Annotated in this window: 55 protein-coding genes, 1 tRNA gene, 1 other RNA gene, 1 pseudogene and 2 riboswitches (1 of these 60 only partly in view); of the genes and pseudogenes, 23 read left to right on the top strand and 35 right to left on the bottom strand. The window is 68.6% G+C overall.

Features of this window, described 5'->3' with window-relative positions; translation table 11 throughout:
* Positions 1–13: 13 nt before the first annotated feature.
* Positions 14–1,867 (bottom strand): ABC transporter transmembrane domain-containing protein, encoded by a 1,854-nt coding sequence (locus MFF21_RS19085; RefSeq protein ID WP_238312989.1) that lies wholly within the window; start codon positions 1,865–1,867, stop codon positions 14–16.
* Between the two features lie 143 nt (positions 1,868–2,010).
* Between MFF21_RS19085 and rpmE the strand changes: the two genes are divergently transcribed.
* Complete coding sequence (gene rpmE / locus MFF21_RS19080; RefSeq protein ID WP_147047842.1) at positions 2,011–2,265, top strand: 50S ribosomal protein L31; 255 nt, start codon at positions 2,011–2,013, stop codon at positions 2,263–2,265.
* A gap of 139 nt (positions 2,266–2,404) precedes the next feature.
* Here the strand turns inward: rpmE and rcdA are convergent, their stop codons facing one another.
* A complete protein-coding gene (gene rcdA, locus MFF21_RS19075) occupies positions 2,405–2,932 on the bottom strand; it encodes a protease adaptor protein RcdA (RefSeq protein ID WP_238312987.1) in 528 nt (175 codons plus the stop codon).
* A gap of 549 nt (positions 2,933–3,481) precedes the next feature.
* Here rcdA and rpmH point away from each other — a divergent pair.
* From rpmH to MFF21_RS19050, 5 genes are all read left to right on the top strand, one after another.
* Positions 3,482–3,616: a 50S ribosomal protein L34 gene (gene rpmH / locus MFF21_RS19070; protein WP_012253788.1), complete on the top strand. Its 135-nt coding sequence runs from the start codon at positions 3,482–3,484 to the stop codon at positions 3,614–3,616.
* Positions 3,617–3,679: 63 nt separating this feature from the next.
* On the top strand, positions 3,680–4,207 hold the full coding sequence (rnpA, locus tag MFF21_RS19065) for a ribonuclease P protein component (RefSeq protein WP_238312986.1): 528 nt from the start codon (positions 3,680–3,682) through the stop codon (positions 4,205–4,207).
* Positions 4,200–6,044 (top strand): membrane protein insertase YidC, encoded by a 1,845-nt coding sequence (gene yidC / locus MFF21_RS19060; protein ID WP_238312984.1) that lies wholly within the window; start codon positions 4,200–4,202, stop codon positions 6,042–6,044. The genes rnpA and yidC overlap by 8 nt, the downstream gene beginning before the upstream one ends.
* A gap of 120 nt (positions 6,045–6,164) precedes the next feature.
* Positions 6,165–6,824: a ribosome biogenesis GTP-binding protein YihA/YsxC gene (yihA, locus tag MFF21_RS19055; RefSeq protein WP_238312982.1), complete on the top strand. Its 660-nt coding sequence runs from the start codon at positions 6,165–6,167 to the stop codon at positions 6,822–6,824.
* Positions 6,821–7,195, top strand: coding sequence for a DUF423 domain-containing protein (locus MFF21_RS19050; RefSeq protein WP_238312981.1), 375 nt, complete (start codon positions 6,821–6,823; stop codon positions 7,193–7,195). Before yihA ends, MFF21_RS19050 begins: the two co-directional genes overlap by 4 nt.
* A gap of 63 nt (positions 7,196–7,258) precedes the next feature.
* On the opposite strand, the gene MFF21_RS19045 is transcribed toward MFF21_RS19050, so the two are convergent.
* The 16 genes from MFF21_RS19045 to MFF21_RS18970 form a co-directional block, all read right to left on the bottom strand.
* On the bottom strand, positions 7,259–7,441 hold the full coding sequence (locus MFF21_RS19045; RefSeq protein ID WP_238312979.1) for a hypothetical protein: 183 nt from the start codon (positions 7,439–7,441) through the stop codon (positions 7,259–7,261).
* A gap of 374 nt (positions 7,442–7,815) precedes the next feature.
* The gene (locus MFF21_RS19040) at positions 7,816–8,829 is read right to left on the bottom strand and encodes a peptidoglycan -binding protein (RefSeq protein ID WP_238312977.1); all 1,014 of its coding nucleotides are present in this window, start codon (positions 8,827–8,829) and stop codon (positions 7,816–7,818) included.
* 5 nt (positions 8,830–8,834) lie between these two features.
* Positions 8,835–9,812, bottom strand: coding sequence for a MotA/TolQ/ExbB proton channel family protein (locus MFF21_RS19035; RefSeq protein WP_238312975.1), 978 nt, complete (start codon positions 9,810–9,812; stop codon positions 8,835–8,837).
* 128 nt (positions 9,813–9,940) lie between these two features.
* Complete coding sequence (locus MFF21_RS19030) at positions 9,941–10,762, bottom strand: TIGR00282 family metallophosphoesterase (RefSeq protein ID WP_238312973.1); 822 nt, start codon at positions 10,760–10,762, stop codon at positions 9,941–9,943.
* A 4-nt stretch (positions 10,763–10,766) separates the two neighbouring features.
* Positions 10,767–11,360 (bottom strand): 5-formyltetrahydrofolate cyclo-ligase, encoded by a 594-nt coding sequence (locus MFF21_RS19025; protein ID WP_238312971.1) that lies wholly within the window; start codon positions 11,358–11,360, stop codon positions 10,767–10,769.
* Positions 11,350–11,506, bottom strand: a non-coding RNA gene (gene ssrS, locus MFF21_RS19020) — 6S RNA. The genes MFF21_RS19025 and ssrS overlap by 11 nt, the downstream gene beginning before the upstream one ends.
* Before the next feature lie 48 nt (positions 11,507–11,554).
* On the bottom strand, positions 11,555–11,935 hold the full coding sequence (locus tag MFF21_RS19015; protein WP_238312969.1) for a cell division protein ZapA: 381 nt from the start codon (positions 11,933–11,935) through the stop codon (positions 11,555–11,557).
* Positions 11,936–11,982: 47 nt separating this feature from the next.
* Complete coding sequence (locus tag MFF21_RS19010; protein ID WP_238312967.1) at positions 11,983–12,825, bottom strand: DUF1194 domain-containing protein; 843 nt, start codon at positions 12,823–12,825, stop codon at positions 11,983–11,985.
* Between the two features lie 91 nt (positions 12,826–12,916).
* Positions 12,917–13,318, bottom strand: coding sequence for a response regulator (locus MFF21_RS19005; RefSeq protein ID WP_238312965.1), 402 nt, complete (start codon positions 13,316–13,318; stop codon positions 12,917–12,919).
* A gap of 217 nt (positions 13,319–13,535) precedes the next feature.
* A complete protein-coding gene (locus MFF21_RS19000) occupies positions 13,536–13,709 on the bottom strand; it encodes a hypothetical protein (RefSeq protein WP_238312963.1) in 174 nt (57 codons plus the stop codon).
* A 582-nt stretch (positions 13,710–14,291) separates the two neighbouring features.
* Positions 14,292–15,023 carry a 6-phosphogluconolactonase gene (gene pgl, locus MFF21_RS18995; protein ID WP_238312961.1) on the bottom strand — a complete coding sequence of 244 codons (732 nt, stop codon included), beginning with the start codon at positions 15,021–15,023 and terminating at the stop codon, positions 14,292–14,294.
* A gap of 7 nt (positions 15,024–15,030) precedes the next feature.
* Positions 15,031–16,005 carry a phosphogluconate dehydrogenase (NAD(+)-dependent, decarboxylating) gene (gene gnd / locus MFF21_RS18990; RefSeq protein WP_238312959.1) on the bottom strand — a complete coding sequence of 325 codons (975 nt, stop codon included), beginning with the start codon at positions 16,003–16,005 and terminating at the stop codon, positions 15,031–15,033.
* 74 nt (positions 16,006–16,079) lie between these two features.
* Positions 16,080–18,899 (bottom strand): bifunctional transaldolase/phosoglucose isomerase, encoded by a 2,820-nt coding sequence (locus MFF21_RS18985; RefSeq protein WP_238312957.1) that lies wholly within the window; start codon positions 18,897–18,899, stop codon positions 16,080–16,082.
* A gap of 102 nt (positions 18,900–19,001) precedes the next feature.
* Positions 19,002–21,077, bottom strand: coding sequence for a transketolase (gene tkt, locus MFF21_RS18980; protein WP_238312955.1), 2,076 nt, complete (start codon positions 21,075–21,077; stop codon positions 19,002–19,004).
* Positions 21,078–21,140: 63 nt separating this feature from the next.
* The gene (locus MFF21_RS18975; RefSeq protein WP_238312953.1) at positions 21,141–22,970 is read right to left on the bottom strand and encodes a glycoside hydrolase family 15 protein; all 1,830 of its coding nucleotides are present in this window, start codon (positions 22,968–22,970) and stop codon (positions 21,141–21,143) included.
* Positions 22,971–23,121: 151 nt separating this feature from the next.
* On the bottom strand, positions 23,122–23,694 hold the full coding sequence (locus MFF21_RS18970) for a hypothetical protein (protein ID WP_238312951.1): 573 nt from the start codon (positions 23,692–23,694) through the stop codon (positions 23,122–23,124).
* A gap of 195 nt (positions 23,695–23,889) precedes the next feature.
* Here MFF21_RS18970 and MFF21_RS18965 point away from each other — a divergent pair, with 195 nt between their 5' ends.
* Both MFF21_RS18965 and MFF21_RS18960 read left to right on the top strand, forming a co-directional pair.
* Positions 23,890–24,477, top strand: coding sequence for an ANTAR domain-containing response regulator (locus MFF21_RS18965; RefSeq protein WP_238312949.1), 588 nt, complete (start codon positions 23,890–23,892; stop codon positions 24,475–24,477).
* Positions 24,474–25,490: a CmpA/NrtA family ABC transporter substrate-binding protein gene (locus MFF21_RS18960; RefSeq protein ID WP_238312948.1), complete on the top strand. Its 1,017-nt coding sequence runs from the start codon at positions 24,474–24,476 to the stop codon at positions 25,488–25,490. Before MFF21_RS18965 ends, MFF21_RS18960 begins: the two co-directional genes overlap by 4 nt.
* Positions 25,491–25,506: 16 nt before the next feature.
* Here MFF21_RS18960 and MFF21_RS18955 read toward each other — a convergent pair whose 3' ends face one another.
* Entirely contained in the window at positions 25,507–25,806 is a 300-nt protein-coding gene (locus tag MFF21_RS18955) for a FliM/FliN family flagellar motor switch protein (protein ID WP_238312946.1), read from the bottom strand.
* A gap of 100 nt (positions 25,807–25,906) precedes the next feature.
* Between MFF21_RS18955 and lipB the strand changes: the two genes are divergently transcribed.
* On the top strand, positions 25,907–26,599 hold the full coding sequence (lipB, locus tag MFF21_RS18950; RefSeq protein ID WP_238313033.1) for a lipoyl(octanoyl) transferase LipB: 693 nt from the start codon (positions 25,907–25,909) through the stop codon (positions 26,597–26,599).
* A gap of 4 nt (positions 26,600–26,603) precedes the next feature.
* Here the strand turns inward: lipB and MFF21_RS18945 are convergent, their stop codons facing one another.
* The 3 genes from MFF21_RS18945 to MFF21_RS18935 all read right to left on the bottom strand — a co-directional run bounded on the left by MFF21_RS18945 (position 26,604) and on the right by MFF21_RS18935 (position 28,210).
* Positions 26,604–27,491, bottom strand: coding sequence for a cation diffusion facilitator family transporter (locus MFF21_RS18945; RefSeq protein ID WP_238312944.1), 888 nt, complete (start codon positions 27,489–27,491; stop codon positions 26,604–26,606).
* Positions 27,492–27,587: 96 nt separating this feature from the next.
* Positions 27,588–27,821: a hypothetical protein gene (locus MFF21_RS18940; RefSeq protein ID WP_238312942.1), complete on the bottom strand. Its 234-nt coding sequence runs from the start codon at positions 27,819–27,821 to the stop codon at positions 27,588–27,590.
* Positions 27,822–27,859: 38 nt separating this feature from the next.
* Positions 27,860–28,210 carry a hypothetical protein gene (locus MFF21_RS18935; protein ID WP_238312940.1) on the bottom strand — a complete coding sequence of 117 codons (351 nt, stop codon included), beginning with the start codon at positions 28,208–28,210 and terminating at the stop codon, positions 27,860–27,862.
* Between the two features lie 132 nt (positions 28,211–28,342).
* Between MFF21_RS18935 and MFF21_RS18930 the strand changes: the two genes are divergently transcribed.
* From MFF21_RS18930 to tgt, 6 genes are all read left to right on the top strand, one after another.
* On the top strand, positions 28,343–28,933 hold the full coding sequence (locus tag MFF21_RS18930; RefSeq protein WP_238312938.1) for a TetR/AcrR family transcriptional regulator: 591 nt from the start codon (positions 28,343–28,345) through the stop codon (positions 28,931–28,933).
* A gap of 15 nt (positions 28,934–28,948) precedes the next feature.
* Complete coding sequence (locus MFF21_RS18925; protein WP_238312936.1) at positions 28,949–29,236, top strand: YciI family protein; 288 nt, start codon at positions 28,949–28,951, stop codon at positions 29,234–29,236.
* Between the two features lie 3 nt (positions 29,237–29,239).
* Positions 29,240–29,857, top strand: coding sequence for a DNA-3-methyladenine glycosylase I (locus tag MFF21_RS18920; protein WP_238312935.1), 618 nt, complete (start codon positions 29,240–29,242; stop codon positions 29,855–29,857).
* 110 nt (positions 29,858–29,967) lie between these two features.
* Complete coding sequence (gene queA / locus MFF21_RS18915) at positions 29,968–31,053, top strand: tRNA preQ1(34) S-adenosylmethionine ribosyltransferase-isomerase QueA (protein WP_238312933.1); 1,086 nt, start codon at positions 29,968–29,970, stop codon at positions 31,051–31,053.
* Positions 31,050–31,859: a nucleotidyltransferase domain-containing protein gene (locus MFF21_RS18910; protein WP_238312931.1), complete on the top strand. Its 810-nt coding sequence runs from the start codon at positions 31,050–31,052 to the stop codon at positions 31,857–31,859. The genes queA and MFF21_RS18910 overlap by 4 nt, the downstream gene beginning before the upstream one ends.
* 34 nt (positions 31,860–31,893) lie before the next feature.
* On the top strand, positions 31,894–33,042 hold the full coding sequence (tgt, locus tag MFF21_RS18905; protein ID WP_238312929.1) for a tRNA guanosine(34) transglycosylase Tgt: 1,149 nt from the start codon (positions 31,894–31,896) through the stop codon (positions 33,040–33,042).
* A 7-nt stretch (positions 33,043–33,049) separates the two neighbouring features.
* Here tgt and MFF21_RS18900 read toward each other — a convergent pair whose 3' ends face one another.
* Entirely contained in the window at positions 33,050–34,081 is a 1,032-nt protein-coding gene (locus MFF21_RS18900) for a hypothetical protein (protein WP_238312927.1), read from the bottom strand.
* 185 nt (positions 34,082–34,266) lie between these two features.
* On the opposite strand from MFF21_RS18900, the gene MFF21_RS18895 reads away from it, so the two are divergent.
* Positions 34,267–34,342 (top strand) — tRNA-Lys (locus MFF21_RS18895).
* A gap of 92 nt (positions 34,343–34,434) precedes the next feature.
* Here MFF21_RS18895 and MFF21_RS18890 read toward each other — a convergent pair.
* From MFF21_RS18890 to MFF21_RS18880, 3 genes are all read right to left on the bottom strand, one after another.
* Entirely contained in the window at positions 34,435–34,593 is a 159-nt protein-coding gene (locus MFF21_RS18890) for a hypothetical protein (protein WP_238312925.1), read from the bottom strand.
* A 178-nt stretch (positions 34,594–34,771) separates the two neighbouring features.
* The gene (locus MFF21_RS18885) at positions 34,772–35,266 is read right to left on the bottom strand and encodes a hypothetical protein (protein ID WP_238312923.1); all 495 of its coding nucleotides are present in this window, start codon (positions 35,264–35,266) and stop codon (positions 34,772–34,774) included.
* Between the two features lie 94 nt (positions 35,267–35,360).
* Entirely contained in the window at positions 35,361–35,735 is a 375-nt protein-coding gene (locus MFF21_RS18880) for a VOC family protein (RefSeq protein WP_238312921.1), read from the bottom strand.
* A 405-nt stretch (positions 35,736–36,140) separates the two neighbouring features.
* A riboswitch (cobalamin riboswitch) is annotated at positions 36,141–36,337 on the bottom strand.
* A 204-nt stretch (positions 36,338–36,541) separates the two neighbouring features.
* Positions 36,542–36,750: riboswitch (cobalamin riboswitch) on the top strand.
* Positions 36,751–36,857: 107 nt separating this feature from the next.
* Here MFF21_RS18880 and MFF21_RS18875 point away from each other — a divergent pair.
* The 5 genes from MFF21_RS18875 to MFF21_RS18855 are packed head-to-tail and all read left to right on the top strand — an operon-like array spanning position 36,858 to position 43,843.
* Positions 36,858–39,083 carry a TonB-dependent siderophore receptor gene (locus tag MFF21_RS18875; RefSeq protein ID WP_238312919.1) on the top strand — a complete coding sequence of 742 codons (2,226 nt, stop codon included), beginning with the start codon at positions 36,858–36,860 and terminating at the stop codon, positions 39,081–39,083.
* 32 nt (positions 39,084–39,115) lie between these two features.
* Positions 39,116–40,690 carry an ABC transporter substrate-binding protein gene (locus tag MFF21_RS18870; RefSeq protein WP_238312918.1) on the top strand — a complete coding sequence of 525 codons (1,575 nt, stop codon included), beginning with the start codon at positions 39,116–39,118 and terminating at the stop codon, positions 40,688–40,690.
* Positions 40,687–41,625: an ABC transporter permease gene (locus MFF21_RS18865; RefSeq protein ID WP_238312917.1), complete on the top strand. Its 939-nt coding sequence runs from the start codon at positions 40,687–40,689 to the stop codon at positions 41,623–41,625. Before MFF21_RS18870 ends, MFF21_RS18865 begins: the two co-directional genes overlap by 4 nt.
* A complete protein-coding gene (locus tag MFF21_RS18860; RefSeq protein WP_238312916.1) occupies positions 41,622–42,458 on the top strand; it encodes an ABC transporter permease in 837 nt (278 codons plus the stop codon). Before MFF21_RS18865 ends, MFF21_RS18860 begins: the two co-directional genes overlap by 4 nt.
* Complete coding sequence (locus MFF21_RS18855) at positions 42,455–43,843, top strand: ABC transporter ATP-binding protein (protein WP_238312915.1); 1,389 nt, start codon at positions 42,455–42,457, stop codon at positions 43,841–43,843. The genes MFF21_RS18860 and MFF21_RS18855 overlap by 4 nt, the downstream gene beginning before the upstream one ends.
* A gap of 1,079 nt (positions 43,844–44,922) precedes the next feature.
* Here MFF21_RS18855 and MFF21_RS18850 read toward each other — a convergent pair.
* Both MFF21_RS18850 and MFF21_RS18845 read right to left on the bottom strand, forming a co-directional pair.
* Positions 44,923–45,306 (bottom strand): hypothetical protein, encoded by a 384-nt coding sequence (locus MFF21_RS18850; RefSeq protein WP_238312914.1) that lies wholly within the window; start codon positions 45,304–45,306, stop codon positions 44,923–44,925.
* Between the two features lie 179 nt (positions 45,307–45,485).
* Positions 45,486–45,797: pseudogene (locus MFF21_RS18845) on the bottom strand (transposase family protein); the annotation flags it as partial.
* Positions 45,798–46,204: 407 nt separating this feature from the next.
* Here MFF21_RS18845 and MFF21_RS18840 point away from each other — a divergent pair.
* Positions 46,205–47,407 (top strand): DUF2252 family protein, encoded by a 1,203-nt coding sequence (locus MFF21_RS18840; protein ID WP_283206544.1) that lies wholly within the window; start codon positions 46,205–46,207, stop codon positions 47,405–47,407.
* Between the two features lie 45 nt (positions 47,408–47,452).
* Here MFF21_RS18840 and MFF21_RS18835 read toward each other — a convergent pair whose 3' ends face one another.
* The 7 genes from MFF21_RS18835 to murJ form a co-directional block, all read right to left on the bottom strand.
* Entirely contained in the window at positions 47,453–48,331 is an 879-nt protein-coding gene (locus tag MFF21_RS18835; protein ID WP_238312913.1) for an ABC transporter permease, read from the bottom strand.
* A gap of 10 nt (positions 48,332–48,341) precedes the next feature.
* Positions 48,342–49,277, bottom strand: coding sequence for an ABC transporter permease (locus MFF21_RS18830; protein WP_373325057.1), 936 nt, complete (start codon positions 49,275–49,277; stop codon positions 48,342–48,344).
* 14 nt (positions 49,278–49,291) lie between these two features.
* Entirely contained in the window at positions 49,292–50,569 is a 1,278-nt protein-coding gene (locus tag MFF21_RS18825; RefSeq protein ID WP_373325056.1) for an ABC transporter substrate-binding protein, read from the bottom strand.
* Between the two features lie 27 nt (positions 50,570–50,596).
* The gene (locus tag MFF21_RS18820; protein ID WP_238312911.1) at positions 50,597–51,592 is read right to left on the bottom strand and encodes an ABC transporter ATP-binding protein; all 996 of its coding nucleotides are present in this window, start codon (positions 51,590–51,592) and stop codon (positions 50,597–50,599) included.
* A gap of 92 nt (positions 51,593–51,684) precedes the next feature.
* Complete coding sequence (gene atzD, locus MFF21_RS18815) at positions 51,685–52,791, bottom strand: cyanuric acid amidohydrolase (RefSeq protein WP_238312909.1); 1,107 nt, start codon at positions 52,789–52,791, stop codon at positions 51,685–51,687.
* Positions 52,792–52,969: 178 nt separating this feature from the next.
* A complete protein-coding gene (locus tag MFF21_RS18810; protein ID WP_238312907.1) occupies positions 52,970–53,311 on the bottom strand; it encodes a hypothetical protein in 342 nt (113 codons plus the stop codon).
* A gap of 102 nt (positions 53,312–53,413) precedes the next feature.
* The gene (murJ, locus tag MFF21_RS18805) at positions 53,414–54,943 is read right to left on the bottom strand and encodes a murein biosynthesis integral membrane protein MurJ (protein WP_238312905.1); all 1,530 of its coding nucleotides are present in this window, start codon (positions 54,941–54,943) and stop codon (positions 53,414–53,416) included.
* Between the two features lie 318 nt (positions 54,944–55,261).
* On the opposite strand from murJ, the gene MFF21_RS18800 reads away from it, so the two are divergent.
* Positions 55,262–55,637, top strand: partial view of a YciE/YciF ferroxidase family protein gene (locus MFF21_RS18800; protein WP_238312903.1) — the 5' portion only. Its footprint extends 128 nt past the window's final position; the window shows 376 of its 504 coding nt (coding positions 1–376); its start codon is at positions 55,262–55,264; its stop codon lies beyond the right edge, outside the window.

Below are 55,637 nucleotides of genomic sequence, written 5' to 3'. Positions count from 1 at the left end.
ATGCGGGGCGCCCTCACTCCGCCGGAAGGGCCGCGAGCTTCGGGCGCGGGCGCAGGGCCTCGTCCGTCGCGTCGGTGAACTGAAGGCGGGCGAGCTGGGCATAGAGGGTGCCGCGGGCGATCAGGCTCTCGTGGGTGCCTTCCTCGACGATCCGGCCCCCGTCGAACACGAGGATGCGGTCCGCCTGCCGGATCGTGGCGAGGCGATGGGCGATCACCAGGGTGGTGCGCCCCTCCATCAGGTGGTCGAGGGCGTCCTGCACCGCCCGCTCGCTCTCCGCGTCGAGGGCGGAGGTCGCCTCGTCGAGGAGCAGGATCGGCGCATCCTTCAGGATCGCGCGGGCGATGGCGATGCGCTGGCGCTGGCCGCCGGAGAGGGTCATGCCGCGCTCGCCCACCGCCGTGGCGTAGCCCTGGGGCAGCGCCCGGATGAAGCCGTCGGCATGGGCGAGCTCCGCCGCCCGCACCACCTCCGCCTCGCTCGCCTCGGGGCGGCCGTAGCGGATGTTGTCGATCACGCTTCCCGAGAACACCGTCGGATCCTGCGGCACCAGGGAGAGACGCCGGCGCAGCGAATCGGGATCGGCGGCGGTGACGTCGACCCCGTCGACCCGCACGCGCCCGCCCTGCGCGTCGTAGAAGCGCAGGAGGAGCTGCAGCACCGTGGTCTTGCCGGCGCCGGAGGGGCCGACGAGGGCGATTCGCTCGCCCCGCGCCGCCTTGAACGAGATGCCGGCGAGCGCCGGATGCTCGGGCCGGGTCGGGTAGGCGAAGCGCACCTCCTCGAAGGCGACCTCGCCGCGGGCTGGCTCCGGCAAGGCGACGGGCTGGGCCGGGGCGCGGATCGCCGGCTCGGTGGCCAGGATCTCGCCGAGGCGCTCGGCGGCGCCGGCCGCCTGGGCGAGCTCGCCATAGACCTCGGAGAGCTGTCCCAGCGCGCTCGCGCCGAACACCGCGTAGAGCACGAATTGCGAGAGCTGGCCCGCGCTCATGGTGCCCGCGAGCACCCCCTGCGCGCCGTACCACATCACGCCCACCACGCTGGCGGAGATGAGGAAGATCGCCACGCCCGTGAGCAGGGCGCGGGCGGTGATCGAGGCCCGGGCGGCGAGATAGGCGTTCTCGGACGCCCCGGCGAAGCGCTCCGCCGTGCTCGCCCCCATGCCGAAGGCCTGCATCGTGCGCACCGCGCCGATGGCCTCGGTGGCGTAGGCGGTGGCCTCGGCGAGCTTGTCCTGCGCCGCGCGGGAGCGGCGGCGCACGCCGCGGCCGGAGAGGATCAGCGGGAAGACGATGAGGGGAATCGCGCCGAGCACGAGGATCGAGAGCTTCGGGCTCGTCCAGACCATCATCGCCACGGCGCCGACGAACAGGAAGGCGTTGCGCAGGAGGATCGAGATCGAGACGCCGAAGACCGACTTCACCTGCATCGCGTCGGCGGTCAGGCGCGAGACGATCTCGCCGGACTGGGCCCGGTCGAAGAAGGCGGGGTCGAGGAGGGTCAGGCGCTTGAACACGGCGCTGCGCAGGTCCGCGACCACGCGCTCGCCCAGGGTCACCACCGTGTAGTAGCGGCCCGCGCTCGACAGGGCGAGCACGGCCACGACGCCGAGCAGGGCGACGAAGTAGCTGTTGATGAGCGCCTGTCCCTCCGGCGAGAAGCCGTGGTCGATCACGCGGCGGATCGCCACCGGCACCACCAGCGTCGCTCCGGAGGCCGCCACCAGCGCCACCAGCGCGGCGGCGATGCGCCCGCGGTAGCGGCTGGCGAAGGGAATCAGCGGCTTCAGGGCCCCGAGGGGCGCCCGTCCCCGGGCTTTCTCGACACCATCGCGGCCGGCGCCGCGAGCCTTGTCACGCGCGGCCATCGTCCCTCGTCATCCGTTTCGTCCCTACACTTGTTCGTGTCGCAGGCCTGGGGTATAGGCCCGCCCTTATCCGATTTCGCGCGATCTATGGCCGCGGCCCGCCGGGCCCGTCTCGTTCGGCGTGCTAGAGCAAGGATTTCGTTATGGCAAAAGACGCAGCCGCCAAGGCCAAGGGCACCGAGCACCCCGACTACCACTTCATCAAGGTCGTCATGACCGACGGCACCGAGTACATGACCCGCTCGACCTACGGCAAGGAGGGCGACGTCCTCAACCTGGACATCGACCCGACCACCCACCCGGCCTGGACCGGCGGCGAGCAGAAGATGCTGGATCGCGGCGGCCGCGTGTCCCGCTTCAACTCCCGCTTCGGCGGCCTCGCCTTCGGCAAGAAGTGAGATCGGCGGCGCGTCTCGCGCCGCGTCCTGCCGGAAGACAGAGAAAAGGCGGCGCCTTCGGGCGCCGCCTTTTTCTTTAGCACGTCCAGGGGAAGGACAGGGACAGCCCCCGCGGCGAGGGGCGCCGTCCCGCTCCGGCTCAGCGCCCGAAGGCGCTCATCAGCAGCCCGTGCTGGGCGGCGACGGGGCTCGGCGCGGCCATCGGCGCCGGGCGGTCGTCGGCGATCAGGGTGTCGAGATGCAGGATGCGGGCATGCAGGCGGCGGGAGCGCTGGACCAGTTCCTGCAGCCGCAGGGGCAGCAGGGAGAAGCTGTCGGCCATGGGGGAGGGGGCCTCCGCGGCGTTGAGCTTCACCCGGGTCTTCTCCTCCAGCGCCTGGCCGGGGGTGAGCTCGCCCTCCGAGACGGCGCGCTGCACGAGCAGCCAGGAGGCGATCTGCATCAGCCGCGTGGTGAGCCGCATGCTCTCGCTGGCATAGGCCAGGGACGCGTCCCGGGAGACCAGCCGCGATTCGGTGCGGCCGTCGCCGTCGAGATAGGCCGCGGTCTCCTCCACCAACATCATGCCTTCCTTGAACAGCGCCCGGAAAGCCTCGGAGCCGACATAGGTCGCCCCGAAATTCACCCAGTCCGGCTCGTCCCGGAACATAACGTCGAGCTCGCTCATCCTGCCTCCTGCGCCGCGCCTGGAGCGAAACCGTCCCGAATCAGGACCGCGCCGGCGTCTTCCGCATTGATGGCGCAAGCCTAGCGCCGATCCCACGGCCGCGCGCCGTTGACGTTCTGTTAACCTTACCCGGCCTTTAGAATGCGCCAGAACGGTCAAGGTTGCGTCGTGCGGCAGTAAGGATGCGGCCGCGCAGGGGGAGGATGAGGGCCGGACAGCGGCCAGAAAAAAGCCGCCCCGGAGGGCGGCTTGACCGAGTCAACAGGGAGGCATCAAAACAGAGTGGACAGCAATCCCACTCGACATCCAGGAAACCTGGACATGTCTTCTTGGTAACCGGGAAAGGTTAATGACCGGTTAACCCGAGGCGCATTCCGCCCCGCCTTCCGAATTGACTTGACGGGGCCCATCCGCCATAAGCCGCGCCGACGTGATGCGCCGCCGGAGATCCCGCGCGCGCTTCGTGATTGCAATCATTTCGAGAGGCGGGGTGCAGGTCTGGGCGCGTCGAGCGCCGCCCGGCCGATCACCCTCCGTTGGAGACTGACGATGAAGAGAACCTATCAGCCGAGCAAGCTCGTCCGGAAGCGCCGTCACGGCTTCCGCGCCCGCATGGCCACCGCCGGCGGCCGCAAGGTGATCGCGGCCCGCCGCGCCCACGGCCGCAAGCGTCTCTCGGCCTGAGGCCGTCGGGCGTCGCCTCGCGCGGCGCCTTTTGATCCCGTCTCGAGGCCGATCGGAGCGGTCGTGAAGGTTCGGCGGCTCAAGCGCAGGCCCGACTTCCTGGCGGCTGCCGCCGGGCGCCGCTTCCATACCGAGCGGATGACGGCGCAGGGCCGTGTCCGTGCGCCCGAGGAGACGCGCGGCGGCGAAACCGCCGAGGGTCTCCATGTGGGTTTCACGGTGACGAAGCGCGTCGGCCACGCGACCGAGCGCAACCGCATCCGCCGCCGGCTCCGCGGCGCCGTGGATCGCGCGGCCCTCGATGCGGCCACGCTCCCCGCCGACGTGGTGATCGTCGGACGCCGGCCGCTTCTCGACGCGCCCTTCGCGGCCATCGTCGAGGATCTGCGCCGCGCCTTCGGCGCCGTCACCAAGCCGAAGGCCGCCGGCCGGCAGGACCGCCCGGCCGCGCCGCATTCCGCCCCGGATCAGCCCGGCTCCGATGCCGGCCGCAGCCGTGCACGCGCCCCCCGCGTGCGCGGCGCTTCCACGCGTCCCTCCGGACGCCCCGCCCGTTCCCAAGACCTGCCGCACGGATCGACCGATGGGTAATGACAAGACGAACATGTTCGTCGCGATCGCGCTGTCGCTGGCGGTCCTGCTCGGCTGGAACTACTTCGTCGCCGCGCCGATGACGGAGAAGCAGCGCCAGGCCGCGATCCAGAACAAGGCCGCCGCCGGGCAGACCGCCGGTCCCGACGGCATGCCCGCGCCGAGCCCGCAGGAGGGCGGCCCCGCCGCCCCCGCGCCCGGCACCTTGCCCGGCCTCGGCGCCCAGGGCCCGGTCTCCCGCGACGAGGCGCTCGCCCGCTCGGCGCGCCTGCGCATCGACACGCCGGCCCTCTACGGCTCGCTCGCGCTCAAGGGCGCGCGCATCGACGACGTGAGCCTCAAGAACTACCACGAGACGGTCAGCGACGAGAGCCCGCGCATCGTGCTGCTCTCCCCCACCGGAACCGCGAACCCGTATTACGCGGAGTTCGGCTGGGTCGGCTCCAATGCCGGCCCGCTGCCCAACGGCGACACCGTGTGGAAGGCCGATACCGACGTGCTCGCCCCCGGCAAGCCCGCGACTCTGACCTGGGACAACGGCGCCGGCCTCGTCTTCAAGCGCATCGTCGCCGTCGACGACAAGTTCATGTTCACGGTGCGCGACGAGGTCGAGAACAAGGGCGCGAACCCCGTCACGCTCTATCCCTACGGGCTCGTCTCGCGCTGGGGCAAGCCGGTCACCCAGGGCTACTACGTGCTGCACGAGGGCCTGATCGGCGTGCTCGGCGGCGACGGCCTGCAGGAATACACCTACGACAAGATCGCCAAGGAGCCCGCCTATGGCGGCGCGAACACCCAAGGCAAGGCCTGGGCGAACGTGACCGGCGGCTGGGTCGGCATCACCGACAAGTACTGGGCCGCGGCCGCGATCCCCGACCAGGACAAGCCCTATACCGGCTCCTTCACCGAGCGCAGCGAAGGCGCGACCAAGGTCTACCAGACCAGCATCCGCGGCGAGGCGGCGACCGTCGCGCCCGGCGCCTCCGCGGCCACGACCCAGCGTCTGTTCGCCGGCGCCAAGGAGGTCAACCAGATCAACGCCTATGAGCGCGACCTCGGCATCAAGCAGTTCGATCTGATGATCGACTGGGGCTGGTTCTACTTCATCACCAAGCCGATGTTCCGCGCGCTGGACTTCTTCTTCCACCTGTTCGGCAATTTCGGCGTCTCGATCCTCGTCGTCACCCTGATCCTGAAGATCTTCTTCCTGCCCATCGCCAACCGCTCCTACGTCTCCATGGCCAAGATGAAGGCCGTGCAGCCGGAACAGGCCGCGATCCGCGAGCGGTACAAGGACGACAAGCTGAAGATGCAGCAGGCGACGATGGAGCTGTACAAGAAGGAGAAGATCAATCCGGTCGCCGGCTGCTGGCCGGTGCTGATCCAGATCCCGGTCTTCTTCGCGCTCTACAAGGTCCTGTTCATCACCATCGAGATGCGGCACGCGCCGTTCTTCGGCTGGATCCAGGACCTCGCCGCGCCGGATCCGACCAGCCTGCTCAACCTGTTCGGCCTGCTGCCCTTCGCGGCGCCCGATTTCATCCACCTGGGCATCTGGCCGATCATCATGGGCATCACGATGTTCGTCCAGATGAAGATGAACCCCGCGCCGCCGGACCCGGTCCAGGCGCAGGTCTTCACCTTCATGCCGATCCTGTTCACCTTCATGCTCGGCTCGTTCCCGGCCGGCCTGGTGATCTACTGGGCCTGGAACAACACCCTCTCGGTGCTGCAGCAATACGTGATCATGCGCCGCAACGGGGTGAAGGTGGAGCTGTGGGACAACCTCAGGAACACTTTCAAGCGCAGCGAGAAGAGCGCCGCGGCCAAAGGCTGACGCCGAGAGCCCGCACCGGAACCGCGTGAAACAGTGAGGGGGCCCCGGCCCCCTTTCCCTCGTTTGAGCCCCCGATCCTGCCTCGCCCTCCGGGACGAGGCGTCGACGAACCGTTCGGTGATGAACTTGTCGGACACCGACGCGCCTTCCCCCGATCTCCTCGAAGCCGGCCGCCTCCTCTTCGCGGGCAGCGCCGACTTCACCGCGGCCGCTCCGGCGCTCGGCGCCCTGCCGGCGATGGAAGGGGTCGAGATCGCCTTCGCCGGGCGCTCCAATGTCGGCAAGTCGAGCCTCGTCAACGCGCTCACCGGGCGCAACACCCTGGCGCGCACCTCGCACACCCCGGGGCGGACGCAGCAGCTCAACTTCTTCCGCATCGGCAGCCGGCTGACCCTGGTGGACATGCCGGGCTACGGCTACGCCGCCGTCGAGAAGGCCAAGGTCGAGGCCTGGACCAAGCTGGTCCACGCCTATCTGAAGGGCCGCGCCAATCTCGCCCGCGTCTTCGTGCTGGTCGATTCGCGCCACGGCCTGAAGGGCATCGACACCGATCTGCTCGACGGCCTCGACAAGGCGGCCGTGTCCTACCAGCTCGTGCTGACCAAGGGCGACGCCCTCAAGAAGTCCGAGGTGGAGGCCCGCATCGCCGGCATCAAGGCGGCGCTCGCCAAGCGGCCCGCCGCCTATCCCGAGGTGCTGCTCACCTCCAGCCGGACGGATCTGGGCGTCCCGGAGCTGCGGGCCAGCGTGGCGCGGCTGCTGGCGGAACGCGGCGTATGAGCGGGCTCAACCGCGCCCTCCTGGCCCTGGCCGGCCTCGCCGGGCTGCTCGGCGTCGCGGCCAGCGCGGCGGCGGCCCACACGGCCGGTGGCGAGACCCTGCGCACTGCCGCGCAATTCCTGCTGTTCCATGCGCCGGCCGTGATCGGCCTCGTGGCGCTCGGCGCCGGCGGTGCCGTCAGAGCCGGCCTGGCCCGGGCTTCGGCGGCCGGCCTGCTCCTCGGCCTCGCCCTGTTCTCGGGCGACCTGTCCCTGCGCGCGCTCTCCGGTTCGCCGCTCTTTCCGATGGCGGCACCCAGCGGCGGGGTGATCCTGATGCTCGCCTGGGCGCTCGCGATCCTGGCCGCCCTGGTGCCGGCCCGTCGGCCCTGAGGGCCCATATCCGGCACGCCCGGCGCAGACGCATCATCCGCCTCGGACGCGGCCTGATCCGGATCATCGCAGGGCCGCCGTCTCGGTGCCGATCCTGACAGGGCTCTTGCCATAGGGCACGGCCGGCGGCGCCAGGGGCGGGCTGCGATCGATCGTCAGCACGGCGACGACCCAGATCAGGATCGCGACGATCCCGGCGATTTCCCGCGGCGAGGTCGGGCGCGGCGAGGGGCTCTTCTCGGGCACAGCAGCGATTCCAGTCTTCCGATCCCCCATTCTGCCGCCCGATTGTTTCCCGATTGTGTGGGAAAAATGCCCACGCATACGGGCAGGTGTCGATCCCATGGCCCTGCCGTGCGCGCTCGTAGCCTTTCCGGTCGATCGGTAAGGTCCGCGGCGTCTTTCCTCTCCCCCTGGGAGAGGTGGCCGCAAAGCGGACGGAGAGGGCAGCGAGGCTCCCACATCGCCCTCGGCCCACCCACTCCACCACGCTTCGCGCGGTCCCCCTCGCCAGGGGGCGAGGAAAGGTGCCCCGTCCGGCATGCGCGGAGATCCGCGTCTCCGAAAGCCGCGTGGGTAAGGGAGCCCGGCTCGACTGTTCCGGGGGCCCGGAACCCCTCTCAGCGCTCGGTGAGCTTCATCTCGATCCGGCGGTTGCGGGCATAGGCCTCGTCCGTCGTGCCGGTGTCGAGGGGCTGGAACTCGCCGAAGGCGCCGGCCAGGAGGCGCTGGGGCGGGATGCCCCGGCCGCGCAGATACTGCACCACGGCGATGGCGCGGGCGGCGGAGAGCGCCCAGTTCGAGGGGAACTGCGCCGACTGGATCGGCCGGGCATCGGTATGGCCGTCGACCCGCAGCACCCAGGGGATGTCCGCGGGGATCTCCTTGGCGATGTCGAGGATGGCGCCGGCGATCCGGTCGAGCTCCGGCCCGGCCTCCGGCTTCAGCGCCGCGGAGCCCACCGCGAACAGCACCTCCGATTGCAGCACGAAGCGGTCGCCGACGACGCGGATGTCCGAGCGGCTGCCGATGATCTGGCGCAGGCGCCCGAAGAAGTCGGAGCGGTAGCGGGCCAGTTCCTGCACCCGCTGGGCGAGCGCCACGTTCAGGCGGCTGCCGAGTTCGGCGATGCGGGCCTGGCTCTCCCGGTCCCGGGTCTCGGAGGCGGCCAGCGCGTCCTCCAGGGCGGCGAGCTGCCGGCGCAGGGCCCGGATCTGCTCGTTGAGCACGTCGATCTGGTTCTGCGCCCGCGTCGTGGCGCCCCGCTCGGCGGCGAGCTGCTTGTCCGCGTCCTCGGATCTGCCCTGGGCGGCGCTCGCCGCATCGGCCATGGCCTGCAGGCGGTCGCGCTCGTTCTCCGTGCCGGTCAGCGTCGAGCGCAGCTGGTCGAGTTCGTCCTCCTTGGCACGCCGGTTCGAGCGCTCCAGGGCGAGCAGGTCGGTGAGGTCGGCGATCTGCCGGTTGAGCCGGGTCAGCACCGCGTCCCGCCCGGTCAGCTCCTGCGACAGGAAGAACTGGCCGACCACGAAGATAGTCAGCAGGAACACGACCGAGAGCAGCAGCGTGGCGAGCGCGTCGACATAGCCCGGCCAGACGTTCAGGCCGCGATGGGAGCGCGCGCGGGCGGAGGCCATGGGCGCTACTCGACCTTCTCGCGGGCGAGGCGGTCGAGCACCTGCTTCAGCTCGCGCTCGCGGGTCGCCTGGGCCTCGACCCAGTCGCGGATCATCTGCTGCTCCGCCCGCATGTGCTGCACGAGCCCCTGGATGCCCTCGGCGAGGTTGGTCATGGCCTGGGTCGCGGCCCGGCCGCCGGTGCCCTCGGCCACCACGGCTGAGAGGCGGTCCACCGCCTCCTTGAGGGCGCGGGCCGCCTCCGGATCCTGGGCGGAGACGCCGCCGCCGGCCGAGAGCGCGACCTGCGGCTCGCCGGAGACGAGCCAGTCCTCGAGCTCGTTGTGGAAGCGGGCATGGGCCTGGCCCGCCTGCAGGTCGAGGAAGCCGACCACCAGGGAGCTCGACAGGCCGAACAGCGAGGCGGAGAAGGCGAGGCCGATGCCGGAGAGGGGCACGGCGAGGCCGTTCTTGAGTTCGTCGAACATCACCGCGGCGTCCCCGCCGCCGCGCATCGAGGTGATGACCCCGCCCACCGCCGAGAGCGTGTCGATCAGGCCCCAGAAGGTGCCGAGCAGGCCGAGCAGGATGAGGATGCCGGCGATGTAGCGCAGGATCTCGCGGCCCTCGTCGAGGCGCGCATGGGCGGTGTCGAGGAGCGCCCGCGTACCGGTGAGCGTGGTGCCCTCGCGCCGCGCCAGGATCGCGGGCTTGAGCGGGTCGAGCAGCGCCGGCCGCGCCCGGTCCGTGGGCGCGCCGGAAGCGACGGCGTTGACGTAGCCGACCTCGCGATAGAGCCGGACCACCTGCCCGAAGGCGAGCAGGACGGCGATGAGCAGCACGCCCAGGATCAGGCCGTTGAGGCCGGGATTGGCCAGGAAGGCCGGGGTGATCTGCTTGAACAGGACGAAGGCCAGGAACCCGACCAGGATCAGGAACACCAGCATCCGCACGAGATAGATCGTGGGTTTGGCGAGGGGCGAGGACGCGGGACGGGCCGCCATCGGGTTGCTACTCTCGTCCGGGCCGCTTCGCGGGGAGCCGCCGCTCCTGGTTTCGGTCGGGGCGCACTCTGTCGTGTGCCTCCCGCCCGATCAAGCGACCCGGCCTTCCGCATCGCCGCGGGGGAGGGTCAATCCCAGGCTTCCGGCCAGGTTTCCGCGAGGTGCGGCCCCAGGCGCACAGGCCAGACCGCCTTGGCGAGACCCGTGGAATCATCGGTCTCGACCGCGATGCCGCAGAGGGTGCCTTCGCCCTGCGCGGTCTCGAGCCGGCTGCCCGGCGTCTTCTGCAGGAAGCGGCGAATCGGCTCGTCCTTCTGCATGCCGAGCACGGAATCGTAGTCCCCGCACATGCCGGCATCCGAGAGATAGGCGGTGCCGCCCGGCAGGATGCGGTGGTCGGCGGTCGGGGTATGGGTATGCGTGCCCACCACCAGGCTCGCCCGCCCGTCGAGGAAATAGCCGAAGGCCTGCTTCTCGCTCGTCGCCTCCGCGTGGAAATCGACGATCACCGCATCCGCCGCCTCGCGCAGGGGGCAGGCGGAAAGCGCCTTGTCGGCGGCGGTGAAGGGGTCGTCCAGGGGATCGATGAAGATGCGGCCCATGGCGTTGACCACGAGCACCCGGGCGCCCTTGGCCGTCTCGATCACCGCCGCGCCGCGGCCGGGCGTGCCCGGCGGGTAATTGGCCGGGCGGATCAGGTGCGGCTGGCGCTCGATGAAGACGAGGGCCTCGCGCTGGTCGAAGGAATGGTTGCCCAATGTCACCACGTCGGCGCCGGCCTGGAGGATCTCGTCGCAGATCGCCTCCGTGATGCCGAAACCGCCGGCGGCGTTCTCGCCGTTCACCACCACGCAGTCGAGGCGCCAGCGCTCGCGCAGCGCGGGCAGGCGGTCGGCCACCACCCGCCGTCCGGGGCGGCCGACGACGTCACCGAGGAAGAGGAGGCGCATGGGATCAGTCCCGCTGGAGCGGGACGGGCCCGGTCTCGGTGATCATGTGGTCGAGGGGCCGGTCATGCGCCTCGGCGGGCACGTGTTCGATCTCTTGGACGGAGAAGGCGACGCCGATGGTGAGCACCGGCCCGTTGCCGGAGAGGCGGGCGATCGCCTTGTCGTAATAGCCCGCGCCGTAGCCGATGCGCTGTCCGCGCCGGTCGAAGGCGGCGAGGGGCACAATCAGGGCGGTGGGATCGAGGGGCGGCAGGTCGTCCCGCGGCTCGCTCAGGCCGAAGCCGCCGGGCACCAGCGCCTCGCCGGCCTTCCACTCGCGGAAGACGAGGCCGTCCGGCGTCACCTTGGGCAGCGCCACCCGCTGGCCGCGGGCGAAGAGCCGCTCGATCAGCGGGCGGGGATCGATCTCGGAGCGGATCGGCCAGAAGGCGCCGACGATCGCGGCCTCCGCCAGGGCGGGGATCGTCATCACCGTCTCGGCGACGGCGACCGAGCCCGCCGCGCGGGCCTCCGGATCGAGGGCATCGCGCCGGGCCAGCGCCGCCTTGCGCAGCTCGGCCTTGCGGGAACGGTGGGGGGAGGTGGTGTGCGGAGCCACGTGAGCCGTTGGAGTGTCGATCCCGGGAAACCTACAGAGTAGGTGGGCGCCGTGTTGGCCAAGTCCACGGACGAGGCCAGGTACAGCTCCCTAGGGAGTCGATAAGGCCCCGGGGAAAGTTCTCCTGACGAACTCTGCAGCCCCGCCCGGCAGATGTAGACGCGCGGACCGTCCTGCGCCAGGGGCGGCAGGCCTCATGCGGCGGAATTTCCCGGCTGTGTCCGCCCGAGGGCCCGGGCGAGGCGCTCGATCCGCTCGGCCGTGCCGCTGATCCCCTCGGCGAGGCTCGCCCGTTCGGCCTCCTGCGCCGCCTCGACCGCCTTGGCGGCGCCGCGCAGATGCTTCGCCTCCGCCTCGAGGGCGGCCATCCGGCGCTTCAGCTCGGCCAGCTCGTCCGAGACGGTGAGCGCCGCCATCACGTGCAGGCGCATGTCGCCGATCTCGCCGAAGGCCTTGCGCATCTCGGCGACCCGGGCATCGAAGCCGGCGGCGAGCGCCGCGAGGTGCTCCTCCTCTCCCTCGCCGCAGGCCATGCGGTAGGTCTTTCCGGCGATGACGACGTTCACATGGGGCATCGGCCTCTCCCGAGCTCTGTTTCCTTCCCCCGGCGACCCGCGGCCGCTCAGCGGCTCACCACGTTGGTCGGGGGGAGGCCGCGATCGGGGGCGATCTTAAGCCCGCTGATCTCCAGGACGAATTTCTGGCGCAGCGCCCGGGCGAAATCGCCGTAGCCTTGGGCGGCCAGCAGGAAGGCGCCGGGACCCGCTACCACGTGCTCGCGGTACCAGGCGTCGAGGGTGGTGCCGTCCCGGTCGGCCTGCTTCGGGAGTTCGCGCAGGCCGTAGCCCGGCGCCCGGAAGGCGCCGACGCCGACCACGTCGTTCTCCCCCGGCACCAGGATCGGCAGGCCGTTCACGGTGGCGCCGGCCTGGACCAGGCTCTGGCGCTGCTCGCGGATGTCGTCCGTGTCGGTGCAGTTGTCGATGCCGTCGCCGGACACGTCGACGACGGTGCGGTCGGCGGGCACCGGCAGGGCGGGCAGGACCGTCGCGGCGACGGTGCGCATCATCCGGCCGATGCAGGTGAATTCCCCCGGCTGGCGCGGCACCGCCCGCACCAGCCGGGCGGCGGCTTGCGCCTCCGCCTTCGAGGCGATCCGGCGCCAGCCCACAGCCAGCCTCGCGGTGTCGGCCCAGGCGACCATGGCGAAGGCGATGCCGCCGCTCGCCTCGATCGAAGCCAGGACCTGCGCGTCCTCCAAAGCCCCAGCAATCCCCTCCATCTGCAGGCGGTAGCGGGTCTCGTCCACCGAACCCGAGACGTCGACTGAAACGACGAGGGCGGTACCTACGCTGTCCGTGGCCTCCGCCGCGCGAGGAGCTTCGTCGCCAAGCAGGATCGCGGCGCATGCATACGCCGGCAAAATGCAGCGCAGACCGCCCCGTTTTCCGATCCCGATCGTCATCCGCCTCTGGTCCGTTTCCTCGCGGGCGGATGCTAGAGCACGTGGCATGGCGGAGCCAGGGCGAGCGTAGCCGCCATCACCGTGATCCCCGTCAGCTCAGGCCTTCCCAGCCATTGCCGACGCCGAGGCTCCGCGCGCCGTCGAGGAGCTTCATCGAGCGGCAGGGCTTCAGGAAGAGCAGGCTATTCTCGACCGGGCGGGGCGCCTTGTTGTCATAGCCGGTGACATAGATCACCGGCAGGGAGGGCCGGGCCTCCCGCGCCCGCTCGGCAATGTCCCAGCCGTCGATCGAACCGGGGAGGCGGATATCGGTGAGCAGGAGGTCGATGGTTGTCGGCCCATTCAAGAGAGCGAGGGCCTGCTCCCCATCGCTCGCCGAGACCGTCTCGTAACCGGCATCGCCGAAAGCGGCGATCGTGACCTCCAGGAGCAGGTCGGCATCCTCGACGATCAGCACTCTTGGCTTGCGCGTGACGCTGAGCGACCGCTCCATTCGAAATTGAACTCCCCCGTCCGAAACACGCGTCAGTTTGCCCAGTTTCGAGGGGGCTGCAATCTCTTTTGGGTCAGCGCGAGTGCATGCTCTGCGGTCCGATCAACCCCGTTTCTGCGGTGAGAGCCGATCCGGTCCGGCCGCATCAGACTGTGGCGTCGGATCCTCATCCCGATGCATCGTCTTTCGGCACTTCGGCCTTTTTCGCTGGCCCCCTCTAGCGAACCGATACCGGCGGCTGCGGCCGCTTGTGCGCGGCAGCCTTCTTCGTCGCGACAGCGGTCTCGGGCCGTTCGAGATCGAATTCAGTAAGATCCTGCTCGAGGACAGGAAGGGTTTCCAGCTGGAACGGCCTCGCCGGCTCCGCGGAGATCGCCGCGGGTTCGGCCACGGCAGGATCCGAAGCCGCGGGAGCAGGAACCGATATCGGAGCGGCAGGGATCCCAGGCTGCATTGGGGCCGAGGGCATCTCGTAACCCGGAGGAGGAGGCGCCACGATCCGCATGGGCATGGGCGCCACCGCCACCTTCGGGGTCGGGATCGCGGCCGCCGAGCGGGGAACGGGCTGTCTCTGGAGCAGCAAGGCGACCAGCAAGCTGGATGTTGCCGCGGTCACCGCGAGCAGGGCAGCAAGCCAGCGCTTCGCCCAGATCGCTCCGCTTCCACCCAGGGAGCGCAGCGGCCCCGGGTATAGGCCACGTCGACGAGTCAGACGGAGGCCGCCGATCCGCCTTCCGCCCCCGTGAGCGGCTTCCTCATCTCCGATGCCCATGGCCCGGCCCCCTAATCGCCGAAAGCCGTTCACGAACTGGAAGGATCCGCGGCGAAAATGAGGCAACCCAGCCTCGACCTTGAGTTTCCCCCGCAATTCAAGGCTGAGAAGTGGATGCGGCCTGACGGCTTCGATGGGCAGCACACCAGGGCGGGATCGCGTCCCGTGCGAAAGGTGCGTCAGGGAGGCGTCGGTCCTTGTTCAGGCGTCCGCGGCATCCCGATCGATCAGCCAAGTCAGCCTGCCCTGGCTCGTGACGTGACGGGCGGGTAGATCCTCGCCCTCAGCCAAGCGACGCAGGGTCTCGCGCTTGCCCTTTCCGTTGACGAGGAACAGCACCTCCCGTGACGAAGCGAGCGCCGGAAAGGTGAGGGAGATGCGCGGCACGAAGGGTTCCATGCCGGCTTCGGGCACGGCCACAGCCCAGGCATCGCGCTCCTTCGTCTCAGGCTTGCCGGGGAACAGGGAAGCCGTGTGCCCATCCGTGCCGAGGCCAAGCAGCACGAGGTCGAAGAGCGGGCGCCGCGGATCGAGCCGGTCGGCGCCGTAATGGCCGCGAAGGGTTGCTTCGTAGGCGCGGGCGCCGGCCTCGGCTCCCTTCTCGGTCAGGATGAAGTGAAAGCGGCTCGCCGAGACCGGCTCGCCCGAGCCGAAGGCCTCGCGCACCATGCGGACATTGCTCAGGGGGTCGTCCCACGGCACGACCCGGTCGTCCCCGAAAAACCAGTCGATCTTGCGCCAAAGCACCCGGCCGAGGAATTCCCGGCTCGCCAGCAATTGGTAGAGACGCTTGGGCGTGGAGCCACCGGAGAGGCAGACCGACAGGCGTTCGCTGCCATCATTGACGCAGAGGGCGAGCAGGCGCTCGGCCGCCTCCCGCGCCGTCGCCTCGGCATCGGGCAGGAGCTTGGTGTTCTCGGGCAGGGGGATCATGCGGGCCTCATTTCGGCTCGACATGGCCACCGAAGCCCTTCCGCATCGCGGAGAGAAGCTTGTCGGCGAAGACCTCCTTCTCGCGGGAACGGAAGCGAGCATAGAGCGCCGCCGAGAGCACGGGTGCCGGTACGGCCTCCTCGACCGCGGCGTTGATGGTCCAGCGGCCCTCACCGGAATCCTGGACGTTGCCGGTGAAATGCTCCAGTTCGCCATCCGCAGCCAGCGCTTCGGCGGTCAGGTCGAGGAGCCAGGAGGAGACGACGCTGCCTCGGCGCCAGACCTCGGCGATCTCGGCCACGTTGAGGTCGAAGCGGCGGTCTTCGGGCAGAGCCCCGCTGGCCGCATTCTTCAGGATGTCGAAGCCCTCCGCATAGGCCTGCATCAGCCCGTATTCGATGCCGTTATGGACCATCTTCACGAAATGGCCCGCGCCGCTGCGGCCGGCATGGATATAGCCCTGTTCGGCACGGGGGTCGTGCTTGTCCCAGCCTTTGGTGCGGGGCGCATCGCCGAGGCCGGGGGCGAGGGTCCGGAAGATCGGATCGAGCCGGTCGACGGCTTCCTTGTCGCCGCCGATCATCATGCAATAGCCACGCTCCAGGCCCCAGACGCCGCCGGAGGTGCCGACATCGACATAATGCAGGCCCTTTTCCTTCAGCGCGGCGGCCCGACGCACATCGTCGCCCCAGAATGAATTGCCGCCGTCGATGATCGTGTCGCCCTCGGCCATCAGGCCGGAGAGCTGCGTGACGGTCTCCTCCGTGATGGCACCGGCGGGCAGCATCACCCAGGCGGCACGCGGTGTCTCCAACTTGGCGACGAGATCCTCGAGGCTCGTGGCCGCGGTAGCGCCCTCCTTCTCCAGCGTCGCCACCGCCTCGGTATTGCGGTCATAGACCACCGCCGTGTGCCCGTCCCGCAAGAGACGCCGGACGATGTTGCCGCCCATACGGCCGAGGCCGATCATGCCGAGTTGCATCGCGTCTCGCTCCTGTCCGGATATGCAGAGGGCTTTGTTCGGTCGCTCCCCGCGGCGGGGAGGGATGCGTGAAGCTACGCCACGGCCTCCTTGATGGCGGCGGCGATGCGCCTCAGCCCGGCCTCCACGTCGCCCTTGATATGGGCGCGCAGGGCCCGGCGGCCGCGCTCGGCCAGCACCGCGAAGTCGCCGCGGGCCTGGGCCGCGATCACCGTGCCGAAGCCAAGCTTGCGCCCAGGGATCGGCAAGTCGCTGGACGGATCAGCGGTGATCTGCAGGAAGACACCGCTCTCGGGGCCGCCCTTATAGGCTTGGCCGGTCGAGTGGAGAAAGCGCGGCCCAAATTCCAGACAGGTCGCCACCGCCTTCGCATCGCGCACGGCAAGGCGCGCCTCCTGCAGGATGCTGGCATGGCGCTCGTTGCGGGTCACGTAGGCGAGGAGCGCGACATAATCCCCGGCCTTCACCCGGGCGAGATGAGCGGCGAGGGCCGCCTCCAGCCCGCCGGAAGCCTGGGAGAGGGCACCGGCATTGGCGGAGTCGGCGTAGAGGGCGATGGTTTCGTCCTCGAAGATCGGCGTCTCGGGCGGTAGCGCCCCGGTCTCCTCGGCTGCCGCGAAGAGCTTTTTCGTCTCGACCTTGCTCGCCTCGACGTCGGGCTGGTCGAAGGGATTGATGCCGAGGATCGCGCCCGCGACCGCCGTGGCGATTTCGAAGCGGAAGAATTCCTGCGGCAGTTGCTCCTCGTTGACGAGCTCGATCGTGGCGACCGGATGGCCCTCGCGCTCCAGCCCCTTCACGGCTTCGTCCTGCCGGGCGTCGGCCCGGCGGTCGAGGCGCAGATACACGAAGAAGCGGTCCTCACCGTAGACGGCGGGAACGTCCACGGGCTCGCCGTCGACCGGGATCAGGCCCTTGCCTTCCTTGCCGGTCGATTCCGCAATGAGCTGCTCGGCCCAGGCGCCGAAGCTGTCGATGCCGGGGGAGGCGATCACCGTCACCTTGTCGCGCCCCTGCTCGACCGCGGCCGTGCCGAGCGCGGCGCCGAGGATCACGCCGGGATTGTGGGCGGGCGGCACGGCGGGGCCGCAGGAGCGGACCATCGCGCGCGCCGTCTCCAGAAACGTCCGGATCTCGATGCCGCTCGCCGCCGCCGGCACCAGCCCGAAGGCCGAGAGCACGGAATAGCGCCCGCCGATCTGCGGCATGCCGAAGAAGATGCGGCGGAAGCCGTCGTCCTTGGCTGCCATCTCCATGGCGGAACCCGGGTCGGTCACGGCGACGAAATGGCGCCCGGCCTTCTCGCCGACGACATCCTTCATCCGGCCGAGGAAGTAGTCGCGGAACACGTTCGGCTCCAGCGTCGAGCCGGATTTCGAGGCGACGATAAAGAGCGTCGTCTTTAGGTTCACCGCGGCTTCGACGGCACGGACCTCGTCCGGGTCGGTCGAGTCGAGGATGCGGAGCTTGGGGAAGCCCTCGCGGGCGCCGTAGGTCGCGGCGATCACGTCCGGGCCGAGGCTGGAACCGCCCATACCGAGCACCACGGCGTCGGTGAAGCCCTCGGCCTTGATCTCGGCGGCGAAGGTCTCGTACGCGCCGACATTCTCCAGCTCGTCCTCGACGATGCGCAGCCAACCGAGCCACTTGTCCTCGTCGCGGCCAGTCCAGACCGAGGTGTCATGCGCCCAAAGACGGCGGATCGCGCCGCTCTCGCGCCAGGATTCGAGGGCCTTGTCGGTCGCCGCCTGCAGCGGCTCGGGGAGCACGAGTGCCTGGCTGTCGAGGCGGGATCCGAGCAGGGCGGCGCGCTTGTCGGAGACCGCACCGAGCAGTTTGTCGGCGGCGTCCACGAAAAGCTGCACGCCCTCCTCGACGAGTTGGCGGGCGACCTCCTCGATGTCGATGCCGGCGTGCGTCAGTCGGACCATAACCGCCTCGGCTTCCGGGATGCCCTCTTCCAGCGTGGCCCGGGCTTTGCCGTGGTCACGGAAGGCGTCCATGGTCGCAGGCGGCATGGTGTTGACGGTGTCGGGCCCGATCAGCTCCTCGACGTAGAGCACATCGGAATAGGCCTTGTTCTTGGTGCCGGTGGAGGCCCAGAGCAGGCGTTGCGCCTTGGCGCCCTTGGCGGCCAGCGCCTCCCAGCGCTCGCCCGAGAACAGGCGCTTGTAGCGCTGGTAAGCGAGCTTGGCGTTGGCAATCGCGACCTTGCCTCTGAGGTCGTCGAAGCCCCCCTTCTCGTCGAGCTTCTTGTCAACCAAGCTGTCGATGCGGCTGATGAAGAAGCTCGCCACGCTCGCAACGCGCGAAACGTCGCCGCCCTTGCCGGCAAACTCGGTGAGGCCGTCGATGAAGGCGTTGGCGACCTCCTCGTAGGTCTCCTGCGAGAACAGCAGGGTGATGTTGATCGAGATGCCTTCCGCCGTGAGCTGGCGGATCGCCGGCAGGCCTTCGGGCGTGGCCGGCACCTTGACCATGAGGTTGTCGCGCTTCACCGCCGCGTGCAGCCGGCGCGCCTCGTCGAGGGTCGCCTGCGTGTCGAGGGCAAGGTAGGGCGAGACCTCTAGGCTGACATAACCGTCCGCGCCGTCGCTCGCCTCGTAGACGGGCCGGAGCACGTCGGCCGCGTTCTGGATGTCCTCGATGGCGAGCCCCTCATAGAGGTCGACCACCCGGGCATCGCCTTGATCGAGGACGGTCTTGAGGCCATCGTCGTACTCGGCCGTATGGCCGATCGCCTTCTCGAAGATCGCCGGGTTGGAGGTGACGCCCCGCAGGCCGTCCTTCTCGACCAACGCCTTCAGCTCCCCCTTAGCCAGGAAGCCGCGAGCCACGTAATCGAGCCAGACCGCCTGTCCGTGCTCGGTGAAGAGGGCCTTCAACGCACTCATCTCGGTCGTCCTCGCATCGAGTCTTGCATTTCCCGCCCGTAGAGAGGGGCGGACCGCCGCGCATCGCCCTCCCCCACGGAGGGGGAGGGCCTTTCGCGCGTGCTATTTCCTGTGCCGGGCGAGTTGGTCGCGCGCCGCCTCCAGCACCTTCTCGGCGGTAAAGCCGAACTTGGTCAGCAGGTCCTTGATCGGGGCCGAGGCGCCGAAGGTGTGCATACCGACAATCGCGCCGGAGGAACCGGCGTAGCGGTCCCAGCCGATGACGCTGCCCTGCTCGACCGCGACGCGGGCCAGCACTTCCGGGGGCAGCACGGAATTTCGGTAGGCCTCGTCCTGGCGCTCGAACAGGTCCCAGGACGGCATCGAGACCACGCGGGCCTTCACGCCCTCCGCCTTCAGAGCCTCGTAGGCCCCCACGCAGAGCTGCACCTCGGAGCCGGTACCAATCAGAATGATCTCCGGCGTGCCCTCGCAGTCGGCGAGCACATAGGCGCCCTTGGCCACGCCCGCGGCACTTCCGAACTTCGAGCGGTCAAAGGTCGGAAGCGGCTGGCGCGAGAGCGCGAGCACCGCGGGCTGGTTCTTCAGCGTGAAGATCACCCGGTAGGCCTCGGCCACTTCGTTGGCGTCGGCCGGGCGGAGCGTCACCAGACCGGGGATCGCCCGCAGGGAGAGGATCTGCTCCACCGGCTGGTGGGTCGGTCCGTCCTCGCCCACGCCGATCGAGTCGTGCGTGAAAATGTGGAAGACCGGCAGCTCCATCAGCGAGGCGAGCCGGATCGGGGGCCGCATGTAATCGGCGAAGACCAGGAAGGTCGCGCCATAGGCCCGCAGGCCCACCAGCCCGAGCCCGTTCACGATCGATCCCATAGCATGCTCGCGCACGCCGAAATGGATGTTGCGCCCGCCCGGCTCGAAGGGCGTGAGCGAGCCGGCCCCCTCGAAGGTGAGGTTCGACTTGTTCGAGGGCGCGAGATCCGCCGAGCCGCCCAGGAGGAAGGGCACGTGCTTGGCGATGGCGTTGAGCACCTTGCCCGATGATTCGCGGGTGGCAAGGCCCTTGGCGTCGGCCTCGAAGACGGGGATGTCCTTGTCCCAACCTGCCGGCAGGCGGCCCTCGAAGAAGGCATCGAGGTCCTCCGCAAGGGCGGAATCGGCCTGCTTAGCCTCCTTCAGGAAGCCATCCCACTGCGCATAGAGAGCCGCGCCACGCTTGCCGATGCCCTCGGCGAAGGTGTCGTAGACCCCGTCTGGCACCAGGAACTGCGCGTCCTCCGGCCAGCCATAGGCGCGCTTGGCGCCCTTCACCTCGTCCTCGCCGAGGGCGTCGGAATGGGCTTTGGCCGTGTTCTGCTTCTTGGGCGCGCCGTAGCCGATGATCGAGTTGACGATGATCAGGGTCGGTCGGTCGGCGGATTGGAGGAAGGTCTCCAGGGAAGCGGCGATCGCGTCGACGTCGTTGGCGTCGGCGACCCGCAGCACCTGCCAGCCATAGGCGAGGAAGCGCGCCGCGACCTCCTCCGAGAAGGCCAGCGTGGTGTGGCCCTCGATGGTGATCGTGTTGTTGTCGTAGATCCAGCACAGGTTCGACAGGCGCAGGTGCCCGGCGATCGAGGCGGACTCGGAGGCCACGCCCTCCATCAGGTCGCCGTCCGAGCAGATGGCGTAGACGTTGTAGTCGAACAGCGGCAGGTCGGGCCGGTTCAGGCGCTCGCCGAGGAAGCGGCCGCCCATCGCCATGCCGACGGAGTTCGCCACGCCTTGGCCGAGGGGACCTGTGGTGGTCTCGACGCCGGTGGTGAAGTGGTACTCGGGATGGCCGGGGGTGCGGCTATCGATCTGGCGGAACTGCTTGATGTCGTCGAGACTCACCGCCGGGGCGTTGCCGCCGTCCTTCTCCGCCACCTTGGCGAGGTGGAGCAGGCCGTAGAGCAGCATCGAGGCGTGGCCCGCCGAGAGCACGAAGCGGTCGCGATTCGGCCAGTGCGGATGGGCCGGGTCATAGCGTAGGTAGCGGTTCCACAGGGTGTAGGCCACGGGCGCCAGCGCCATCGGCGCACCGGCATGGCCGGAATTGGCCTTCTGCACCGCATCGATCGCCAGCGTCCGGATCGTGTCGATCGCCAGCTTATCGGCCTCGTTGAGGCCCGTCTTCGCGGGGGTGTCTGCACCGCTCATCGATAAAATCCGTCTTTCGCCTGCCTTACGGCGTTGGGGCCGCCTGTAGCGCAGCCCCGCGTTTCACGACACCCCCGCAGCCTGGGCTGTCTTGTCGGTTCCACCGCCGCGTTCCTTCGCGGGGCCTGTCGCCCGGCTGTAATTGAGGATCGTGTTCACCAGGGCAACGTGCGTGAAGGCCTGCGGATAATTACCGACCATGCGTTTCTTGCGCACGTCGTACTCCTCGGAGGCGAGCCCGAGGTCGTTACAGACCCCGATCAGGCGCTCGATGATCGCCCGCGCCTCGTCGCAGCGGCCGAGCCCGATCAGGTTGTCCGCATACCAGAACGTGCAGGGCAGGAAGGCGCCCTCGTTGCCCGGCAGGCCGTCGGTCGAGGAATTCTCGGTCTCGTAGCGGAGCACGAAGCCTTCTCGCATGAGATGGCGGCCGATCGCCTCGACGGTACCGATCACCTTGGGATCGTCCTGCGGCAGGAAGCCCATATGGGCGATGAGCAGCAGGCTCGCGTCGAGGGCCTTGGAACCGTAGCTCTGCACGAAGCTGTTGAGTTCCGTGTCGAAGCCTTTTTCGCAGACTTCGGCATGGATCTCGTCGCGGATGCGCTTCCATTGGCCCACGGGGGCATTGGGCGCCTCGTCCTCGTTATGGCTGCGGATCGCCCGGTCGAAGGCGACCCAGGCCATCACCTTGGAATGCACGAAGTGTCGGCGGCCGCCGCGCACCTCCCAGATCCCCTCGTCGGGCTCGCGCCAAGCCGTTTCCAAGTGCTGCAGCAGGGCGCGGCCCACCCGCCAGCCATCCTTGTCGCCGAGCATGCCGCGGATGCGGGCCTGGTAGAGGGCATCGAACAGCTCGCCATACACGTCCAGCTGGAACTGGGAGATCGCCGCATTGCCGACGCGGACCGGCTTCGCGCCCTCGTAGCCCGGCAACCAGTCGAGCTCGATCTCGGGCAGCAGGCGCTCGCCAGCGATGCCGTAGAGGATATGCGCCTGTTCCGGGTTGCCGGCCACCGCCCGCAGCAGCCAGTCGCGCCAAGCCCGCGCCTCGTCGAGGAAGCCCGAATCCATCAGCGCCAGCAGGGTGAAGGTCGAATCGCGCAGCCAACAGAACCGATAGTCCCAGTTGCGCACACCGCCGAGATCCTCCGGTAGGGAGGTGGTCGGCGCCGCCACGATGCCGCCGGTCGGCATGTAGGTGAGCGCCTTGAGCGTCAGCAGCGAGCGCTTGAGGAGGTCGTCCCAGGGCGTGCCCCCGGCGCAGTGGTTCGACCAGTCGCGCCAGAACCGGTTCGTGTCGGCGAGAACCCGGCGGGGCTCGATCGGGGGCGGATCCTCCTCGTGGGAGGCGCCGTAGCTCAGCACGAAGCGGACGGTCTCGCCCTCATGCACCGTAAATTCGGAGACCGTGGTCTGGCCTGCGCCACGCAGGGGCGCATTGGTGCGCAGGACCACCTTGTGGGGCCCAGCGATGGCCCGCAGGTCCCCGAGCTCGTTGCGCGAGACCCAGGGAACGGCCGAGCCGTAGTCGAAGCGCACGGCGAGATCCATGCGCATGGCGACCTGGCCCTTCCGGCCCTCGACGAGGCGGATCAGGTGCGAACCGTCGCCGGCGGGCATGTAGTCCGTAACGCGGACTTCGCCCTCGTGGGTCTTGTGGTAGGTCTCCAGAACCAACGTGCCGCTGCGGTAGCGCCAGGAATGCTCGGCGGCCTTGGCGGTCGGGGCGAGCTTCCAGAAGCCGTGTTCCTCGGTTCCGAGCAGGGCGGCGAACAGGGCCGAGGCGTCGAAGCGCGGCCAGCAAAGCCAGTCGATGCTGCCGTCGCGGCCGACCAGGGCTGCCGTCCGGCAATCGCCGATCAGGGCATAATCCTCGATCCGTCCCGCCATACCGTCTCCCGGAGCGCCGCGCGCCGCGCGGGGTGTCGGACGCGGCAAGCCTTGGCCGCAACACGCGGGATGCGGCGACGTTCCCGTGCGGATGCGCGGGGAATGCGCTAGCGCACACCGACCACCGTCACGGGGTCGGCAATCGGCCTGCTCAGCGCAGGCTCGGCACTAGGTCGACCACGGCGCTGCCGAGATTGACCGCACCGGTGCCGAGGGAGCGGGCGGCGCTCCAGACCGCGCTGGCGGTCGGCGCGAAGGGTAGGGCGCCCGTCGGCAGATCGGGCCCGGGCTCGCTGTTGGCGAGGCTGCGTTGCTCGGCCGCCGGCTCGGCGGCAGGTTTGGGAGCCGCACCGCGGGCCAGAGTGGTGTTGCGGCGGGTGCGCCGCGTGGCCGTGCGCACCGGCGCCGGACGCGCCGCGGCCTCGTCCGCCGTCGCGGCGAGACTCGGCGACGGATCCGGAAAAGCCCGGGCGAAGGCAGTTGCCGCCGGAACCGGCACCTCGGCCAGGGCGCCCGTGGTAGCCGGCTCGGTCAGCGTCATGCTCGGAGCGGGGCTGACCTGCGGCCGCTCGCGCATCCCGGCCTCTCGGGAGGGTTCCTGACAGAGGAAGGACAGGCCGGCAATCACCGCCGCGCTCAGCAGCGTCGGCAGGAAGGGGAGGGCGGCCGTGCGCCCCGTCGAGAACGTCTCCGTGACGGAGCGATCCGATCCAGGACTGCGCATCGGTACCCACCTCCGCTCTGGCCTTGCGTGCAGGAAGAGTTGGGACGCGTTTGCGGCGGAAGCTGGGCCGTTATGTCGCTGTTTGTAACGAATGCGCAGGTCGGGCACATCGCTTGCAGTGGGCACCTTGCGCGGACGCGGCGCAGCACGCTAACCGCGCCCTGGACGCCCCTTTCCCCGAGCCTTGCGGCCTCGATGACCGAGACCAGCCTCACCGTCGCCGTCGTCGACCCGAGCCACGTCCGCGCGGCCATCCTTGAGGAGGGACTGCGCGCGGCCGGCATCGGCAACGTCGTGGTCATTCCTGACGGCACCGACCTGCAGGCCCGTGTCGCCGCCCTCAAGCCCGACGTGGTCGTGATGCATCTGGAGAGCCCGAGCCGGGATATCCTGGAGCAGATGTCGAGCCTCAGCCGCCATGTCGAGCGGCCGGTGGCGATGTTCGTCGATCGCTCCGACCAGAGCATGATGCAGGCGGCAGTCGATGCCGGGATCTCGGCCTACGTCGTCGACGGCCTGCGCTCCGAGCGCATCCGGCCAATCCTCGATATCGCGATCCTGCGCTTCAACGCCTTCGCGCGGCTGCAGCGCGAATTGGAGGAGGCGCGCTCCGAGCTCGCCGACCGCAAGTTGATCGAGCGGGCCAAGGGGATCCTGATGACCCGCAAGGGCCTCTCGGAGGACGACGCCTACAAGCTCCTGCGCAAGCAGGCCATGAACGAGAAGCGCAAGATCGTGGACATCGCCCGCGCCATCGTCACGGCGGCGGATCTGCTCGGATGAGCCTCGTCGTCGGATACGTCCCGCTCGCGGACGCCGCGCCCGTGATCGCCGCGGCGGAGCGCGGCTTCGCTCGGGCGGAGGGCCTCACCATCACCCTGTCGCAGGAGCCGTCTTGGGCCACCCTGCGCGACCGCCTGGCGCTCGGCCATCTCGATGCCGCCCACATGCTCGCGCCTCTGGCCATCGCCAGTGCCCTGGGGCGCTCCGGGCCGCAGGCCGATCTCTGCGTGCCGATGGCGCTCAACCGCAACGGCAACGCCATCACCCTGTCGAATCCCCTCTGGGCGGAGATGGCGCCGGCGAGCGAATCCCTCGACGACGTGGCGCAGGCCTTCGCCCGGATCGCCCGGGCGCGGGCGGAAGAGGGCCGCCCCCTCACCATCGGCACGGTGCATCCCTTCTCGAGCCACACCTACCAGCTCCGGCTCTTCGCCGAACGGGGTGGCCTCGACCTGCGCCGGGCTCTGCGCCTCGTCGTGGTGCCACCGCCCAACACCGTGGAGGCACTGAAGCGCGGCATCATCGACGGCTTCTGCGTCGGCGCCCCCTGGAACAGCATCGCGGTCGAGGCCGGGATCGGGCGGATTGCGGCGCTCGGCTGTGCCATCGTGCCGGATTGCCCGGAGAAGGTTCTGGCCCTGCCCGCCTCGGAGGCGGAGGCGGGACTCGCTCTGGTGCGCGCGGTCCACCGGGCGGGCATCTGGTGCGCCGATCCGGGCAATCGCACCGAACTCGCCGCTCTCCTCGCCGACAGGGCCGGCCTCGGCCCGGACGCGGCGCTGCTCGCGCGGGTGCTGGCGGGGGCGCTGACCGTTGACGCGGGCGGCACGACCTGGTCCGAACCCGCCTATCTCCGCCTCGGCGCCGAGACCCACCGGCCCGAGCTGGACCAGGCGCGCTGGCTGGTAGGGCAGATGGCGGCCTGCGGCCAGATCGAGACGACGGCAGATGTCACCCAGCGGGCGACAGCGCTCTATCGGCCGGATCTATTCATGGCCGCCCTGTCGGGCTGAGGCAAGGACAGCCGGCTCAGGCCAGCACTTCGCCGACCAGGGCCGAGGCCTCCTCGCCGATCGTCGCGCCGGGGGTGCGCACCAGTTCGGCCTTACGGATCAGCTCGGTCACCTCCACGGAGATGCGGTTGCCGGTGACCACGATCTGCCCGCGGGCGATCGGGTGGTCGTTGGCCAGGATCTCGACCATGTCCGTCTCGGTGGCGGCGAGCTCGATCACCGCGCCGCGGCCCATGCGCAGCAACATGTGCAGCGGCATCTGGCTGCGGCCGAGAACGACCTTGAGATCGACCTTGAGGTCTTCGAGAACCGCCACGCCTGCCGCCCGGGACGCCACCTGTGATATCGGGCCAGCATTCCTCGTGGATGGTGAAGCCTTGGTAAACGACGGCCCGATCTCCTCGCCCCGGCTCGCGGTGGCGCCCGCCACCTTCCTGCCGCGCCCGGGCGCACCGCCGGTCGCTTGGCGGGTGAGCGACACCCTCGTCGATTACGAGATAGCAGTGGAGGCGATGGAGGCGCGGGCTTCGGCCATCGCGCGGGGCGAGGCCCGCGAACTCGTCTGGCTCCTGGAGCATCCCCCGCTCTACACCGCGGGAACCTCGGCCAAGACCGCCGACCTCGTCGAGCCGGACCGCTTTCCCGTCCACCGCACCGGGCGGGGCGGGCAATACACCTATCACGGCCCGGGCCAGCGCATCGCCTACGTGATGCTCGACCTCAACCGCCGCCGGGCGGATCTGCGCGCCTACGTGGCGAGCTTGGAGGCCTGGATCATCGCCACGCTGGACACCTTCAACGTGCGGGCCGAGCGGCGGGAGGACCGTGTCGGCGTCTGGGTGCGACGGCCGGAGAGAGGCGAGGCGGTCGAGGACAAGATCGCGGCGATCGGCATCCGGGTGAAGCGCTGGGTGAGCCTGCACGGGCTCAGCCTCAACGTGGAGCCGGATCTCTCCCATTTCACCGGCATCGTGCCCTGCGGCATCAGCCGGCACGGCGTGACGAGCTTGGCCGATCTCGGCCGGATCGTCTCGATGCCGGAGGTCGACATGGCCCTGCGCGCCGCCTTCGTGCCGATCTTCGGCGCGACGCAGGACGAGGAGGGGTGACCTCTCAGATCACCGGCACGCCGCGCTGCTTGGCCTCGTCGCCGGGCTCCACGTGGATGACCACCACGGCGCCGTCGATCTCGGCTTCGATGGCCGCCTCCAGCCGGTCGCAGATAGCGTGTGACTCGGCCACCGTCATCTCGCCGGGCACGACGAGGTGGAAATCGACGAAGGTGGCGCTGCCGGCATGGCGCGTGCGCACGTCGTGCGCCTCAAGTGCCCCCTCGCTGTGGCCGGAGATGAGTGCGCGGATCTTCTGTACCATCTCGGGGGAAGCGGCCTGGTCCATCAGGCCGTTCACCGAGTCGCGCACCATGGTCCAGCCGGACCACAGGATGTTGAGGGCAACGAGGCCCGCCACCACGGGATCGAGCACCAAGTTGCCGGTGAGGAGCACCAGGGCGACGCCGACGAGAACGCCGCCGGAAGTGAAGACGTCGGCGAAGACGTGCTTGGCGTCGGCGATGAGCGCCGGCGAGCGCCAGACCCGGCCCCGGCGCATCAGCCAGAACGCCCAGCCCGCATTGATCACCGTGGCGACACCATTGACTGCGAGGCCGATCAGCGGGGCGTCGAGCGGCTTGGGATCGAGGACGCCGTGATAGGCCTCGCGCAGGATCAGGAGTGCTGCGACGATGACGAGGGTGCCCTCGATCACGGCGGAGAAATACTCGGCCTTATGGTGGCCGTAGGGATGCTGATCATCCGCCGGCTGGGCTGCGACCCGCAGGGCGACGAAGGCGCAGGCCGCCGCCACCACGTTGATGATGCTCTCCAAGGCATCCGAATAGAGCGCGAGGCTCCCAGTCAGCCAGTAGGCTGCGAACTTGAGCGCCGTCACGAGGGCGCCGACGGCCGCGCTCAGGAGAGCCGCTTTCTCGGTACGGGTCATTGCTGGAATCGGGGACGAGGCCGGCTCAAGCGCCGGCGGGGCCGCCCCTTAACCGCCCGAGCGGCCCCAAGGCCACGGCAAAGGTCTTAGCCCGGGCTATGCGCCCTCGGCCGTCTCCCCCTCCACAGGCCCGCGCCCGCGCGCCGCTTCCCGCCCGCGGGCCTGCGCAGCGACCTTGCGGGCGCGCTCAGCCTTGCGGGCGTAGCTCCGGATCATCCAGGCGAAGCTCGCTTGGGCTGCCAGAATGTCGAGCCGGGCCGCCTCCCGTTCCCAGTAAGCGGCGACCTGGGCGTCCAGGGTCTCGTGCGGCGGCTTGGAAACCGTAGTCATTCGCCAAACCTCTCTGTTCGCCCAGGTTCCTACGTGGCTCAGGCCTTCGGCGTTTCAGGCGTATGCGTCTCCTCGACGAGAAGAGCCTCCTCGTCTCCGAGGAAGCTGCCGCGGCCGGCATCGGGCACCGGCGAGACGGGGTTGCCGAAAGGCTCGCTCTTGTAAGCCTGCAGGAAGCGCCGGCGCGCATCCGCCGGGTCTTCGGCCTTCAGAGTCACCTGTGGCCGATCGGGCAGAGGCCACCGGGCATCGGTGGGATCGCGGGGGCGCAGCGCGTACCATTTCATGGTGCGTCGGTTCTTTCCGGTTCGGTTTCCTCGTCCTTCTGATCTGGCGCAGCGCTCCCACCCGGCCAGCCCCTCGCAAGCCTGCGCGTCCGACTGATCCAAGGTAGGCTTGACCTCTCTAGGACGATCGTCCAAAAATGCGCCTAGGACGCTTGCCCTAAACAGGTCGTGCGTTCCGCGCCGCGGCCCCATTGCGGGAGAGGCGCGCCAGCAGCCGACGCGATAGGGACAAGCATGGAGACGCGCCAGCACATCGTCGAGGCTGCGGATCGCCTCTTCTACGAACGCGGCTTCGACGCGACGTCGTTCTCGGACATCGCCTCGGCCGTGAAGATTTCGCGCGGGAATTTCTATTATCATTTCAAAACGAAGGACGACATTCTCGACGCCGTGATCGATTTCCGCCTCGCCGGGACGCGAGCGATGCTGGAAGCGTGGCAGAGCGAGAGTGCCACTCCGGCGGAGAAGATCCGCCGCTTCATCGAGATCCTGATCGCCAACCGGGCGAAGATCATGCTCCACGGCTGCCCGGTCGGCACCCTGTGCAGCGAACTCGCCAAGCTCGACCACATCGCCCAGGACAGAGCGAACCAGGTCTTCACGCTCTTCCGCGACTGGCTCGCATGCGCCTTCGCGCAACTCGGGCGCCCGCAGGATGCCAATGCGCTGGCCCTGCACCTCCTGGCGCGCAGCCAGGGCGTCGCGACCCTGGCCACCGCCTTTCGCGACGAAGACTTCATCCACCGGGAGGTCGACGACATGCGGGCCTGGCTCGCCACGCTGGCACCGGCCGCTCCCGCGCGGACCGATGCCCCCCAAGCCTGAAGGAGAACCCGTCCGATGTTCGTCGTCATCCTGAAATTTTCCGCCCATCGGAACGGGGCCGCGGCGCTCATGGAGGGGCATAATGCCTGGATCCGGCGCGGCTTCGAGGACGGCGTCTTCCTCGTCGCGGGGAGCCTGCGGCCACCCGAGGGCGGCGCGATCCTCGCCCACAACCTGACCCGTCCGGATCTGGAGGATCGGCTGGCCGAAGACCCGTTCGTGGCCGAGGGCGTGGTCGGGGCCGAGATCCTCGAGATCGCGCCAGGCCAGACGGACGACCGGCTCGCCTTCCTGAAAGCCTGAGCGATGCACCCGACGTTCACGGGCCCGGATGGGCGGTCGCGCTGCCGCTGGTGCGCCGCCGCGCCGGAATTCACCGCATATCACGACCGGGAATGGGGTTTCCCGGTCGCGGATGACCGCCGCCTCTTCGAAAAGCTCTGCCTGGAAGGGTTTCAATCGGGCCTGAGCTGGCGCACGATCCTCGCCAAGCGCGATGCTTTCCGCACGGCTTTTCACGACTTCGACATCGATCGGATCGCTGCCTTCAACCAAGCCGACGTCGAGCGGCTGCTCGGGGAGCCCGGCATCGTCCGGCACCGCGGAAAGATCCAGGCCGTCCTCAACAATGCCCGGCGGGCGCAGGATCTGGTTCGGGAATACGGGTCGCTGGCGGCCTATGTCTGGCAGTTCGAGCCCTTCGCCGACGTTCTCGCGGCGCCGCAGACGACCTCGGTCTCGGCCGCCTCCATCGCAATGTCGAAGGACCTCAAGAAGCGAGGCTGGGCCTTCATCGGTCCGACCACGATCTACGCCTTCATGCAGGCCATGGGCCTGATCAACGATCATGCGGAAGGCTGCGCGATCCGCGCGGAGGCGGCCGAGGCGCGACGCGCCTTCCGCCCCCCTGTTCGTGACGCCTAGGGATCGTCGCGCCGCGTCCGCGCTCTGACCGCCCGCACGGGCGTCGCTCCCGTGGTCGTCGGCTGGTCCCGCGATTTGCCTCGGCGCCCCAATCCGTGCAGAGGGCGGGCATGCGCGTGGATGCGTTCGATTTCGACCTGCCGGAAAGCCTGATCGCCCTGAGGCCCGCGAGCCCGCGGGATGCGGGCCGCCTGCTCGTGGTGCAGCCCGGGGAGGCCTTGGCGGATCGCGCCGTGCGTGACCTGCCGAGGCTGCTGCGCCGGGGCGACGTGCTCGTCTTCAACGACACGCGGGTAATTCCGGCCCGGCTCAACGGCCTCCGCCATCGCCCCGGCGCCGCGGGCCTGCGCACGGAGGTGATGCTGCACCTGCGCGAGGCGCCGGATCGCTGGCGCGCATTCGCCCGGCCGGGCAAGCGCCTCGCCGTCGGCGACCGCCTGCATTTCGGCGAGGAGACGAGCGGGGCCTGCGGGCTGGCGAGCCTCAAGGCCACCCTCGAAGCCAAGGGAGAGGGCGGCGAGGTCACCCTCCGCTTCGACCTGTCCGGCCCCGCCCTGGACGAGGCCATCGCCGCCTTGGGCGCGCTTCCGCTGCCCCCCTACATCGCGGGCAAGCGCCCGACAGACGCGCAGGATGCGACCGACTACCAGACCGTCTATGCCCGCGCTCCCGGGGCTGTCGCCGCCCCGACCGCCGGCCTGCACTTCTCAGATGCGCTCCTGGGCGCGCTCGATGCCGCGGGCATCGCGCGGCGCCACGTCACCTTGCATGTCGGGGCCGGTACCTTCCTGCCCGTGAAGGCGGAGGATACGGACGATCACCGCATGCATGCGGAGATCGGCCAGATCGACGCCGAGACGGCGCAGGCGCTCAACGCCATCCGGGCGAAGGGCGGCCGCCTAGTCGCGGTGGGCACCACGGCCCTGCGGCTGCTGGAGAGCGCTACCGACGCCGAGGGCCGGATCCAGCCCTTTTCCGGACCGACCGAGATCTTCATCACCCCGGGCTACCGCTTCCGCGCGGTTGACGCCCTCATGACGAACTTCCACCTGCCACGCTCGACCCTGTTCATGCTGGTCTCCGCCTTCTCCGGGCTGGAGACGATGCGGCGCGCCTACGCCCACGCGATTGAAGCGCAGTACCGCTTCTATTCCTATGGCGATTCCAGCCTGCTGTTCCCGGGAGAAGACCGGTGAGCCGCGCAGGCGTCCTGCCCGCCGAGGCGGAGCCGGTCCTCGCCACCTATCTGGAGCGGCTGGCGGAGGAGCACGTTCCGGCTCCGCGCGGTCTCTATCTGGTTGGGTCGATCGCCCTGGGCGACTTCCGCCCGGGAGCGAGCGACATCGATTTCGTCGCCATCCTCGACGAGGCGCCGTCCACCGAGACCTCGGAACGCCTCGCACGCGTTCACGGGGATCTGGCCAGGTCGGGCAGCCCACATTTCGACGGCGTCTATCTGCCCGCCAGCCTGCTTCGTGAGCCGGCTCCGGGCGAGGCGGTCATGCCGTTCAGCGTCGATGGCCGCTTCCGCACCGGCGAGCTCTGCCGCGAGCTCAATCCCGCCGTCTGGCGCTGCCTTGCCCGGTACGGGCGTCGGATCCTGGGGCCGGCGCCCTCCGAACTCGGCATCGCCAACGATACGGACGTCCTGCGGGCCCACCAGATCGCGAACCTGCACGGCTACTGGCGCTCCTGGATCGCCGAGGCAGAGACCGCGCTCGCCGCCAAGGCGCCGGGCGAGGATTGCAACGCTGCCGCGCTCGCCTGGGGCGTTCTCGGCATCGGGCGCTGCGCCTGCACGCTTGCGACGGACGACATCGTCTCGAAGAGGGAAGGTGGCCGCTTCGGCCTTCGGACGGCGCCCGTGTCGTGGCATCGCGTGCTGAACGAGGCGCTTGCGATCCACGACGGCGGCCCGAAACGCACGAGCCAAGCGAGCCTCAGGGCCGCCCTCGCCTACATGCACTTCATCATCGCATCGGCGCCTCGCCCTCAAGCCTGAGCCGACGCCGTTCCGATCCCATCCCCGCGAAACGATGCCCGATACGCCCTTTTCCTCCGACTTCGCCTTCGCGGTCCATGCCCGGGACGGGCAAGCCCGTACCGGCGCCATCACCATGCCCCGGGGCACCATCCGCACCCCGGCCTTCATGCCGGTCGGCACGGCCGCCACCGTGAAGGCGATGTATGCCGACCAAGTGCGCGACCTCGGCGCCGACGTGGTGCTCGGCAACACCTACCATCTGATGCTGCGCCCCGGGCCGGAGCGCATGGCGCGCCTCGGCGGCCTGCACAAATTCATGCGCTGGGACGGGCCGATCCTCACCGATTCCGGCGGCTTCCAGGTAATGTCGCTCTCCGCCCTGCGGAAGATCGACGAGCAGGGCGTGACCTTCCGCTCGCATATCGACGGCACCGCCCATCATATGAGCCCGGAGCGTTCCATCGAGATCCAGGGGCTGCTCGGCTCCGACATCCAGATGCAGCTCGACGAATGCGTGCGCCTGCCCGCCGACCGCACCACCATCGAGAAGGGCATGCGCCTGTCCCTGCGCTGGGCCGAGCGCTGCCGCGTCGCCTTCGGCGAGCAGCCGGGCAAGGCCCTGTTCGGCATTGTGCAGGGCGGCGACCTGCCGGACCTGCGCATCGAAAGCGCGAAGGCGCTGGCCGCTCTCGACCTCAAGGGCTACGCCATCGGCGGCCTCGCGGTGGGCGAGCCGCAGGCGGTGATGCTCGCCATGATCGAGACGGTGGAGCCCTACCTGCCGGCGGAGAAGCCGCGCTACCTCATGGGCGTCGGCACGCCGGACGACCTGATGCAGTCCGTCCTGCGCGGGGTCGACATGTTCGATTGCGTGATGCCGACCCGGGCCGGGCGCCACGGTCTCGCCTATACCCGCCACGGCCGCATCAACCTGCGCAATGCCCGGCATGCCGAGGACACCCGGCCCCTCGACGAGGCCTCCACCTGTCCGGCGGCGCGGGACTATTCCCGCGCCTATCTGCACCACCTCGTCCGCTCGGACGAGATCCTCGGCATGATGCTGCTGACCTGGAACAACCTCGCCTACTACCAGGACCTGATGGCGGGCCTGCGGGCGGCCATCGCGGAGGGCCGGCTCGCCGACTTCATCGGCGCCACGAAGGAAGGCTGGGCCCGCGCGGAGGCGGCACAGAAGGCGTGACGTCGCCTTAAGGGTGGGCGAGCACGCGGTAGAAGCCGTCTTCCGCGTCCCGGCCCGTGGCCTGGGCCGCGGCGAGACCCACCACGATGTGGTCCGCCACCGGCAAGCGGTAATGCAGAGCATCCCAGTAGTTCGTGTCCTGCGTCGTGACAGGGGAGGGGATGCGGAAATCCACCACCGTGGCTCCGAAGCGGCGCCCGATCTCCGCGACGCGGGCTTTGCAGATCGCTTCCCGCGCTCCGAGGCGGGTTCCGGGTTTGCCTTGGGCAGCCACGTGGACAGGCATGAATGTCATAAGCGCGACGGCAGAGCGGGGCATTTCCGCGAGTAGCCTATCGAGCCAGTCCAGCGCGGGCATCGGCGCCTCGACCTCGAAGCCTGGGATGTCCGCGGGCGCGGCGCCAGCCCGGATATGGGCGGCGGCGCGGGCAGCATCGTAGGTCACCTCCGGCGGCGTGAACACGGCGTAGCCGTCTCCGCGGATGCGCTCCGGGACGAGCCCGAGCCGGTGGAGAGCGCCCTGCGCAGCGATGCCGAGCCCCTGCCAGTTCGCCTGCCGCAGCACCGCGACGGGCGAGCCGTCGTAGAGCCAGGCCGGAAACGTCCACTGGGTGAAGCGGCGCCGGTCCGCATCCGCCTCGCACCAGGTCCCGTCGAGGGCGAACAGCACCGCCTTCGGCGCAGTGGCACCGAGATAGAGCTTGGCGAGCCGCATCTGCTCGTAGGGCGTTGCGGCGTTGATCGCGAGATTGGCGAAGCGCGCGCCGAACACCGGCCCGAGGGCTCGCGGATCGATCAGCCGCGCGGTCGAGGTGCCAAATATGGCTCCGTCGAAGGCGCCGGAACGGGCGATTTGCGGATACATGAAGCGCTGGTCGCTATCCATGATCGGGCGCGCCGCCCGGAGGCCGTAGGGATCGAGCAACGCGATGAAGCCGAGCACCGCGAGTGCGAGCGCCCCACCGCCTGCCAGAAAGATACAGATGAATTCGCGCCAGAGAGGCGGGGTATCGGGTGGATTAAGAGCGGAAGTCACCATGAGGATCGCGGCTGCCATGAAACCAAGGCCAAGGCAGGGCGTGCTGCTCTCGAACTCCCCTTGTGAAGAAGAGGGCAACGGAACGGGCATGGAGCCACAGAACCCGAGTTGACCCGTCCCCCCCCAGCCCCTATTGCGAGCCACGCTCCCGACCGACGCGGCCACGAGACCGTGCCACGGGATGCGAGCGCGTAGCTCAGCTGGTAGAGCAACGGACTTTTAATCTGTAGGTCCTGGGTTCGAGTCCCAGCGCGCTCACCAAATTACCCTTGCTCTACAGTGGCTTGGACCTTCGATTGGCGATGTCCAATCTCAGCGCGTGTCCAAGATCCCGCAACCTGTGTCCAAACCCCTCAATGCGCTGAGGCGGATCCGGAGCCGAAAAGGTTGGCGCGGGTCTCCTTCCAGGCCTCCTCCAGCTTCTTCATCCCGTTGATGGCGAGGCAGTGCTTGTTCACGTCCTTCGAGTAGTGGCGGACCATCTGCTCCGACATTTCCACGATCGCCGACACCTCTGCCTCGGTATCCCGAGGCCGCGGCCGTGAGGGTGATGGAAGCGCAGCGGGCCGTCCGGGTGGACGGGCACCGAGACGCGCCTTGCGGCGTGTTCTGTCAGCGCACCAAGCTCACCCGAGAAGAGATCACGACGCGAGTGCTGAGAAGGTGGTCGAGCTGAGTAACCGGCTGTGCTTATGACTCGCCGATCAGTCGGCAGGTGATGCTGATCGGCTTGGCCCTGGCGGCGGTCACTGTGTCCGCGAAAAGGTCGCAGTCGAGCAGGTTGTCCGGCGCCGCCTTGCGGGCGGAGTAGACGTTGATGTTCACTTTGATTGGGTTCTCGTCGATCGAGGTCGCATCCGCGGCGTTGACGCCAAACCCGGGCATCTCGGCAAGGCCACCGGCGGCCGGAATGGTCACCGTGTCGCCCGCGATCTCGTACGCGCCGGGCTCTTGGCCATCAGCCTGCGCACGCTTGATCTCGGCGCGCGTCGGCTTCCTAGCCCTCTCGTAGTAGTAGAACGAGCTCACGGTCACGCTTTCGGAGAGGTCGGTCAGCTTCTTCAGCGCCTTGGGCGAGAGGGAGACCTGTACCGTGAAGCCGTGGGGGCTGGCCGTCGTTTGCGCGGCAGCGGGTGCTGCACTCGTGAGCGCGGCTGTGAGAGCCGCAAGAGCGATCGCCTTCATGGGCTCGTCCTGCCTGGCGCGCGGCCTGAATCGGGCGCGACGCTGCTTGGCAGTATAGCACGGACGGCCGGCGTGGCAGGGAGGGCCGGGCTCCTCACTTCGCCGGCACGGTCCGCGCGGTGAGTTTGTTACCGTCTGGATCACGGAGGTAGGCCACGAAAGCCCCGTTCGGTCGCTCTGAAGGCGGGCTCTCGATCGCAGTGCCGCCGTGCTTCGTGCCGGCCGCATGCCAAGCGAGAACGTGGTCGCGGCTGGCGGCGGCGATCCCGATGGTCCCGCCGTTTGCAGCGGTCGCCGGATTGCCATCGATCGGCGTCGTGATCATCAACCGGCCGCCCTCGTGGGCGTAGATCAGCCTACCTCGCTCATCCATCTTGCCGGACCTGCCTCCGAGCGCGGCGAACGTGGCATCGTAGAAGCTTCGCGCCCGTTCCAGGTCGTTGCTGCCGATCATGATGTGCGTGAACATGCATCTTCTCCGGATAGGGGCAGCACGTGATAGTCGCAGCCAAGTGTCGAGGCGAGTGGCTGGCGGCATCCTATCAGCCCTGCTGCGGCCCGGGCCCAACCGATCCCGATTCACAACGATCCCGCGAACGCCACTTGCCAAGTCGGCGGCTTACGTGCCCGATGAATTGATTTGATCGCGCCTCGACACCGGCTCAAGCCGTCTCGGCCGAGCACCGAGATCTCGGAGAGCAAGACGTCGGCCTCGCCGCCGCACAGTTCATTCGCGAAGGGTGCGGTGACCTGCTGGGCCTGGACAGCAGGCGAAGCGAGCAGGGCCGGCAATAGGACAGCGCCAGTGCGCTCCGCAGAGCGGATCGAAGGGCAAAGGACACGGGAGACAAGCCTCCGGCATTGGCACGTCACCGCGAACGAGGCCTCGGCGCCCCTCCTGGCTCGCAGGTCTTTGCCCTCTCACCGTCTTCCCGGATCAGGTTCATGCAGTGACGTTGGCAGCGGAAGGTTCGCCGCTCACAGTTGCGGAGGCAGCCGCGGTATCGGGGCAAAGACCCTCACTGCGCTCCCTTTTGATCTTCAGGGAGAACCGCCGCCGATATACCGTCGGCACTTCGACTCAAACCCGTCGAGACTGGAAATAATCGACGAGAATCTATTAGCGATATTTGATCTGTGATGCCTCGACTTATGAACGGGGCACTGCAGTCAAAGGCTCTCTTTGTTGCCGAACAAGAACGGACGACCCTGAGTCGGACGCGCGACGTATCGACAAGCTGCGTTCGATAGGTTGACTCCCGTACTTGCACGACCGATGAGAGCGACCGTCAAGGTTCTCACGGCCCTGTAGCCGTGAGCTAAGAGGGAATTCGGTGAAGCCCGTCAGGGTGAGACCGGAGCTGCCCCCGCAACTGTAAGCGGCGAGCTGCTGCCGAGAACGACCACTGGCGCCCCGCGCCGGGAAGGTCAGGCAGAGGCGACGACCCGCGAGCCAGGAGACCTGCCTTGGCGATGTTTTTGTTTCTCGGGCGGGGTGTCCGAAGGGAACGCATGGCCGTGGCAGGCACTGACCGCCCGCTCTCGCGCACGCGTGCCTGAAGCTGCCCTTGTCCGATCAAGGGCTCCCACGATGCCGCGCCGGTCAGGTCTCACGCTCTCGGAATCATCTCCATTCGCTCGCAAGCCCAGCGGCCGGGTCGATTATGTTGCCGCGTTCGGCCCCAGTCGAAAGCAGGCGTGGTCGTGCACCGTCGCCCTGGCTGCCTACCTTGCCGTCGGCCTCGATCCGATCGCCGCGTCTGCGCAACTGGCCGTCGACGCGACTCAGGAGGTGCAGCTGGACGAACTCACGGTCCAAGGGAAATCCGGTCCTCGCCTCGTCACGGATGGCTATCTCGCGAAGCAGAGCGTCAGCGCGACCCGCACCGATACCCCCCTGCGAGAGGTGCCTCAGGCGGTCGTCGTCGTCCCGAACCAAGTGCTCGAAGACGCCGCCGCGACCCGGATCGACACCGCCCTTGACCTCGCCGGCGTCGGTCGGGCCAACAATTTCGCCGGGCTTGGACTGACAGAGTTCACCATCCGCGGCTTCGCCACAGGCGAGTATTACCGCAACGGCTTCCCGATCAACCGCGGCTACCCGAACTCGCCCGATATCGCCTCGATCGAGCGCGTTGAGGTTCTGAAGGGTCCTTCCGCCTTCCTCTACGGCCGGGGGGATCCGGGCGGCACCTTCAACATCGTCTCGAAGCAGCCGCTGGCCGAGCGCTCCCTTGCCGTCGACACGCAGTACGGAAGCTTCAATACCAAGCGCAGCACCCTCGACGCCACCGGCGCCCTCGACGAGAACGGCCAGGTGCTCGCCCGCATCACGGGGGCCGTGGAGGACAACGGCAGCTTCCGTGACTTCGGGAGGAGCGACCGCTACTACCTCGCGCCCGCCATCGCCTGGAAGCCTACGGCGGACACGACGATCACGCTCGAAGGCGAATTGATCAGCGCCGGGCAGATCTTCGACCGCGGCATCGTCCCGTTCCGTGGCGACCTGCGCGCCGTGCCGCAGACCCGCTACATCGGAGAGCCCGGCCTTGCCCCCTTCCGCAACGACAATGCCCTCGGGCAGTTGCGCATCGAGCACCGCTTCGACCCCGATTGGGTGCTGACCGCCGGCACGCAGGTGCTGGCCGGCAACATCGCGGGCGACGCCGTGCAGACCGTGGGCGTCCTCCCGGATGGGCGCACGCTCCGGCGCACTTTCGATCATCGCGAGCTGACGTGGTCGGACGTCGACCTCCAGGTCAACCTCGCGGGCAAGTTCGAGACCGGCCCGTTCCGCCACACGCTGCTGCTCGGGCTCGAATACGACAGCTACCGCTACCGTGAGGTGATCAACCGCTCGAACCCTACCACCAACCCGTTCTTCCTCGATCTGTTCGCGCCCCGCTACGGCCAAGTGCTGCCGCCGCTCACCGTGGCGGGCAGCAATCTCCTGGAGAACACACAGAGCTACGCCGGCTACGTGCAGGACCAGATCGACATCACTCCACGCCTGCATGCCCTCGTCGGCGTGCGCGTCGAGGATATCGGCCTCGTCTCGACCTCCTACATCACCAACCGCACCACGAGCCTGCAGGGCACGGCCGCCACGCCGCGCTTCGGCCTCGTCTATGACCTCCTCGAGACGGTCTCGGTCTACGGCAACTATGCCCGCTCGTTCCGGCCGAACACCGGCACGGACCGCAACTTCCGGCCCTTCGCCTTCCAGGAGGGCGAGGGCTACGAGGTCGGCGCGAAGTTCGACCTGCTCGACGGGCGCTTGAATGCCACCGCCGCCCTGTTCGAGATCAAGCGAACCAACGTCCTGACCACCGATCCCGTGGACCAGAACTTCAGCGTCGCGGCGGGGGAGATCCGCAGCCGCGGCTTTGATCTCACCGTTGCGGGCTACCTCGCGCCGGGCTGGCGGGTGATCGGAACCTACACCTACGCCGACGCCGCCGTGACTCGCGACAACACCATCCCGGTCGGTTCGCACATCGCCAACGTCCCCGAGAACGCCTTCGCGCTCCAGAGCGTCTACGAGTTCCAGGGGGGTGACCTGCGCGGCCTCGGCCTCGGGGCAGGGGTGAACTTCGTCGGTCAGCGCACCGCCGGAACGGCAGTCTCGACGTTCAACCTGCCAGAGTACACGCTTTTTAACCTGATCTCGTACTATCGGATCACGCCAGACGTGCGAGTTTACCTCAACGTCGATAATGTCTTCGACACCATCTACTACGACCGCGCTTGGCAGAACCGTTACGCCACGCCCGGCACGCCGCGCACCATCATGGGCGGCGTCGCCGCGAGGTTCTGAAGCCCGCTTCCCGTCGTGGAGACTCGAACCGCATGATGTTCTCGCACCGGCAGCGCCGCGTCGTCCTCCGCGGTCTGCTCAGGCTTGCCGGCTTTCTCGCCCTCGCTGCCGTCCCCACAGCCGCCGGCACCGCCAAGGATCGGAACACAGCCGAGCGCACGCTGATCGTCGTCGGCCCCTGGGAGGTTGCGGGCCTCGATCCGTCGAGCAACGGGTACGCCTTCACACGCCTGCAGGTGGCCGAGACCCTAGTCGGCGTCGATGCCGCCGGCGCGCCCGCGCCTGGCCTCGCGACCGGCTGGACGGTCTCGCCGGACGGTCTCACGTGGCGCTTCCCGCTCCGCACGGGCGTCCGGTTCCACGACGGCGCGCCCCTGAATGCGGATGCTGCGGCCGGGAGCCTGCGGCGCGCGCAAGCGAATGTCGGCCCACTGTCCCGCGTCCCCATCGCGGCGATCGCTGCCGAGGACGACGTCGTGGTCGTCAACCTGGAGCGGCCATTCGCGCTGCTGCCGGCCTTCCTGGCGAACCACACCACGATCATCCTGGCACCTGCCTCCTACGACCCGAGCGGACGCGTCGTCCGCATGATCGGCACGGGGCCCTATCGCGCCACCGCGATCGCGCCGCCGCTCCGGATCGAGCTGGAGCGCTTCGACGGCTGGTGGGGCGGATGCCCCCCCATTGCGCGGGCGCGCTACCTCGCGGTCGGTCAGGGCGAGACGCGCGCCCTGATGGCTGAAAGCGGCGAAGCTGACGTCGTGGTCTCGATCCTTCCAGTCTCGCTCGCACGTCTGCGCCGCGACCCGAAGCTCGTGGTGCAGACGGTCACGCCACCCCGGACCCGGCTCCTGAAGTTGAACGCGGGCTCTCCGCTCTTCTCCGACCCGCGCGCCCGGCGCGCGCTGAGCCTCGCCCTCGACCGCGCCGGCCTCGCCAAGGTCTTGCTGCGCAACGCCGGCCTCGGGGCCGACCAGCTCTTCCCGCCCGCCGTCGCGGGCTGGCATGCTGAAGGACTCCCGCCGCTGACCCGCGACCTCGTCCAGGCGCGTCTCCTCCTGGCCCAGGCTGGCTGGCGGCCAGGACCGGACGGCATCCTGGAGCGGGACGGCCATCGATTCTCGGCCACCTTGCGCACCTATTCCGCGTGGCCCGAGCTGCCGCCCCTGGCGGCAGCCATCCAGGCCCAGGCCCGCGAGGTCGGCATCGATCTCGCCGTCTCGATCGGCAACACCTCGGACATCCCGGCCCGCCATCGCGACGGCAGCCTGGATCTTGGCTTGGTCTCTCGCAGCTTCGCGATGATCCCGGATCCGCTGGGCACCCTGCTGCAGGATTTCGGGCCGGACGGGGGTGATTGGGGAGCGATGAACTGGCCGAGCGCCGAAACCGCCACCCTTCTCGACCGGCTCACCGTCCTCGTTGATCCGGCCGAGCGCGCACCACTGCAGCGCAGGCTGGCGGAGATCCTACAGGCCGAGTTGCCGGTCATCCCGGTGACCTGGGCCGAGTTGGCCGTGGTCGCCAACCGGCGCGTGGCCGGCGTGCGCGCCGATCCCCTGGAACGGAGCTACGGGCTCGCCGAGATGCGCTGGAATACACCATGACGCGCCTTCTCCTCGGGCGGCTGGTCCAGGCCGTGCTCGTCGCGCTCGTCGTCGGCGGCTTGTGCTTCGCCCTCGTCAGGGTTCTGCCCGGCGACGGGGCCTTCCGCATCGCCGCCGACCGTTACGGCCCGGACGCGCTCACTGGGCAGGCCGCGGAGGCCGTCCGGCAGGAACTTGGCCTCGATCGACCCTGGCCGGAACTGCTGCTGCGCTGGTTCGGCGAACTCGCCCGGGGACACCTCGGCAACTCCTTGGTCAGCGGTGAGTCGGTCTCGGAAGAACTCGTGAGCCAGCTCGGGCCCAGCTTGTGGCTCGCCGCCTGCGCCCTCATCCTGTCCCTGCTGATCGGCCTGCCGCTCGGCCTCGTGAGCGGCCTGCGGGCTGGATCGGGCCTCGACCGCCTCGCGCTGATCGGAGCCGTGGCTTTGCGGGCGCTGCCCCCCTTCGTCCTCGGCCTCATGCTGATGCTGGTCTTCAGCATCCGGCTCGAATGGTTGCCGCCCGCCGGCTACGGCACCTGGCGCGAGATGGCGCTGCCCAGCCTGACCCTGGCGCTAGGACTCGCTGCCGTGTCGAGCCGCGTGACACGCGACGCCGTCGCGGAGGTCGGGGCCACGACCTACTACCGCTTCGCCCGGCTCAAGGGCCTGCCCGAGCGCGCAGTGCTCGTTCGGCACGGGTTGCGCAACGCCGCCATACCGGTCGTCACCTACCTGGGCCTCCAGGCGGTCTACCTCATCGAGGGCGTCGTCGTGGTCGAGTCGCTGTTCGCCTATCCGGGCATCGGCCACGCACTGGTGCACGCAGTCATCGCCCGTGACGTGCCGATGGTCCAGGGCGCCGCCCTCGTCATGGGCCTGATGTTCGTCCTCCTGAACCTCGGGGTCGACCTGCTCTGCCGGCTCCTCGACCCTCGCCTGGGGGCCGCCCGATGACGATCCAGATGCAGGACCTCGCCGGTACGGCGCCTCTGCGTTCGGACCCTTGGCCGATCTCGCGCCGCGTCGGTCTCGGGCTGCTCACCCTGCTCGCGGCCTTCGCGCTCCTGGGCCCGGTCCTCGTCAGCGCCGATCCCGCCCGCCAGGACCTGTCCGCGAGCCTGGCGCCGATCGGCGGCGACTTCCTGCTCGGGGCCGACCATTACGGGCGCAGCCTGCTGGCGCGGCTCGCCCACGGGGCCCGGCTCTCCTTCGGCATGGCGCTGCTGACCATGCTGAGCGCCGCGGTGCCGGGGCTCCTGCTCGGCGTGCTGGCGGCTTGGCACGGCGGCGTGACGGAACGGATCCTCGTGGCCCTGTCCGACATTGTCCTCGCCCTGCCGGGGCTGCTGCTCGTGCTGCTCCTGCTGGCGTTCGCGCCGGGTCATTTCCTTCCGCTCTACCTCGGCCTGTCGCTCTCGCTCTGGGTCGAGTTCTTCCGCGTCGCCCGCACCACGACGGCGCGTCTGCTCGTCGAGCCGCGGATCGAGGCCTCGCGCCTGCTCGGCTTCGGCACGTTCTACATCCTGCGCCACCACGTGCTGCCGGAGATCACGCCACTCCTCCTGACCCTGGCCTCCTTCGCGATGGGCACGGCCATCCTGGCGATCTCGACCCTGTCGGCGATCAGCGTCGGCCTGCAGCCGCCGACGCCCGAGCTCGGCAGCATGATCGTCGAGCTCCTGCCTTACTACGCCGAGGCGCCGCTGGCAGTGCTGATGCCCGGGATCCTGATCTTCCTGCTGGTGCTCGGCCTGCAGCTCACCGCGCGCGGAGGCACAGTCCGGTGACGACAGCCCTACGCATCGAGGATCTCACGATCCGCACGGAAGGCCGGGTTCTGGTCTCCGGCTTCTCGGCTGCGGTCGGGCGGGGCGAGCCGCTGACACTGCTCGGCGAGTCCGGTTCGGGCAAGTCGCTCGTGGCCCAGGCCATCATGGGGACCTTGCCGCCGGGTCTCGTCGCGAGCGGCCGTATCCTCCTCGATGGCGCGGATCTCCTGCGCCTCGACGGCGCGGCGCGACGGAACCTATGGGGACGGCGCATCGGTCTCCTCCCCCAAGAGCCCTGGACCGCCCTCGATCCGACAATGCGGGCTAAGGGGCAACTCGCCGAGGTCCACCGGTACGTGCACCGTCGACGCGACGCGGACCGTCACGCCGCCGCCGGGCTTGACGAGGTCGGCCTCACCGAGGCGGATGGGCATTACCCGTTCCAGATGTCGGGCGGCATGTGCCAGCGCCTCGCACTCGCCATGGCGCACGCGGCGGAAGCCCCAATCCTTCTCGCCGACGAGCCTAGTAAGGGCCTCGACGGCGTCTTGCGTGGCGATGTCGTCGCGCGGCTGCAGCGCGAGGTCGCGGCCGGGCGCTTACTCCTGACGATCACGCACGACATCGCGCTGGCCCGTGCCCTTGGCGGCACGACCTGCGTGATGCTCGACGGGCATGCGGTCGAGGCGGGGCCGACGGCGGAGGTCCTCGATGCGCCCGTCCATCCCTACACGCGGGCGCTGATCGACGCCGACCCGAGCACCTGGCCGCACTGCGCGCCGCGGCAGCTAGGCTCCGTCGTGATCAATGGGACGGGCTTGGCGAAAGTGTTCGGGCGCCGGCGACTGTTCATGGACCTGAGCGTCCAAGTCCGTGCGGGCGAGATCGTCGCCGTGGTCGGCCCGAGCGGCAGCGGCAAGACCACGCTCGGTAACATCCTCGTCGGTACCGAGAGGCCGGATCGCGGCTGGGTCCAACGCGCACCGGGTGCCGCACCGAACAGGTTCCAGAAGCTCTACCAGGATCCTCCGGCGGCTTTCGTGCCGCACCAGAACATGGGACGGGCGCTCGACCACCTGGCGCGAAGGCATGGCTTGGACCTGGAGCGTGTCGAGGCGCTGCTCTCTCGCCTGAAGCTGTCGCCTCGTCTTCGAAAGCAGCGCCCCGGTGAACTCTCAGGTGGTGAACTACAGAGGTTCGCCCTGGCACGCGTGCTCTTGCTCGATCCCGTCTTTCTGTTCGCGGACGAGGCGACGTCGCGCCTCGATCCCATCAACCAGATGCAGGTTGCGGGGATGCTGCGCGAGGCAAGCGAGCGTGACGGTCTCGCCATCCTCTTCGTCACGCATGACGCGGAGATGGCCGAGCGGATCGCGGACCGATTGATCACACTGCGATCGTGACAGACTCTTATGGATACGCGTTCGCTTCCGTCGGGCTGCTACTCTATAAAGCACGCTTCGAGAGCGACAGCGGCTGAAAGCTGGCATTGCCCAAGAGTTTGACCTTGGTCGGCAAGATCAAGGATTGCGAGACGACGGACTAGCTCCACATATTCCGGACGACGGAGTCAAACAGGGAGGAGGGCAAGTCCCTAAGAAGGCGATACCTGTACTCCTGACCACCGATGACGAGCGCGACGCCCCGGGTGAGCACCTTGAGCATAGGCAGCCGCTCTGCAATGTCTGCTCCCGGATAGATCGCTGTAAATCGTCGGGCGCGTCCAGAAGGCAGACCGCCCTCGGGCGATCTAGCACAACACGCGACCGATGGCGTGCGCGACCAAGCCGAGCATCCTGATTGGCAAAACGACGAGACATTGCAACCTGCAATTCGTGGACTGATTAAATTTTATCTGCCAGCATTTCTGCGCGAGATATCGAGTCAAGGCAGATAGCGTTGCCTTCAAAATCTCTCAAAGATGACGAAATATAATATGAATTACTTATATTCACGAATTGACAATCAAACTAATAAATTATTCGCAAAATGAAAATTATGCATGGCCTGCAGGGCGCCGAGAAAAGTACTCATCGAAATTGGATATATCTTCGGAGAAATTTTAAAAGCCCGACCGACTGAGCATTGATGAGCTTCATTGTCCGCAGAACGGCCCGGAAGAGAAACGGTGCGGGTTGAGGTCGTGGCCAGCCCAGGTTGCGATAGCGCTCCGGCAGGCCCGATCCGCATCCTTCAGGTAGCGCTCGAAGTGCTGGGCGGGCGGTTCGTCACTCACGGACCACCGGCGCGGCAAGGATGGCGCGGCGCAGGGCAGCCCCGTGCTGAACGGTCGTGGATTCCAGGCGCGCGATAACGGATCGGGCGAGAGCCGAGGCATCGACCGCAGCCCCTTCGGATCGAGCCATTTGGCAAGCTACAGCTAGTACATGCAGCAACCTGCCATTAAGCCCGATCCAAGGCACGATTGAGGTCACAAACTCAGGAAATATTTTATTTTTATTCTCATAGTTCTGTAGAAAATCTATATCCCGACGGCTCCAGTATATATCCCTCCATTGATTTTCCTCAACTCTTCAAGCGCACTTTTATCTAATTCATATTTACCATCTTTGTATTTATGAATGGCAGTTGTTACATATTTTCCGTCTTTCCAATCAATTCTGTGAATATCTGGGCGAGGAAAAAATGACCATCCACCCACGATACCATCGAGCTGCGCATCGTTTAGATTTTCGAAAGCTTCTGGGGAATTTAAAAAATAATTCATAACACCTCTTCCTCTGATGGCGCGTTCGAGTTTCTGGCTTAAGTTCGAACGCGTTATAGTTGAATCATTCGGCTCGCAATTGATGTGTGCAACGTCACGAAAGCCACCAATATCGATAAAATCATCTCGATTTTTCAAAGTTCAACAATGACCGAACATAATCAGAATAATTTTCCAGAAAACAAAAAATATAAAAACATACAGATTTAATATAGCCAACTGCTTGAGAGGCGTGAGCCATTTTGACTCCCCGAGACTTCGACAACCAAGCTGGCACTGCCAGAAAATTTGCATAGGTCGTGGAATAGGTAAGGGACTCATAAAGTTCGTAGTAAGACCCGCACGGCTGCGAGCTTGACGCTGGCCAGGAAGTTCTCGGGATCCTTGTCGTAGCACGTGGCGACGGCTCGGAAGTGATTGATCTTGCTGAAGAAGCGCTCGACGAGATTGCGGTACTTGTAGGGGAACAGGCTGAAAGCCGGCACCTGCTTGCGGTTGGGCATCGGCCTCAAGTTAGCCTACGCGCCCTGCTCAGCCATCTGGACGCGCAACGCGTCGCTGTCGTAGGCCCGATCACCCAGCAGGATCTGACCTGCGCCCAACCCGCCCAGCATGTCGGACGCCGCGCGAGCGACCCATGCCACCGGATCGGCCTGATAGGGGAGGGGCCTCTACGAGGCGCTCAGGCTGTGTCCAAACCCAGGTCGCTCGTATATGGATTTCGCTCGTTCGTCATGCCTGCCCTGGACACACAGATCATTGATTTATAATTGCTTTTTCCGATCGGCAATTAACTTAATCTGTAGGTCTGGGTTCGAGTCCCAGCGCGCTCACCAAAAATTCCTGAAGAGAAATCGATTGTAAGACCAATGTGTTCGGTGCCTCTGGGGCTGAGCCGATGTCGTTGCCTGGACCTTGTCACTCTGGCTGACGGGAACGTGATATGTCGGAGGCTCCTACTGCCCTGCACACTCGACTGAAAACGGATACGGCTTCGCTGCGCAGGCACAACCAGCGTCGCGTAAAAGGTCATGGAATGCGTCACGACGGCCTGTGTGAGCCGAACGAACGAGCGGCCGTGCTGGAGCACCAGCGCAGACTCAAGATGGCGCGATCGGCGCATGCCTATGTCCGGGGCAACACGCTGCGTTTCTACGAGTGGCTCGACGGCCTCTCCCGGGGCACCCTACCTGAGGGACCGCCGATCTGGATCTGCGGCGACTGCCATCTCGGTAATCTTGGCCCGCTTGCCGATACCGATGGTCGGGTCGACATCCAGATCCGCGATCTTGATCAAGCGGTCATCGGTAATCCAGTTCATGATCTCATCAGACTCGGATTGTCGCTGGCCAGCGCCGCGCGCGGCTCGAACCTGCCGGGCGTCGTCACCGCCCACATGCTGGACCAGATGATCCGGGGCTATGCTCTTGGTCTAACGGGGCCGGCGGAAGACGAGACGCCGCCTGAGCCTGATGTGGTCCAGATGGTGCGCCGCCGCGCGCTCGGCCGCCGCTGGAAGCAGCTCGCCCGCGAACGCTTGAAGGATGTGGAACTCAACATCCCTCTCGGCCGAAAATTTTGGGCTCTTTCACCAGACGAACGAGATTCGATCGAGAGCTTGTTTCGGGAGTCCGCCGTACGCCGCCTCGTACTTGCACTGAACGGCGGGGACGGAGAGGCAAAGGTAAGCCTCATTGATGCCGCCTACTGGATGAAGGGATGCAGCTCTCTGGGTTTCCTCCGTTACGCCGCCCTCATCCGGATCAGCGGGACGGAGAAGAAAAGGCGGCTCGCTCTCGTCGACCTAAAGGAGGCGGTCGAAGCGGCTGCCCCTGCTGCCCCAGGCGCGCAGATGCCGAAGGATCAAGCCGAGCGCGTGGTAAACGGGGCGAGAGCGCTCTCGCCGAATCTCGGCGAGCGCATGTTGGCCACTCATGTGCTCGGCAAGCCGGTGGTCATGCGTGAACTCTTTCCGCAAGATCTCAAGCTCGACGTCGAGCAGTTCAGCCGCGCAGAGGCGATCCGAGCGGCACATTACCTCGCCTTCGTGGTGGGCAAGGCGCATGGACGTCAGATGGAGGATGCAACCCGACGCGATTGGCGCCGAACGGTCTCCGAAAGTCGATCCGGTGCGGACGCGCCCTCTTGGCTTTGGTCGAGCGTGGTTGAGTTGGCGGGGCGGCATGAGGTGGGGTACCTCGACCATTGCCGGCGCTTCGCGGAGATCCAGGCGGCATAGGGGGTTGAGGGCCGGGCGGCGCCGGGGCGCCCCGAAGCCGCGCCCTCACGCCTCCGAGGCGCGGCGGCGGCGGACGAGGAGAACGGCCAGCAAAGCGAGCAGGATCACGCTCGCCGAGACCGCCGTCGTCAGGGTGCCGAGCGCGTAGATCTCCGGCGTGGTCACGGTGGTGGTGAGCCCCTGCAATTCGAGCGGCAGGGTGTTGCGGCTCCCGACCGCCTGGCTGGTGCGGGCGAGCTCGTCGAAGGACAGGGTGAAGCCGAACAGGGCGACGCCGACCAGGGAGGGCGCCAGGATCGGCACGACGACGTGGCGCAGGGTCTGGGCGCCGCTGGCGCCGAGATCGCGGGCGGCCTCCTCGTAGGCCGGATCGAACCGGTTGAAGACCGCGAACATGATGAGCAGCCCGAAGGGCAGCGTCCAGGTCAGATGTGCCCCCAGGGCGGAGGTCCACAGGCCCATCAGGGTGCCGTGATCCTGCAGGAAGCCCCAGCCGGTGGCGGCCGCCAGCACCTTGAGGCCGTCGTCGATCAGGCGGAATTCCAGCCCGATCCCGAGGGAGATCACGATCGAGGGCACGATCAGGCTGGCGATGGCCAGCACGAACAGCCCCCGCGCCCCGGCAAAGCCCTTGCGGAAGGCGAGCCCGGCGAAGAAGGCGATCACCACGGTGAGCAGCATCACCGCAAGCCCGAGGCGCAGGGAGCGCCCGAAGGCCGCCCAGATGTCGACCACGCCCCCGCCCGCCCAGAGGCGGGCGAACCAGTGGGTCGAGACGCCGTTCATCGGGAAGGTCAGGCCCCCCTGCGGCCCCTGGAAGCTCAGCACCAGGATCGCCAGGGTCGGCCCGTAGAGGAACAGCACGAACAGCGCGAAGAAGGCGGCGAGCAGGTAGAAGCTCCAGGGCCGGGGACGGTCGCTCACGGCAGGGCCCTCACAATTCGCGCCGCAGGTCGATCATCCGGGTCAGGCCGAAGATCATCAGCATCACCGCCGCCAGCAGCACGATCGCGTTCGCCGCGGCCGCCGGGAATTGCAGGTAGGACATCTGCACCTGGATGACCTTGCCGACGGAGGCGATCTGCTGGCCGCCCATGACGCCGACGGTGACGAAATCGCCCATCACCAGGGTCAGCACGAAGATGACCCCGATGGCGATGCCCGGCTTGGCGAGGGGGATCACCACGTGCCGCAGGATCTGCCAGCCCGAGGCGCCGGCATCGTGGGCGGCCTCGATCAGCGAGCGGTCGATGCGGGCCATGCTGTTGAAGATCGGCACGACCATGAACACCGTGTAGAGGTGCACGAAGGCGAGCACGACGGAGAAGTCGGAATAGAGCAGCCCCTCGATCGGCGCTCCGATCAGCCCCAGGGCGCCCAGGGTCTCGTTGACGAGCCCGTTGCGGCCGAGCAGCGGGATCCAGGAGATCATCCGGATCACGTTGGAGGTCCAGAACGGGATCGTGCAGAGGAGGAACAGGGCCGTCTGCACCGCCCGCGAGCGCACGTGGAAGGCCAGGAAATACGCGACGGTGAAGCCGATCAGCAGCGTGAAGGCCAGGGTCAGGGCGCAGAACTTCAGGGTCGAGAGATAGGTCCGCACCGTGGTGCAGAGATCGGCCGAGAGGCAGCCCTCGAACAGGTCCGCGTAGTTCTGCAGGGTGAAGGCCGGGATGATCTCGTATTCGTTGTACTCCCAGAAGCTGACCATCAGGATCAGCAGCAGGGGCACGGCCAGGAAGGCCAGGAGCACGAGGGCGAGGGGCGACGCCTGGAGCGCGGCGAGCCGACGCCCCCGCCCGGCCCTGGTCGGCCGGGCGGAGGTGGCGGGTTCGGCCGCCGCCGGAACGGGCAGCGCCGGCGCGGAGATGGCCTCGGCCCCGCTCACGCCGCGATGAACTCGTTCCACTTGCGGACCATGTAGGTGTTCTCGTCCATCACCGCGTTCCAGCAGGCGACCGCGCCCATGCGCTGCTCGAAGGAGCCGCCGTCGCGCACCGCGCCCGCCTTCTCGAGGACGGAGCCGTCCGGCCCCTTGATGTCCTTCTCGGCGGGCTTGCCCTCCATCCAGTAGGCCCATTCGTAGGGCTCCATCTGGGTCTTGGCCGTGTCCAGCACGGCGGAATAGTAGCCCTGGCGGTTGAGATGGGCCCCGGCCCAGCCGGACAGGAACCAGTTCACGAAGTCGTAGGCGGCATCGAGCTTCCGGCCGGTCAGGGTCTTGGGCAGGCCGAAGCCCGTCGCCCAGGCGCGGTAGCCCTCCTTCATCGGCTGGTAGATGCAGGGCACGCCCTGGCTGCGCACCTTGGTGACGGCGGGCGACCACATCGACTGGATGACGGTCTCGCCCGAGGCCATCAGGTTCACGGATTCGTTGAAGTCCTGCCAGAAGGCGCGGAACTGGCCGGCGCGCTTGGCCTCGATCAGCACCTTGATGGTGCGGTCGATCTCGGCCTTCGTCATGTTGCCCTTGTCGGGATAGGTGTATTCGCCCGCCGCCTCGATCGCCATGGCGGCGTCCATGATGCCGATGGAGGGGATGTTCAGGATCGAGGCCTTGCCCTTGAATTCCGGGTTGAACAGCTCCTTCCAGCTCTCGATCGGCCGCTTGATCAGGTCCGGGCGGATGCCGAGGGTGTCGGCGTTGTAGGTGACCGGGATCAGCGTGATCCATTCCGTGGGCGCGCCGGCGAAGGTCTTGGCCGTCTGCCCCTCGAGATAGAACACCTTCTTGGGCGCGGTGCCCTGCTCGCCGATCTTCCGGCCCTCGATCTCGCCCTTGGTGAAGACGGAGGTGATCTTGTCGGCGTTCTTGATGCGCCGGGCATCCATGCCGACGATGTTGCCCGAGGGAATGATCTTCTTCAGGCTGAAGAACTCGGTGTCGAGGATGTCGAACGAGTTCGGCTGGGTCACGGCCCGCTTGGTCACCTCGTCGGTGACGACGGGGATGTATTCCAGCGTGATCCCGAGATCCTCCTTCACCTTGCGGGCGATATCGGCGGACTGGTTCACGGCGGTGCCGAGATAGCGCAGGGTCACCGGCTCGGAGGCGATGACCGCCGGAAAGCCGGTGATCGGCCCGGCGCCCAGGGCGAGGCCGGCGGCACCGGCGCCCTGCAGGAGTCCCCGGCGGGTCGGCTTGAAGTCTCGCGTCACGATGTCTGTCCCTTTCTGGGTGAGGGATGGTCAGGCGTTGAGGCGGTGGGCCGCTTGCGCGTCCCAGCCGACGGCGACGACGTCGCCGAGGCTCAGGGGATGCGCGGCGAAATCGCCGTCGCTCAGCACGGCGGTCAGGGCGGATCCCGTCTCGGAGGCGGCGCCGAGCCCCTCGGCTTCGAGGCCGACATGGACGCTCGCGCCCTGGTACTCGACGGCGACGACCCGGGCCGGGCGGCCGGCGGGGCCGGCCGCGGGGCCGAGGCGCATCCGGTCCGAGCGGACCGCCACCGGCCCCTCGGGCAGGGCGATCACGTTGTGGCCGCCGATGAAGCGGGCCACGAAGGCGGTCGCCGGCCGCTCGAACACCGTGCGCGGGTCCGCCGCCTGCTCGATGCGGCCGGCATTCATCACCACCACGAGGTCGGACAGCGCCATGGCCTCCTCCTGGCTGTGGGTGACGTGGATGAAGGTGAGGCCGAGCTCGGCCTGGATCCGCTTCAGCTCGACCCGCATCCGCACCCGCAGGAAGGGATCGAGGGCCGAGAGCGGCTCGTCGAGGAGCAGCACCTTCGGGTCGCTGACCAGGGCGCGGGCCAGGGCGACGCGCTGGCGCTGGCCGCCGGAGAGCTGCGCGGGCAGGCGGTCGGCGAGATGGGCCATCTGCACGAGGTCGAGCATGGCGGCGGCCTTCGCGTGCCGGGCGGCCTTCGAAACGCCGCGCATGCGCAAGGAGAAGGCGACGTTGTCCCGGCAGGTGAGGTGCGGGAACAGGGCGTAGCTCTGGAACATCATCGCGGTGCCGCGCTCGGCGGGCGGCGCATCGCCGACCGCGTGCGGGCCGATCACCACGTCGCCGCTCGTCGCGGCCTCGTGGCCGCCGATCATGCGCAGGGTCGTGGTCTTGCCGCAGCCGGAGGGGCCGAGCAGGCAGCAATAGGCGCCGGAGGGGATCTTCAGGTCGATCCCGTCGACGGCGACCTGGCCGCCATAGCGCTTGGTCAGTCGGATCAGCTCGACATCCATGCGTGTCTCCCGGCCGGCATGCCCGCAACGGCTGCCGCAAGAGGTGGGCCAGACGCCCTGCCTCGGTCGACGCATCGTCGGGGAATGGCCCTTCAGGCCGCCGCCACCCGGGCGATGATCGCGACCGGGCCGCCGCCATCCGGCCCCTGGTGCTCGGCGCCGCCGGAGACGAAGAGCTCCGTCCGCCCGAGGGCGGCGGCGGCCACGCCGCCCACCAGCGCCCGGGCATGCCGGGTGGCGTTGATGTCGCTGTCGTCGTTCATGATGTGGCGGCTGCCGCGGATCAGGCCGTCATGGCTCGGCTCGGCCTTGGCCAGCAGGGCGAGCACCCGCGCCCCCGCCTCGGGGGAGAGCTGGCCGGCGGCCTCGAAGCCGAGATCGGCCAGCGCCCCCTGGATCGCGGGCAGGTCGATCCCGTCCCGCATCACCCGGTGGGCGATGCGCAGGGGGCCGCCCCAGCCGGGGGCGTTGCCCAGGACGATGACCTCGTTGCGCATCAGCTCGATGCCCGCCGAGGCGCTGGCGCGGCCGGACCAGAGGTCGCGCCGCTGCCCGATCGCCGCATCGTCGAGGGCGGCCTCCGGGATCTCGCCGAGGGCGAGGCCGATGCCCAGGGCCGAGGCGCCCCGCGACAGGCCCATGGAGGCGTAGGTGTCGTGGGTCGCCACCGTGTGGCCGCGGCCGGCCGCCTCGTGGATGCGGGCGCTGGTGAGGAGTGGGCATTTGACCTGGACGAAATGCACGTCGTCCGGATCGGTGATGCCGGCCGCCGCCATGGCCTCGGCCACCGCCGCCGCGGTGGCGCGGACCTGCGCCATCCGGCCGATCTCCTCGGGGGCGAAATCCGGCGTGAAGGCCGTGCCGACGGCGAGCGCCGACCCCTCCGCCTGCGGCCCGTCCCGGCGGGCGACCACGAGGAGATGCGGGCTGAGGCCACCCTCCGTGCCGCCGGACATGACCAGGGCGATGCGGGCGCCGACCGCCTCCGGCGTCACGCCCAGGCAGCCGGCCAGCGCCGCCTCGATCGCCATCACCGCGAGTGGCCGGGTGAAATCGTTGACGCAGCCATTGCCCTCGGTCTTGCCGAAGATGCCGACGATCTCCTGCGCGGCGACGGCGCCGGAGCGGATCAGATCGAGCAGACCGGCGGTATCCGCCGGGTGGCGGGTCGGCACACGGAAGACGAGGCACTCGGGCATCGGGCACGCGGAACGCTGGCGGGGCGGGACGACCACCCGACGCTAGCGCGCCCACCGGAGCCGAACGAGCACAGGTTTTCGGCCACGCCGCCCCCTTTCAGGCAGCGGTTGCAAAATGGGCAGCCCGGCGGTCACGCCGCGGACAGGGGCCCGCCGCGGCGCGAGGCGCCCCCCGCGCCTATTCGCAGACCTCGACGCGGCGATAGGTGAATTCCAGGTCGTTCAACCACTCCTTGCGGCGCTCGTAGTGGCAGACGGGGCCGGGCGGGCGCGGGCGCACATAGACCGGCGGCGCCTCCTCCTCCACGTAGACCGGCCGCGGGCGGTAGGGCGCCGGGGGCGGCGGCGGGCTGTTCAGCATGGCGCCGAGGGCCAGGCCGCCGACGACGCCCGCGGCGGCGCCGCCGAGCAGGGCGCCGTTGCGGCCGTCGCGGGCGGAGGCCGGGGCGGCGACGAGGGCGGCGCCGACAAGCGCCGCGCAGAGCCCGATCCGGGCTTGGCCGAGGAGGGAGGCAGGCACGATCGCGTACTCCGGATGAATCCGCGGAAGCTAAGACGCGACAGGCTTAACAATCCCCCAACGCGCCCGCGACGCGCGCGGCCGCCGGGGGCGATCGCGGCCCTAGCGGCGGCGCAGGCGCACCCCGAACAGGGCGAGGCAGGCCAGGAGCGCGCCGGCATAGGCGAGGGCGCCCGCGAGGCCGAGGAGCCCGAGCACCGCGATCTCCCGGACATGCGGCAGGGGCGGCACCAGCCGTTCCGCGAAAGGCTGGCCGGCGAGGGCGACCAGGGCGAGCAGCCCGCAGGCCACGACCACCCCGGCGACGGTGACGAGGAGCGGCCGGCTCGGGGCCGTCCAGCCCCGGCGCAGGGCCAGGAGGTAGAGCAGCGCGAGGTTGATCCACTGGCCGATGGCGGTGGCCAGGGCGAGGCCGGTGACGCCGTAGGGGCCGGTGAGCCCGATCTTCAGCGCCACGTTGACCGCGATGCCGGTGAGCGAGGCGACGAGGGGCGTCACCGTGTCCTGGCGGGCGTAGAAGCTCGCCACCGCCGAGCGCACCAGCACCACCGCGGGCAGGGCGAGGCCGTAGGCGGCGAGCACGGAGCCCGCTCGCGCAGCATCCTCCGCCGTGAAGGCGCCGCGCTGGAACAGGGCGGCCATGATCAGCCCGGGCAGCGTCAGGAAGGCGACGGCGAAGGGGGCGGAGAGGGCGAGCGAGAAGCCGGCCGCCCGGTTCTGCGCCGCATGGGCGCCGGCCACGTCCCCGGCGGCGATCCGCCGGCTCATCTCCGGCAGCAGCACCGTGCCCGCGGCGATGGCGATGACGCCGAAGGGCAGCTGGTAGAGCCGGTCGGCATAGTAGAGCGCCGAGACCGCGCCCACGGGCAGGAAGCTCGCGATGATGGTGTCGGCGAAGGCGGCGATCTGGAAGCCGGCGGAGCCGATCACCGCCGGCCCGAGCACCTTGAAGAAGCGCCGGATCTCGGGATCGCGCAGGCTCGGCCGGATCAGCCCGGGGCTGAAGCCGCCGCGCCGGGCCGCCCCCCAGACCAGCAGGAATTGCAGCACGCCGGAGACCGACACGCCCCAGGCGGCGGCATAGGCCGCGTTCGGGAACAGGAAGGCGAGGCCGAGGGCGGCCAGCATCGCGAGGTTGAGCAGCACCGGCGCACCGGCGGCGGCGGCGAATTTCCGCTGCGCGTTCAGGATGCCGGAGAACAGCGTCACCAGCGTCATGAACAGCAGGTAGGGGAAGGTGATCCGGGTGAGCGCGACGGCCAGCGCGAAGCGCTCCGGATCCTCGGAGAAACCCGGCGCGAGGGCGCGCACCACCCAGGGCATGGCCGGCAGGGCCAGCGCCAGCAGGGCGATCTGCACGATCAGCATCAGCGCGAGGATGCGGCCGGAGAAGAGCCGCGCCGCCCCGGGCTCGCCCGCCTCGGCGAGCCGGGCATAGGCCGGCACGAAGGCGGTGTTGAAGGCGCCCTCGCCGAAGATCGCCCGGAAATGGTTGGGCAGGCGGAAGGCCACGACGAAGGCGTCGGCGATCGGCCCCGCGCCCATCACCGCCGCGGTCACCACGTCGCGGGCGAAGCCCGTGACCCGGGAGACCAGCGTCCAACCCCCGACGGAGAGGATCGCGCGGATCATCGCGCCGTCCCCGCGCCGCGGAGGGCGACCAAGCGGCGCGGCGCCGGAGCGCGGCCCTGCGGATGGAGGCTCGTCATGCCCCGTCCCTAGCAGAAGCCGCGCGCCGAAGGAGGGCGTCCGCAGGCCCGGCGCGCGGTCCACCCGCTCCCTGTTGCAGGGATGCGTCGGGGCGGCCCGCGCCGGGAACAAGGCCGGAGAGGAGAGGTTCTCCGGCTGTGTCCCGGGCGGCGAGACGCGACCGGACATCGCGGCAGGACGCTCGGATCCCGGGGAAGTCCTCCGGGCACCGGAGACCACGCGCCAATCCAGGAGGAAGCCATGGGCCTGTTCACGCGGGACATCAAGACGCTGGACGATCTCTTCGTCCACACGCTCCAGGACATCTATTACGCCGAAAATCAGATCACCAAGGCTCTGCCGAAGATGATCGACAAGGCGACCAGCCCGGAGCTCAAGAACGGCTTCAAGAAGCATCTTGCCGAGACCGAGAACCAGATCAAGCGCCTGGAGCAGGTCTTCCAGATGCACGGCCATTCGCCGAAGGCGGTGACCTGCCCGGCCATCAACGGCATCATCGAGGAGGCCAACGAGGTCGCCGGCGAGATCGCCGACAAGGACGTCCTTGATGCCGGGCTCGTCGCCTCGGCCCAGGCCGTCGAGCATTACGAGATCACCCGCTACGGCACCCTGATCG

The sequence above is a fragment of the Methylobacterium organophilum genome, from assembly GCF_022179465.1.
GTDB lineage: Bacteria > Pseudomonadota > Alphaproteobacteria > Rhizobiales > Beijerinckiaceae > Methylobacterium > Methylobacterium organophilum.
Note: the sequence above shows the minus strand (reverse complement) of the source record. Positions and strands in the feature narration are given on the sequence as shown.

Coding starts and splice junctions, on each gene's coding strand:
- MFF21_RS19085 (WP_238312989.1), bottom strand. CDS start 1,867: ATGGCCGCGCGTGACAAGGCTCGCGGCGCCGGCCGCGATGGTGTCGAG.
- rpmE (WP_147047842.1), top strand. CDS start 2,011: ATGGCAAAAGACGCAGCCGCCAAGGCCAAGGGCACCGAGCACCCCGAC.
- rcdA (WP_238312987.1), bottom strand. CDS start 2,932: ATGAGCGAGCTCGACGTTATGTTCCGGGACGAGCCGGACTGGGTGAAT.
- rpmH (WP_012253788.1), top strand. CDS start 3,482: ATGAAGAGAACCTATCAGCCGAGCAAGCTCGTCCGGAAGCGCCGTCAC.
- yidC (WP_238312984.1), top strand. CDS start 4,200: ATGGGTAATGACAAGACGAACATGTTCGTCGCGATCGCGCTGTCGCTG.
- yihA (WP_238312982.1), top strand. CDS start 6,165: ATGAACTTGTCGGACACCGACGCGCCTTCCCCCGATCTCCTCGAAGCC.
- MFF21_RS19050 (WP_238312981.1), top strand. CDS start 6,821: ATGAGCGGGCTCAACCGCGCCCTCCTGGCCCTGGCCGGCCTCGCCGGG.
- MFF21_RS19040 (WP_238312977.1), bottom strand. CDS start 8,829: ATGGCCTCCGCCCGCGCGCGCTCCCATCGCGGCCTGAACGTCTGGCCG.
- MFF21_RS19035 (WP_238312975.1), bottom strand. CDS start 9,812: ATGGCGGCCCGTCCCGCGTCCTCGCCCCTCGCCAAACCCACGATCTAT.
- MFF21_RS19030 (WP_238312973.1), bottom strand. CDS start 10,762: ATGCGCCTCCTCTTCCTCGGTGACGTCGTCGGCCGCCCCGGACGGCGG.
- MFF21_RS19015 (WP_238312969.1), bottom strand. CDS start 11,935: ATGCCCCATGTGAACGTCGTCATCGCCGGAAAGACCTACCGCATGGCC.
- MFF21_RS19010 (WP_238312967.1), bottom strand. CDS start 12,825: ATGACGATCGGGATCGGAAAACGGGGCGGTCTGCGCTGCATTTTGCCG.
- MFF21_RS19005 (WP_238312965.1), bottom strand. CDS start 13,318: ATGGAGCGGTCGCTCAGCGTCACGCGCAAGCCAAGAGTGCTGATCGTC.
- pgl (WP_238312961.1), bottom strand. CDS start 15,023: ATGATCCCCCTGCCCGAGAACACCAAGCTCCTGCCCGATGCCGAGGCG.
- gnd (WP_238312959.1), bottom strand. CDS start 16,005: ATGCAACTCGGCATGATCGGCCTCGGCCGTATGGGCGGCAACATCGTC.
- MFF21_RS18985 (WP_238312957.1), bottom strand. CDS start 18,899: ATGAGTGCGTTGAAGGCCCTCTTCACCGAGCACGGACAGGCGGTCTGG.
- tkt (WP_238312955.1), bottom strand. CDS start 21,077: ATGAGCGGTGCAGACACCCCCGCGAAGACGGGCCTCAACGAGGCCGAT.
- MFF21_RS18975 (WP_238312953.1), bottom strand. CDS start 22,970: ATGGCGGGACGGATCGAGGATTATGCCCTGATCGGCGATTGCCGGACG.
- MFF21_RS18970 (WP_238312951.1), bottom strand. CDS start 23,694: ATGCGCAGTCCTGGATCGGATCGCTCCGTCACGGAGACGTTCTCGACG.
- MFF21_RS18965 (WP_238312949.1), top strand. CDS start 23,890: ATGACCGAGACCAGCCTCACCGTCGCCGTCGTCGACCCGAGCCACGTC.
- MFF21_RS18960 (WP_238312948.1), top strand. CDS start 24,474: ATGAGCCTCGTCGTCGGATACGTCCCGCTCGCGGACGCCGCGCCCGTG.
- MFF21_RS18945 (WP_238312944.1), bottom strand. CDS start 27,491: ATGACCCGTACCGAGAAAGCGGCTCTCCTGAGCGCGGCCGTCGGCGCC.
- MFF21_RS18940 (WP_238312942.1), bottom strand. CDS start 27,821: ATGACTACGGTTTCCAAGCCGCCGCACGAGACCCTGGACGCCCAGGTC.
- MFF21_RS18930 (WP_238312938.1), top strand. CDS start 28,343: ATGGAGACGCGCCAGCACATCGTCGAGGCTGCGGATCGCCTCTTCTAC.
- MFF21_RS18925 (WP_238312936.1), top strand. CDS start 28,949: ATGTTCGTCGTCATCCTGAAATTTTCCGCCCATCGGAACGGGGCCGCG.
- MFF21_RS18920 (WP_238312935.1), top strand. CDS start 29,240: ATGCACCCGACGTTCACGGGCCCGGATGGGCGGTCGCGCTGCCGCTGG.
- queA (WP_238312933.1), top strand. CDS start 29,968: ATGCGCGTGGATGCGTTCGATTTCGACCTGCCGGAAAGCCTGATCGCC.
- tgt (WP_238312929.1), top strand. CDS start 31,894: ATGCCCGATACGCCCTTTTCCTCCGACTTCGCCTTCGCGGTCCATGCC.
- MFF21_RS18900 (WP_238312927.1), bottom strand. CDS start 34,081: ATGGTGACTTCCGCTCTTAATCCACCCGATACCCCGCCTCTCTGGCGC.
- MFF21_RS18885 (WP_238312923.1), bottom strand. CDS start 35,266: ATGAAGGCGATCGCTCTTGCGGCTCTCACAGCCGCGCTCACGAGTGCA.
- MFF21_RS18880 (WP_238312921.1), bottom strand. CDS start 35,735: ATGTTCACGCACATCATGATCGGCAGCAACGACCTGGAACGGGCGCGA.
- MFF21_RS18875 (WP_238312919.1), top strand. CDS start 36,858: ATGCCGCGCCGGTCAGGTCTCACGCTCTCGGAATCATCTCCATTCGCT.
- MFF21_RS18870 (WP_238312918.1), top strand. CDS start 39,116: ATGATGTTCTCGCACCGGCAGCGCCGCGTCGTCCTCCGCGGTCTGCTC.
- MFF21_RS18865 (WP_238312917.1), top strand. CDS start 40,687: ATGACGCGCCTTCTCCTCGGGCGGCTGGTCCAGGCCGTGCTCGTCGCG.
- MFF21_RS18860 (WP_238312916.1), top strand. CDS start 41,622: ATGACGATCCAGATGCAGGACCTCGCCGGTACGGCGCCTCTGCGTTCG.
- MFF21_RS18840 (WP_283206544.1), top strand. CDS start 46,205: ATGCGTCACGACGGCCTGTGTGAGCCGAACGAACGAGCGGCCGTGCTG.
- MFF21_RS18820 (WP_238312911.1), bottom strand. CDS start 51,592: ATGGATGTCGAGCTGATCCGACTGACCAAGCGCTATGGCGGCCAGGTC.
- atzD (WP_238312909.1), bottom strand. CDS start 52,791: ATGCCCGAGTGCCTCGTCTTCCGTGTGCCGACCCGCCACCCGGCGGAT.
- murJ (WP_238312905.1), bottom strand. CDS start 54,943: ATGATCCGCGCGATCCTCTCCGTCGGGGGTTGGACGCTGGTCTCCCGG.